Source organism: Rhodococcus sp. NPDC058639 (assembly GCF_042717545.1).
In the GTDB taxonomy this organism is placed as follows: Bacteria; Actinomycetota; Actinomycetes; order Mycobacteriales; family Mycobacteriaceae; genus Rhodococcus.
Genome location: NZ_JBHXRF010000001.1, coordinates 489,122 through 544,143 on the forward strand (window position 1 = coordinate 489,122; position 55,022 = coordinate 544,143).

General features: G+C 66.4%; 59 protein-coding genes and 1 tRNA gene (2 of these 60 running past the window's edge). 35 read left to right on the forward strand and 25 right to left on the reverse strand.

What is annotated here, in order from left to right; translation table 11 throughout:
- The 3 genes from ACFWU2_RS02300 to ACFWU2_RS02310 form a co-directional block, all read left to right on the forward strand.
- On the forward strand, positions 1-603 hold the 3' end of the coding sequence (locus ACFWU2_RS02300; RefSeq protein ID WP_378599621.1) for a glycosyl hydrolase. The gene continues 1,869 nt to the left of window position 1, outside the view; only the last 603 of its 2,472 coding nucleotides appear in the window; the start codon falls outside the window, past its left edge; it ends in the stop codon at positions 601-603.
- Between the two features lie 175 nt (positions 604-778).
- Positions 779-940 carry a hypothetical protein gene (locus ACFWU2_RS02305; protein ID WP_378599624.1) on the forward strand — a complete coding sequence of 54 codons (162 nt, stop codon included), beginning with the start codon at positions 779-781 and terminating at the stop codon, positions 938-940.
- A 32-nt stretch (positions 941-972) separates the two neighbouring features.
- Entirely contained in the window at positions 973-2,010 is a 1,038-nt protein-coding gene (locus ACFWU2_RS02310) for an NADP-dependent oxidoreductase (RefSeq protein ID WP_378599627.1), read from the forward strand.
- A gap of 6 nt (positions 2,011-2,016) precedes the next feature.
- Here ACFWU2_RS02310 and ACFWU2_RS02315 read toward each other — a convergent pair whose 3' ends face one another.
- A complete protein-coding gene (locus tag ACFWU2_RS02315) occupies positions 2,017-2,433 on the reverse strand; it encodes a hypothetical protein (RefSeq protein ID WP_378599632.1) in 417 nt (138 codons plus the stop codon).
- A 344-nt stretch (positions 2,434-2,777) separates the two neighbouring features.
- Here ACFWU2_RS02315 and ACFWU2_RS02320 point away from each other — a divergent pair, with 344 nt between their 5' ends.
- Complete coding sequence (locus ACFWU2_RS02320; RefSeq protein WP_378599635.1) at positions 2,778-4,316, forward strand: FAD-binding protein; 1,539 nt, start codon at positions 2,778-2,780, stop codon at positions 4,314-4,316.
- On the opposite strand, the gene ACFWU2_RS02325 is transcribed toward ACFWU2_RS02320, so the two are convergent.
- Both ACFWU2_RS02325 and ACFWU2_RS02330 read right to left on the reverse strand, forming a co-directional pair.
- A complete protein-coding gene (locus tag ACFWU2_RS02325) occupies positions 4,317-5,501 on the reverse strand; it encodes an AI-2E family transporter (protein WP_378599638.1) in 1,185 nt (394 codons plus the stop codon).
- A 92-nt stretch (positions 5,502-5,593) separates the two neighbouring features.
- Positions 5,594-5,670 (reverse strand) — tRNA-Met (locus ACFWU2_RS02330).
- Between the two features lie 100 nt (positions 5,671-5,770).
- On the opposite strand from ACFWU2_RS02330, the gene ACFWU2_RS02335 reads away from it, so the two are divergent.
- The 3 genes from ACFWU2_RS02335 to ACFWU2_RS02345 are packed head-to-tail and all read left to right on the forward strand — an operon-like array spanning position 5,771 to position 8,654.
- Positions 5,771-6,529 carry a (Fe-S)-binding protein gene (locus tag ACFWU2_RS02335; protein WP_378599641.1) on the forward strand — a complete coding sequence of 253 codons (759 nt, stop codon included), beginning with the start codon at positions 5,771-5,773 and terminating at the stop codon, positions 6,527-6,529.
- A 17-nt stretch (positions 6,530-6,546) separates the two neighbouring features.
- Positions 6,547-8,034: a lactate utilization protein B gene (locus ACFWU2_RS02340; RefSeq protein ID WP_378600249.1), complete on the forward strand. Its 1,488-nt coding sequence runs from the start codon at positions 6,547-6,549 to the stop codon at positions 8,032-8,034.
- A complete protein-coding gene (locus ACFWU2_RS02345) occupies positions 8,031-8,654 on the forward strand; it encodes a lactate utilization protein C (protein WP_378599644.1) in 624 nt (207 codons plus the stop codon). The genes ACFWU2_RS02340 and ACFWU2_RS02345 overlap by 4 nt, the downstream gene beginning before the upstream one ends.
- An 11-nt stretch (positions 8,655-8,665) precedes the next feature.
- Here ACFWU2_RS02345 and ACFWU2_RS02350 read toward each other — a convergent pair whose 3' ends face one another.
- The 6 genes from ACFWU2_RS02350 to ACFWU2_RS02375 form a co-directional block, all read right to left on the reverse strand.
- Positions 8,666-9,016, reverse strand: a complete 351-nt coding sequence (locus tag ACFWU2_RS02350; protein WP_378599647.1) for a hypothetical protein — start codon at positions 9,014-9,016, stop codon at positions 8,666-8,668.
- Positions 9,017-9,124: 108 nt separating this feature from the next.
- Positions 9,125-9,745, reverse strand: a complete 621-nt coding sequence (locus ACFWU2_RS02355) for an LON peptidase substrate-binding domain-containing protein (protein WP_378599650.1) — start codon at positions 9,743-9,745, stop codon at positions 9,125-9,127.
- A complete protein-coding gene (locus ACFWU2_RS02360) occupies positions 9,745-10,218 on the reverse strand; it encodes a DUF309 domain-containing protein (RefSeq protein WP_378599653.1) in 474 nt (157 codons plus the stop codon). Before ACFWU2_RS02360 ends, ACFWU2_RS02355 begins: the two co-directional genes overlap by 1 nt.
- A 51-nt stretch (positions 10,219-10,269) precedes the next feature.
- On the reverse strand, positions 10,270-11,022 hold the full coding sequence (locus ACFWU2_RS02365; protein WP_378599656.1) for an ESX secretion-associated protein EspG: 753 nt from the start codon (positions 11,020-11,022) through the stop codon (positions 10,270-10,272).
- The gene (locus tag ACFWU2_RS02370) at positions 11,019-12,326 is read right to left on the reverse strand and encodes a hypothetical protein (RefSeq protein ID WP_378599659.1); all 1,308 of its coding nucleotides are present in this window, start codon (positions 12,324-12,326) and stop codon (positions 11,019-11,021) included. The genes ACFWU2_RS02365 and ACFWU2_RS02370 overlap by 4 nt, the downstream gene beginning before the upstream one ends.
- Before the next feature lie 134 nt (positions 12,327-12,460).
- On the reverse strand, positions 12,461-13,063 hold the full coding sequence (locus ACFWU2_RS02375) for a TetR/AcrR family transcriptional regulator (RefSeq protein WP_378599662.1): 603 nt from the start codon (positions 13,061-13,063) through the stop codon (positions 12,461-12,463).
- 112 nt (positions 13,064-13,175) lie between these two features.
- On the opposite strand from ACFWU2_RS02375, the gene ACFWU2_RS02380 reads away from it, so the two are divergent.
- The 6 genes from ACFWU2_RS02380 (at position 13,176) to ACFWU2_RS02405 (ending at position 18,994) form a co-directional block, all read left to right on the forward strand.
- Entirely contained in the window at positions 13,176-14,321 is a 1,146-nt protein-coding gene (locus ACFWU2_RS02380) for an acyl-CoA dehydrogenase family protein (protein ID WP_378599666.1), read from the forward strand.
- A 45-nt stretch (positions 14,322-14,366) separates the two neighbouring features.
- Positions 14,367-15,584 (forward strand): acetyl-CoA C-acetyltransferase, encoded by a 1,218-nt coding sequence (locus ACFWU2_RS02385; protein WP_378599671.1) that lies wholly within the window; start codon positions 14,367-14,369, stop codon positions 15,582-15,584.
- A gap of 154 nt (positions 15,585-15,738) precedes the next feature.
- Positions 15,739-16,500 carry an SDR family NAD(P)-dependent oxidoreductase gene (locus tag ACFWU2_RS02390; RefSeq protein ID WP_378599675.1) on the forward strand — a complete coding sequence of 254 codons (762 nt, stop codon included), beginning with the start codon at positions 15,739-15,741 and terminating at the stop codon, positions 16,498-16,500.
- 43 nt (positions 16,501-16,543) lie between these two features.
- Complete coding sequence (gene fabG / locus ACFWU2_RS02395) at positions 16,544-17,302, forward strand: 3-oxoacyl-ACP reductase FabG (protein WP_378599678.1); 759 nt, start codon at positions 16,544-16,546, stop codon at positions 17,300-17,302.
- Between the two features lie 232 nt (positions 17,303-17,534).
- Positions 17,535-18,395, forward strand: coding sequence for an SGNH/GDSL hydrolase family protein (locus ACFWU2_RS02400; RefSeq protein ID WP_378599681.1), 861 nt, complete (start codon positions 17,535-17,537; stop codon positions 18,393-18,395).
- Between the two features lie 101 nt (positions 18,396-18,496).
- Complete coding sequence (locus ACFWU2_RS02405; RefSeq protein WP_378599684.1) at positions 18,497-18,994, forward strand: polyketide cyclase; 498 nt, start codon at positions 18,497-18,499, stop codon at positions 18,992-18,994.
- Positions 18,995-19,044: 50 nt separating this feature from the next.
- Here ACFWU2_RS02405 and ACFWU2_RS02410 read toward each other — a convergent pair whose 3' ends face one another.
- Complete coding sequence (locus tag ACFWU2_RS02410) at positions 19,045-19,656, reverse strand: dihydrofolate reductase family protein (RefSeq protein WP_378599687.1); 612 nt, start codon at positions 19,654-19,656, stop codon at positions 19,045-19,047.
- Positions 19,657-19,825: 169 nt separating this feature from the next.
- Entirely contained in the window at positions 19,826-20,362 is a 537-nt protein-coding gene (locus ACFWU2_RS02415) for an Lrp/AsnC family transcriptional regulator (RefSeq protein ID WP_378599690.1), read from the reverse strand.
- Positions 20,363-20,542: 180 nt separating this feature from the next.
- Here ACFWU2_RS02415 and hppD point away from each other — a divergent pair, with 180 nt between their 5' ends.
- Entirely contained in the window at positions 20,543-21,748 is a 1,206-nt protein-coding gene (gene hppD, locus ACFWU2_RS02420; RefSeq protein WP_378599692.1) for a 4-hydroxyphenylpyruvate dioxygenase, read from the forward strand.
- A gap of 12 nt (positions 21,749-21,760) precedes the next feature.
- On the opposite strand, the gene ACFWU2_RS02425 is transcribed toward hppD, so the two are convergent.
- The 3 genes from ACFWU2_RS02425 to ACFWU2_RS02435 all read right to left on the reverse strand — a co-directional run bounded on the left by ACFWU2_RS02425 (position 21,761) and on the right by ACFWU2_RS02435 (position 23,668).
- Positions 21,761-22,372: a TetR/AcrR family transcriptional regulator gene (locus tag ACFWU2_RS02425; protein ID WP_378599695.1), complete on the reverse strand. Its 612-nt coding sequence runs from the start codon at positions 22,370-22,372 to the stop codon at positions 21,761-21,763.
- 43 nt (positions 22,373-22,415) lie between these two features.
- Positions 22,416-23,078 carry an enoyl-CoA hydratase/isomerase family protein gene (locus ACFWU2_RS02430; protein WP_378599699.1) on the reverse strand — a complete coding sequence of 221 codons (663 nt, stop codon included), beginning with the start codon at positions 23,076-23,078 and terminating at the stop codon, positions 22,416-22,418.
- 146 nt (positions 23,079-23,224) lie between these two features.
- Positions 23,225-23,668 carry an SRPBCC family protein gene (locus ACFWU2_RS02435; RefSeq protein ID WP_378599702.1) on the reverse strand — a complete coding sequence of 148 codons (444 nt, stop codon included), beginning with the start codon at positions 23,666-23,668 and terminating at the stop codon, positions 23,225-23,227.
- 150 nt (positions 23,669-23,818) lie between these two features.
- Between ACFWU2_RS02435 and ACFWU2_RS02440 the strand changes: the two genes are divergently transcribed.
- The 5 genes from ACFWU2_RS02440 to ACFWU2_RS02460 all read left to right on the forward strand — a co-directional run bounded on the left by ACFWU2_RS02440 (position 23,819) and on the right by ACFWU2_RS02460 (position 28,688).
- Entirely contained in the window at positions 23,819-24,946 is a 1,128-nt protein-coding gene (locus tag ACFWU2_RS02440) for an NDMA-dependent alcohol dehydrogenase (RefSeq protein ID WP_378599707.1), read from the forward strand.
- 52 nt (positions 24,947-24,998) lie between these two features.
- Positions 24,999-25,625: a TetR/AcrR family transcriptional regulator gene (locus tag ACFWU2_RS02445; RefSeq protein ID WP_378599712.1), complete on the forward strand. Its 627-nt coding sequence runs from the start codon at positions 24,999-25,001 to the stop codon at positions 25,623-25,625.
- An 86-nt stretch (positions 25,626-25,711) separates the two neighbouring features.
- Positions 25,712-26,929 (forward strand): acyl-CoA dehydrogenase family protein, encoded by a 1,218-nt coding sequence (locus tag ACFWU2_RS02450; RefSeq protein WP_378599716.1) that lies wholly within the window; start codon positions 25,712-25,714, stop codon positions 26,927-26,929.
- A complete protein-coding gene (locus ACFWU2_RS02455) occupies positions 26,926-27,954 on the forward strand; it encodes a phosphotransferase family protein (protein WP_378599719.1) in 1,029 nt (342 codons plus the stop codon). The genes ACFWU2_RS02450 and ACFWU2_RS02455 overlap by 4 nt, the downstream gene beginning before the upstream one ends.
- Entirely contained in the window at positions 27,951-28,688 is a 738-nt protein-coding gene (locus tag ACFWU2_RS02460; RefSeq protein ID WP_378599723.1) for an SDR family NAD(P)-dependent oxidoreductase, read from the forward strand. Before ACFWU2_RS02455 ends, ACFWU2_RS02460 begins: the two co-directional genes overlap by 4 nt.
- Before the next feature lie 16 nt (positions 28,689-28,704).
- Here the strand turns inward: ACFWU2_RS02460 and ACFWU2_RS02465 are convergent, their stop codons facing one another.
- A complete protein-coding gene (locus tag ACFWU2_RS02465) occupies positions 28,705-29,436 on the reverse strand; it encodes a ribulose 1,5-bisphosphate carboxylase large subunit (RefSeq protein ID WP_378599727.1) in 732 nt (243 codons plus the stop codon).
- 108 nt (positions 29,437-29,544) lie between these two features.
- Between ACFWU2_RS02465 and ACFWU2_RS02470 the strand changes: the two genes are divergently transcribed.
- Genes ACFWU2_RS02470 through ACFWU2_RS02485 form a run of 4 tightly spaced genes read left to right on the forward strand, consistent with a single transcriptional unit; the run spans position 29,545 to position 31,997 of the window.
- Positions 29,545-30,057: a methylated-DNA--[protein]-cysteine S-methyltransferase gene (locus tag ACFWU2_RS02470; protein WP_378599731.1), complete on the forward strand. Its 513-nt coding sequence runs from the start codon at positions 29,545-29,547 to the stop codon at positions 30,055-30,057.
- Complete coding sequence (locus tag ACFWU2_RS02475) at positions 30,044-30,559, forward strand: RNA polymerase sigma factor (RefSeq protein WP_378599736.1); 516 nt, start codon at positions 30,044-30,046, stop codon at positions 30,557-30,559. Before ACFWU2_RS02470 ends, ACFWU2_RS02475 begins: the two co-directional genes overlap by 14 nt.
- Positions 30,556-31,143: a methylated-DNA--[protein]-cysteine S-methyltransferase gene (locus tag ACFWU2_RS02480; protein WP_378599740.1), complete on the forward strand. Its 588-nt coding sequence runs from the start codon at positions 30,556-30,558 to the stop codon at positions 31,141-31,143. The genes ACFWU2_RS02475 and ACFWU2_RS02480 overlap by 4 nt, the downstream gene beginning before the upstream one ends.
- Positions 31,140-31,997 carry a DNA-3-methyladenine glycosylase family protein gene (locus ACFWU2_RS02485; protein ID WP_378599745.1) on the forward strand — a complete coding sequence of 286 codons (858 nt, stop codon included), beginning with the start codon at positions 31,140-31,142 and terminating at the stop codon, positions 31,995-31,997. Before ACFWU2_RS02480 ends, ACFWU2_RS02485 begins: the two co-directional genes overlap by 4 nt.
- 222 nt (positions 31,998-32,219) lie before the next feature.
- Here the strand turns inward: ACFWU2_RS02485 and ACFWU2_RS02490 are convergent, their stop codons facing one another.
- The 3 genes from ACFWU2_RS02490 to ACFWU2_RS02500 all read right to left on the reverse strand — a co-directional run bounded on the left by ACFWU2_RS02490 (position 32,220) and on the right by ACFWU2_RS02500 (position 35,897).
- Entirely contained in the window at positions 32,220-32,666 is a 447-nt protein-coding gene (locus tag ACFWU2_RS02490; RefSeq protein WP_378599749.1) for a nitroreductase/quinone reductase family protein, read from the reverse strand.
- Between the two features lie 140 nt (positions 32,667-32,806).
- Positions 32,807-34,366, reverse strand: a complete 1,560-nt coding sequence (locus ACFWU2_RS02495; RefSeq protein ID WP_378599754.1) for a bifunctional 3'-5' exonuclease/DNA polymerase — start codon at positions 34,364-34,366, stop codon at positions 32,807-32,809.
- A 187-nt stretch (positions 34,367-34,553) separates the two neighbouring features.
- A complete protein-coding gene (locus ACFWU2_RS02500; RefSeq protein ID WP_378599759.1) occupies positions 34,554-35,897 on the reverse strand; it encodes a YhgE/Pip domain-containing protein in 1,344 nt (447 codons plus the stop codon).
- Positions 35,898-36,061: 164 nt separating this feature from the next.
- Between ACFWU2_RS02500 and ACFWU2_RS02505 the strand changes: the two genes are divergently transcribed.
- The 4 genes from ACFWU2_RS02505 to fahA are packed head-to-tail and all read left to right on the forward strand — an operon-like array spanning position 36,062 to position 39,849.
- Positions 36,062-36,412 carry a PadR family transcriptional regulator gene (locus ACFWU2_RS02505; RefSeq protein WP_378599763.1) on the forward strand — a complete coding sequence of 117 codons (351 nt, stop codon included), beginning with the start codon at positions 36,062-36,064 and terminating at the stop codon, positions 36,410-36,412.
- Positions 36,409-37,395 (forward strand): permease prefix domain 1-containing protein, encoded by a 987-nt coding sequence (locus ACFWU2_RS02510; RefSeq protein ID WP_378599768.1) that lies wholly within the window; start codon positions 36,409-36,411, stop codon positions 37,393-37,395. Before ACFWU2_RS02505 ends, ACFWU2_RS02510 begins: the two co-directional genes overlap by 4 nt.
- A 52-nt stretch (positions 37,396-37,447) precedes the next feature.
- Entirely contained in the window at positions 37,448-38,650 is a 1,203-nt protein-coding gene (locus ACFWU2_RS02515; RefSeq protein ID WP_378599773.1) for a homogentisate 1,2-dioxygenase, read from the forward strand.
- Complete coding sequence (fahA, locus tag ACFWU2_RS02520) at positions 38,647-39,849, forward strand: fumarylacetoacetase (RefSeq protein WP_378599778.1); 1,203 nt, start codon at positions 38,647-38,649, stop codon at positions 39,847-39,849. Before ACFWU2_RS02515 ends, fahA begins: the two co-directional genes overlap by 4 nt.
- Positions 39,850-39,856: 7 nt before the next feature.
- Here the strand turns inward: fahA and ACFWU2_RS02525 are convergent, their stop codons facing one another.
- The 3 genes from ACFWU2_RS02525 to ACFWU2_RS02535 all read right to left on the reverse strand — a co-directional run bounded on the left by ACFWU2_RS02525 (position 39,857) and on the right by ACFWU2_RS02535 (position 41,605).
- Positions 39,857-40,105 (reverse strand): helix-turn-helix domain-containing protein, encoded by a 249-nt coding sequence (locus ACFWU2_RS02525; protein ID WP_378599783.1) that lies wholly within the window; start codon positions 40,103-40,105, stop codon positions 39,857-39,859.
- On the reverse strand, positions 40,105-40,743 hold the full coding sequence (locus ACFWU2_RS02530; protein ID WP_378599786.1) for a hypothetical protein: 639 nt from the start codon (positions 40,741-40,743) through the stop codon (positions 40,105-40,107). Before ACFWU2_RS02530 ends, ACFWU2_RS02525 begins: the two co-directional genes overlap by 1 nt.
- Before the next feature lie 85 nt (positions 40,744-40,828).
- Positions 40,829-41,605 carry an MOSC domain-containing protein gene (locus ACFWU2_RS02535; RefSeq protein ID WP_378600254.1) on the reverse strand — a complete coding sequence of 259 codons (777 nt, stop codon included), beginning with the start codon at positions 41,603-41,605 and terminating at the stop codon, positions 40,829-40,831.
- 39 nt (positions 41,606-41,644) lie between these two features.
- On the opposite strand from ACFWU2_RS02535, the gene ACFWU2_RS02540 reads away from it, so the two are divergent.
- The 4 genes from ACFWU2_RS02540 (at position 41,645) to ACFWU2_RS02555 (ending at position 46,357) form a co-directional block, all read left to right on the forward strand.
- Complete coding sequence (locus ACFWU2_RS02540; RefSeq protein WP_378599789.1) at positions 41,645-42,616, forward strand: LLM class F420-dependent oxidoreductase; 972 nt, start codon at positions 41,645-41,647, stop codon at positions 42,614-42,616.
- 150 nt (positions 42,617-42,766) lie between these two features.
- Positions 42,767-43,552 carry an enoyl-CoA hydratase gene (locus tag ACFWU2_RS02545; RefSeq protein ID WP_378599793.1) on the forward strand — a complete coding sequence of 262 codons (786 nt, stop codon included), beginning with the start codon at positions 42,767-42,769 and terminating at the stop codon, positions 43,550-43,552.
- Between the two features lie 62 nt (positions 43,553-43,614).
- Positions 43,615-45,132 carry an acyl-CoA synthetase gene (locus tag ACFWU2_RS02550; RefSeq protein WP_378599797.1) on the forward strand — a complete coding sequence of 506 codons (1,518 nt, stop codon included), beginning with the start codon at positions 43,615-43,617 and terminating at the stop codon, positions 45,130-45,132.
- A gap of 76 nt (positions 45,133-45,208) precedes the next feature.
- On the forward strand, positions 45,209-46,357 hold the full coding sequence (locus ACFWU2_RS02555; RefSeq protein WP_378599801.1) for an acyl-CoA dehydrogenase family protein: 1,149 nt from the start codon (positions 45,209-45,211) through the stop codon (positions 46,355-46,357).
- Positions 46,358-46,395: 38 nt separating this feature from the next.
- Here ACFWU2_RS02555 and ACFWU2_RS02560 read toward each other — a convergent pair whose 3' ends face one another.
- The 3 genes from ACFWU2_RS02560 to ACFWU2_RS02570 all read right to left on the reverse strand — a co-directional run bounded on the left by ACFWU2_RS02560 (position 46,396) and on the right by ACFWU2_RS02570 (position 48,478).
- On the reverse strand, positions 46,396-46,956 hold the full coding sequence (locus ACFWU2_RS02560; protein ID WP_378599806.1) for an acyl-CoA thioesterase: 561 nt from the start codon (positions 46,954-46,956) through the stop codon (positions 46,396-46,398).
- A 30-nt stretch (positions 46,957-46,986) separates the two neighbouring features.
- Positions 46,987-47,460 (reverse strand): MarR family winged helix-turn-helix transcriptional regulator, encoded by a 474-nt coding sequence (locus tag ACFWU2_RS02565; protein WP_378599810.1) that lies wholly within the window; start codon positions 47,458-47,460, stop codon positions 46,987-46,989.
- Between the two features lie 82 nt (positions 47,461-47,542).
- Complete coding sequence (locus tag ACFWU2_RS02570; RefSeq protein WP_378599815.1) at positions 47,543-48,478, reverse strand: DNA-3-methyladenine glycosylase family protein; 936 nt, start codon at positions 48,476-48,478, stop codon at positions 47,543-47,545.
- Between the two features lie 88 nt (positions 48,479-48,566).
- On the opposite strand from ACFWU2_RS02570, the gene ACFWU2_RS02575 reads away from it, so the two are divergent.
- Entirely contained in the window at positions 48,567-49,091 is a 525-nt protein-coding gene (locus tag ACFWU2_RS02575; RefSeq protein WP_378599820.1) for a ribonuclease H, read from the forward strand.
- 49 nt (positions 49,092-49,140) lie between these two features.
- Positions 49,141-50,043: an amidohydrolase family protein gene (locus ACFWU2_RS02580; protein ID WP_378599825.1), complete on the forward strand. Its 903-nt coding sequence runs from the start codon at positions 49,141-49,143 to the stop codon at positions 50,041-50,043.
- Between the two features lie 21 nt (positions 50,044-50,064).
- Here the strand turns inward: ACFWU2_RS02580 and ACFWU2_RS02585 are convergent, their stop codons facing one another.
- The gene (locus tag ACFWU2_RS02585) at positions 50,065-51,729 is read right to left on the reverse strand and encodes a class I adenylate-forming enzyme family protein (RefSeq protein ID WP_378599830.1); all 1,665 of its coding nucleotides are present in this window, start codon (positions 51,727-51,729) and stop codon (positions 50,065-50,067) included.
- Between the two features lie 265 nt (positions 51,730-51,994).
- Between ACFWU2_RS02585 and ACFWU2_RS02590 the strand changes: the two genes are divergently transcribed.
- The gene (locus tag ACFWU2_RS02590) at positions 51,995-53,413 is read left to right on the forward strand and encodes an ABC transporter substrate-binding protein (RefSeq protein WP_378599834.1); all 1,419 of its coding nucleotides are present in this window, start codon (positions 51,995-51,997) and stop codon (positions 53,411-53,413) included.
- Positions 53,414-53,477: 64 nt separating this feature from the next.
- Positions 53,478-55,022, forward strand: partial view of an ABC transporter permease gene (locus ACFWU2_RS02595; RefSeq protein WP_378599838.1) — the 5' portion only. It continues 726 nt past the right edge of the window; only the first 1,545 of its 2,271 coding nucleotides appear in the window; the start codon lies at positions 53,478-53,480; its stop codon lies off the right edge, out of view.

Genomic DNA, 55,022 nt, shown 5'->3' on the forward strand with positions numbered 1-55,022 from the left:
GTGTTTGCTCCTGTCACAGCGCTTCTCGTCGACGACGGGTTGGACGGGCTACGGATCCTGGTGTTCAACGACACCGGCCGTCCGCTCGATGCCACCCTGCACCTCCGTTCCCACACCGCCGCAGGTGTCGTATCGACCGATGTCACAGTGCCGCTGACGCTCGCTGCCCACGACGCGCACACTCTGTCGTGGAACGTAGCGACCGGAGGTTTCGCGGACGTGAACCACGCATATCGTTTCGGGACAAAAACATTCGACGCTGCCTCCGTCCAGTTGGTCGACGCGTCCGGCACCGTGCTGGCCGAGAATGTCCACCTTGTCGGGGGTCCTGCCCGTCCCATCGAGCGCAGCATCGGCCTGCGGGCGACCGCGCACCGATCCGCGAACGGGTGGTCGATCACGGTGGACACCGACGGTGCTGCTCAATACGTGCGTCTGAACGTGACCGGGTTCGACGCGACCGATTCCTGGTTTCATCTGCCCCCCGGTGGTTCTCGCACTGTTCCCCTGCGACCGGCCGGCCTCGCGGAGCGGCCGACAGGCCGAGTGGCAGCACTCAATTCGGCGGTGACCGCTCCCATACGCACAGGTGAGGACGGGTAGGCACTCACCAGTGGGCAGTGGCGCGGGAGGCGACACGAGAACGCTGTGGAAACCCGCGCGTGCGTTGCGCCCGTCGAAGGGGTATATGTATTCGCAAGGGGGGTCGCACACCCGTCGAGTCGATCCGCGACGGTGTTCGATAGCGCCTTCCTCCCCGTTTCCGAGAGGAGTCGAAGTGTCTATTCGATCCACATCCAACATGTCGCCGGTGCGTAGGGAGCAGCCCAGGCCTGCCCGGCGCGTCGAACAGGACGGGCCCTCGTTCACCGAGGTCGTCCACTCCCGGTTGTTCTCCAACTATGTGCCGCCCCGAGGAGAAGCGCACTGGATCGCCTGAGCCCGCCCGGCGACGTGCGGCACACTGGAGTGATGAGTGCATCCACGTCAGTCCAGAGCACCCGCATCGTTCTCGCCTCGCGCCCGGACGGCACCCCCACCACCGACAACTTTCGCACCGAGGTCGTGGACCTACCGGAGGTCGGCGAGGGACAGTTGCTCGTGCGCGTCGTCTATCTGTCGCTCGATCCGTATATGCGGGGACGGATGAGTACTGCCAAGTCGTACGCCCCGCCCGTCGAACTCGGTGACGTCATGGTGGCGGGCACGGTCTGTCAGGTCGTCGAGTCCCGCGCCGCCGACATTGCCGCCGGCGACTACGTGCTGGCAGGCGCCGGATGGCAGTCGCACGCGGTGGTCGACGCCAAGGCAGTGCGGAAACTCGACCCGGCGGCGGCCCCGATCTCGACCGCGGTCGGTGTGCTCGGGATGCCCGGATTCACAGCGTATTCCGGACTGCTGAAGATCGGGCAGCCGAAGCCCGGCGAGACGGTGGCGGTGGCGGCCGCCACCGGTCCGGTGGGATCGGCGGTGGGCCAGATCGCGAAGCTCGAGGGTGCGAGGGCAGTAGGTATCGCGGGTGGCCCCGAGAAGTGCCGCGCACTGACCGAAGAATTCGGGTTCGACGTCGCCTTGGATCATCGCGATCCCGAGTTCGCGCAGAAACTGAAGGACGCCGTCCCCGAAGGTATCGACGTGTACTTCGAGAACGTCGGTGGCGCGGTTCAGGACGCGGTGTGGCCGTTGCTCAACACCTACGCTCGAATCCCGGTGTGCGGACTGGTGGCGCAGTACAACGGCGAGGTCGAGGAGCGGGCGGACCGCCTGCCGAGGTTCTTCTCGTCGGTGCTGACCAAGAGCTTGACGATCCGGGGCTTCATCCAGACCGAGTTCGTCAAGGAGATGTACGGCGATTTCCTGCGCGATGCCTCAGCGTGGGTACGCGACGGATCGTTGAAGTACCGGGAGGACATCGTCGACGGCCTGGAGAACGCACCGGCGGCGTTCATCGGGATGCTCGAGGGCAAGAACTTCGGAAAGATGCTGGTGCGCGTGGCACCCGAAGAGTAAGCGGGGTCAGCGGCGCGGCGTGCCGGTGCTCCAGAGCGCCCAGAGGATGAGCACCGGCTGGAAGAACAGTCTCACCAGGCGCTTCCGGTCGGTGTCGAGGCCGAACGCGCTGCGCCGCCCGCGGTACTGCGCGAGATTTCCCGGAAAGACCGCCACGAAGAACAACGCGGCGATCCGGCCCACCCGGACCCGGTCGCGACCGAGGACGGCCAGCCCCGCGCCGAGCATGATCTCCACGCCCCCGGACGCCATGACCACGCCGTCCTTGTCCATGGGCACCCAGTCGGGCACCTGGGCCTGGAAGTCCTTGCGACCCCAGAACAGGTGACTCAGACCCGCGAAGACGAGTGCGGCGGCGAGCAGGAGTCGCGCGGCCGTACGGGGGCGCGTGGTGGGCGGTGTGTCCGTCCGCAGATCACTCATGCCCCGATGCTACGGAGCGCGACCGCGCTCGTGGCCGGATCAACCGATGCGTTCGAAGACTGGGCTTCGTTGAGCTCGATGACGTCCATGTCGGGCGAGAGTCGGGCCGAGACGACCCAGCGCCTTCTCCGTGGCAGGGACGGGGCCACCGACATGGCCGTCGATGTCACCGACGCGGGTCCGGTGCTCGTCGAAACCACTCCCGGAGTGACCGTGGAGACGTGCTCGCCGCCACCGCCGCGCCTCTCGTCGTCCAGGGTCTCCCGCCCGGTGGGACACGACGCTCCCGCCCCCGCGCACCGGACGGTTAACATCTGCCGACGCCGGACCGACGGAGGAACGCAATGGTGGACTGGGCCGAGGAATGCGACGTACTCGTGGTCGGATCGGGAGCGGGAGGGTGCTGCGGCGCGTACACCGCTGCCCGGGAAGGTCTTTCGGTGATACTCGTGGAGGCCTCCGAGCACTTCGGTGGCACCACTGCGTATTCCGGCGGCGGGGGGATGTGGTTCCCCGCCAATGCGGTATTGCGCCGGGAGGGTGACACAGACACCTTCGACGACGCCCGCACCTATTTCCGTTCCGTGGTCGGCGACCGCACGCCCCGCGACCTGCAGGACACGTTCGTCACCAGTGGCGCGCCCCTCATCGATTACCTCGAAGCAGACGACAACTTCGAGTTCCAGGTGCTGCCCTGGCCCGATTACTTCGGCAAGGCACCCAAGGCCAGCGCGACCGGCCGGCACATCTGCGCGGCACCGCTGCGGGTCCGCGACGACCTCGAACTCAACGAATCCATCCGCGGCCCACTCGGTCGCGAACGCGCCGGCGAGCGCCTCCGCAGCACCCTCATCGGAGGACGGGCGCTGGTCGGCCGATTCCTCGTCGCGCTGCGGCAATACCCGAACGCCGAAACGCATCTCGACACCGCGCTCGAAGATCTCGTGGTCGAGAACGGTGGCGTGGTCGGAGCGATCGTCTCGCACGGAGGTGAGCGACGTGCCATCCGCGCACGGCGGGGCGTGGTGCTCGCTGCCGGCGGATTCGAGCGCAACGACGACATGCGCGCCGAATTCGGAGTCCCGGGCGACTCACGCGATTCGATGGGGCCGTGGTCCAACCTCGGCAAGGCGCACCGCGCGGGAATCGCGGCGGGCGCGGATGTCGATCTCATGGACGAGGCATGGTGGTCGCCCGGACTGACTCACCCCGACGGCCGCTCGGCATTCGCGCTCTGGTTTACCGGTGGCGTGTTCGTCGACGACCGCGGTGAGCGTTTCGTCAACGAATCCGCACCGTACGACCGGATCGGGCATGCCGCACTCGCACATGCGGAGAGCGGAAAGCTGACCATGCCGTTCTGGATGATCTACGACGACAAAGACGGTCTCGCACCGCCCGTCCAGGCCACCAACGTGCCGGTCGCGGAGGAGGAGCAGTACGTCGACGCCGGTCTGTGGAAGACCGCAGACACACTCGAGGAACTCGCCGGCATGATCGGTGTTCCCGCCGATGTCCTGGCCGCGACGGTCGAACGATTCAATGCCTTCGCAGCGGCCGGCGTCGACGAGGATTTCGGCAGGGGGGACGAACCCTACGATCGCGCGTTCTCGGGCGGCGAGTCACCTCTGGTGCCGGTGGACACGCCACCGTTCCACGCCGCAGCGTTCGGACTGTCCGATCTCGGCACCAAGGGAGGGTTGCGCACCGATACCTGTGCCCGTGTGCTCGACACCTCCGGAGCGGCTATACCCGGACTGTATGCGGCCGGTAACACCATGGCGGCGGTCAGCGGAACCGTGTATCCCGGCGGCGGAAACCCCATCGGGGCGAGCATGGTGTTCGCGCACCTCGCGGCACGCGACCTGGCTTCACGCGCCTGATCATTCGTCCGGTGCCCGTGTGTCAACGGTGTCTCCGGTATCGCGGTTCGTGTCCGACGCACCCGGCTCGGGTGAACCGGCGATTTCGGGCACGAGTTCGTAACGCCGGCCGAACGTTTCGATCAGCGACTGAATCACCGCTATGACCGGCACCGAGACGAGCGCCCCGATGGCGCCGAACAGTGACGCACCGATGATCACCGCGCCGAAGGCCACGGCAGGATGGATGGCCACGGTGCGCGCGGTGACGCGGGGATGCAGCACGTAGTTCTCGATCTGCTGGTACAGCGTGCCGAAGACCACGACCCACACGGCGTTGATCGGATGTGTCGTGGCCGCGATGATCGCGGGCAAGGCGATCGCCAGGTAGGTGCCCAGTGTCGGGACGAACTGGGAGACGATGCCCGTCCACAGGGCCAAGGGGAGCCAGTAGGGCACATCCAGCGCGACCAGGAACACGCCGGTCGCCACGGTGCTGAAGGCCGCGAGGATGAGGCGGGAGACGACGTAACCGCCGGCCTTGTCCACCGAGATCTCCCAGACGGTCGAGATCACGCGTTGCTGCTGCGCCGGAAACCAACTCGCCACCGTGCGCCGCAGGGCAGGGCCTTCCGCCGACATGTAGAACGCGAAGAGCAGCATCGTCAGCAACTGGAAGACGACTTCGAAGAGCGAGGTCACCACACCGAGCACACCCGGGGTGAACCGGGCGGCGAGTTCGCGCACCGTGTCGGGCGTGATGCGGAGATGATCCGTATCGACCGAAAAGTTGGTGTCGAACGTGCGGTTCGCCCACTGGGTGACCGAGGACAACGATTCCGGCAACGCGGTGACGAGCTGGGAAAGCTGTTCGGCGAGCAACGCGCCGAACAGTGACAGGAAACCGATCACCAGGAGGACCAGCCCGAACAGCACGAGTCCCGCTGCCGCACCCCGTCGCATCCCGAAGCGTTCCATCCGGTCCACGACGGGCTCGACGGTGATGCTGAAAAGCCACGCGAGGAACAGCAGTCCGAGGAAACCCTTGAGATTGTGGAACAGCCACCCGGACATTTGGTACGCGGCGATCGCGAACAGGACGTAAAGGATCACGGGGCGGAACCAGCGGGGAAGTCCGGAGCGCTCGACGCGCCGGCTACCACCCCGCGGCGCCCTCGTCGGTTCCGGGCTGTCTACGTCGTCCATGTTGCCCCCGCGGCCGCTACTGATGCAGGCACAGCGAATCTACCGCGGGGAAAGCAAAACCGGCCCGGACTCGTGAGAGTCCGGGCCGGTGGTGGTAGCGGGGACAGGATTTGAACCTGCGACCTCTGGGTTATGAGCCCAGCGAGCTACCGAGCTGCTCCACCCCGCGTTGCATGACCAACGATACACGACTTTCGGAGACGATTTCACCAGGGTCCCCGCCGCCGGCGATAGTGTGGGACGGACCACAGACGGATGCGGAGAACTCGATGCGGATCGCGCTGTTCGGCACATGTCTCGGCGACACCCTCTTCCCGTCTGCGCTCGAGGCCACCGCTGTCCTGCTTACGAGACTCGGACACGAGGTGGTGTTCCCGCCCGGGCAGACCTGCTGCGGCCAGATGCACATCAACACGGGATACCAACCGGACGCGTTGCCGCTCGTGGAGAACTTCGCCGAGGAGTTCGGCGACGCCGCGATCGACGCGGTCGTGGTGCCGTCCGGGTCGTGCACGGGGTCGATCCGTCACCAGCACCACATCGTGGCCGACCGCTACGGAACCCCCGCGCTCCGCGGACGTGTGGAGGTGGTGAAGGCCAAGACGTACGAGTTGTCCGAACTGCTCGTCGACGTACTGGGGGTGACCGACGTGGGTGCGTCGTTCCCCCATCGCGTCACCTACCACCCGACCTGCCATTCGCTGCGGATGATCAGGGTGGGCGACAAGCCGCTCCGGTTGCTGCGCCGGGTACGCGACATCGACCTCGTCGAACTTCCCGAAGCCGACGTGTGTTGCGGGTTCGGCGGAACGTTCGCGATCAAGAACGCGGAGACGTCCACCGCGATGCTCGGCGACAAGATCAGAAATGTGGCCTCGACGGGTGCCGAGATCTGCACGGCCGGAGATTCGTCGTGCCTCATGCACATCGGCGGGGGAATGTCGCGTCTGCGAATGGGGACACGCACCCTGCATCTCGCCGAGATTCTCGCGTCCATCCGCGAACCCGCCCCGGTGGTGGGCTCGTGACCGCGGCCTCGCTGGGAATGCCGCCGATCCCGCCGCGCGGCACCGGAAACCTGCGCGGAACCGAAACCTTCCCTGCCGCAGCACGACACGAACTCGCCGACGCGCAACTGCGGCGCAACATCGGCAAGGCGACGCACACGATCCGCGGTAAGCGACTGGCGGTCACCGAAGAATTGCCCGACTGGGAAGACCTCCGGGTCGCCGGGGAGGGAATCAAGAACGACGTGCTCGCGCGACTACCCGAGTTGCTCGAGCAGTTCGAAGCAGCCGTCGTCGCACGGGGCGGTGTGGTGCACTGGGCCGCCGATGCCGGCGAGGCCAATGCGCTGGTGACACAACTGGTTCGGGAAGCGGGCGCGGACGAAGTCATCAAGGTGAAGTCCATGGCCACCCAGGAGATCGGCCTCAACGAACATCTCGAGTCCGAGGGCATCACCGCGTACGAGACCGACCTCGCCGAACTCATCGTCCAACTCGGCCACGACACACCGTCGCACATCCTCGTACCCGCTATCCATCGCAACCGGTCCGAGATCCGCAGCATCTTCCTCAGCGAGATGGAAGGCGTGGATCCCGATCTCGACACGAACCCGGCGCATCTCGCCGAAGCATCACGAAAATACTTGCGCCACAAGTTCATGACGGTTCCGGTCGCGGTCTCGGGAGCGAACTTCGGCATCGCCGAAACCGGGACACTCGCGGTGGTCGAATCCGAAGGCAACGGACGAATGTGCCTGACGTTGCCGCAGACCCTCATCACCGTCATGGGTATCGAGAAGCTTCTGCCCACCTACCGCGATCTCGAGGTGTTCCTGCAGTTGCTCCCCCGATCGTCGACGGGGGAACGGATGAACCCGTACACCTCGATGTGGACGGGTGTCACCCCCGGAGACGGACCACAGACATTCCACCTGATTCTGCTCGACAACGGACGCACCGCAACACTCGCGGACACCGTCGGACGAGCTGCACTGCGCTGCATCCGCTGCTCGGCGTGCCTGAACGTGTGCCCGGTGTACGAGCGCACCGGCGGTCACGCCTACGGTTCGACATATCCCGGGCCGATCGGTGCGGTCCTCACCCCGCAACTGGCCGGTATGGACGAACGCCACGACCCCAATGCCACACTGCCGTTCGCGTCGAGTCTGTGCGGCGCCTGCTTCGACGCCTGCCCGGTCCGAATCGACATTCCCTCCCTGCTGGTCGAATTGCGGCACCAGAAAGCCGAACACGCGCGGCCGGGAGCCGAAGCCGCAGCCATGAAGGCGGCCTCGTTCGCGATGTCCTCGGCCTCGCGATGGACCGCAGCCCAGAAGGCCGCGGGCATCGCGCGACTGCTCGCGGGACGGAAGGGCCGCATCACGACGCTGCCGTGGCCGCTGAGCGGGTGGACCGATGCCCGCGATATCGCCGCACCTCCGAAACAGACGTTCCGTCAGTGGTGGGACACCGAAGAACGTCGGGTCGCCCTCGAACGTGCGAGACAATCGGGGGGACGGCCATGAGCTCGAAAGACGTTGTGATGGGACGTATCCGAGATGCGCTGACGCTGTCGGACTCTGCTCCTGTGGAGGTTGCCCGCCGCTACCGGACAGGACGGACACTGCCCGACGACCAGCGTTACGAGTTGTTCGCCGACAGGGTGCGTGACTACAGGGCGACCGTGCATCGTCACACCTCGGCGGAACTTGCGGGTGCGCTCTCCGGCATCCTCACCGAACTCGGAGTGCAGAGCCTCGGGGTGCCGCCCGGGCTGGACCGGTCGTGGCTCGCGGAATTCGATGGCCGGATCGTTGTCGATTCTCCCGAAGTTCCCGCTCCCGACCTCGGGCAACTCGACGGTGTGCTCACCGGATCGGCTGTGTCGTGTGCGGAAACGGGCACCATCTTCCTCGACGGAAGCCCGGATCAGGGCAGGCGAGCACTCACGCTGGTGCCCGACCTCCACGTGTGCGTCGTCGGACTGGACACCCTCGAAGTCGGTGTACCCGAGGCGCTGACGAGGCTGGTGCCCGAGCGGCCCACCACGCTCATCAGCGGGCCCTCCGCGACCAGCGACATCGAACTCGAACGTGTCGAAGGGGTGCACGGTCCGCGGACACTCGTGGTGGTCGTCGTCGGCTGAGCGGCCGGAGGTCAGATCCCCGCGACGAAGTCGTGTGCTTCGCGGGCAGCGTGCCGCCATGTGTTCAAGGTGCCGTCGAGGTCGTCTCCGTCGAGTGGGAAAGCAACCCACTCCTTCATCGTCCGGCTGCCCATCGTGACGTGGTGGGCGGTTCCGGTGCCGACCGCTTCCAGCGCGCGGGCGCGGGGGAGCTTGACGATCAAGCGCTGATCCCCGCCGAGAAACGCGAAGATTTTGCCTCCTACGCGCAGGCCCGGGCTGCGGAGCATCGTGCCCATCTCGATGGCGGGGTCATGGCGATATTCGGCTGCGATGGCGACGAGGAATGCTTGTGCCGGATCAGGATCGGTTTCGTCGGACATGCGCTTCTCCTGGCGATGGAGACGACGGGACAACCATCCGAAAACCGTACCCCCGGATCCGTGATGCACGCCGTCGATCGCCGGATACGGCCGGCAGGGTGTGGCGCGTCAGTTCTGCAGCTTCCACGACGCCAGGTCGATGGCGGTCGCGACCGATTCGGTCAGCACCTGCACGCGCTCGGCCGGGCCGGGTGTCGCCAGCACCGCATACCGATCCGCCTCGCCCATAGGAATGTGACGCGCGATCGCGAACAACCGCGCGCCAGGGTCGTCGGGAAGCTCCGTGGGGGACGGTGGCGGTGGAGCGTTGCCGTCGGTCAGGCGGTCGAGGAGATCGTAGAGACGCTCGAGTGCCTCCATGAGCGGCGCCATGTCGACCGGCCCCGAGTCGGTATCGGGCCACGGCTCCACCTCCGCGCGGGGATACGGATCGTCCGGGAGCCAGCGATTGATGCGGATACGTTCTTCCGCAACGCATTCCAGGACATGCCGTCCGTTCCCGATTTCGGTGTCGAGAAGGATTCTCGCGACTGTCCCCACGTCGTTGCGCTGATCACCGCCACCGACCTCGTGTCCCCGTGCGATGAGCACGACGCCGAAGCGCGGGCCGCCCGGCGCGGTCGAGCAGTCGCGTACGAGTTGCTGGTAACGCGGCTCGAAGACGTGGAGCGGTAGGCCGGCTCCGGGAAGCAGAGCGGTACCCAGAGGGAACATGGGGAGAATCGGCATCAGGGCATCCTCAGCATCGGAATCGGTGGTTCGTCGGTGGGGTCGCCCCGTTCGATCTCGGTCAGGAGGTGAGTTGCCCACGTGGACAATCCGTCGATGTCGAGGCGGTACGGCGGTGCGTCCTCGTAGTGGCGGATACGCGACCTGGCCTGTTGCAGTAGCGAGGCGGCGCCACGGGGGTTACCGCGCAGCAGGTGAGTCAGGCCCACTGCGAGCTGAGCGAGCCCCTGCCACAGCGGGCGTTCTTCGGGCGGGGCCTTCTTCCACATGGATTCGAACACTTCGTGGGCGTGGAACGGATGACCGTGATCGAGCAGTCGCTGCCCTTCGGAAATGGTCTCCTCGGTGTCGAGATCGAGGTCGTCGGGAACGCGCGGGACACCCTCTTCGCCGGGTGGCAGGGGGCGACCGAGCGCATCACGGGGACGTGCGTTCTGCGGTCGGCCGTCGGGGGTGCGGTCCCGGTCCGTCATGGCCTTCAGGGTAGACGACAGCGGAATTCGGTGAACCGCCGCAAAGCCTGCTCAGTACGGCTGCAGCGGCCGGCGGGACTGTGCTCGCGGTGCGGCGCGGGCGACGTCCAGACGCGCCGACAACTCGGTGTGCAGCGCTTCGGTCGTGCCGGGAGCTACGCGCGTGTCGGCACCCTGGACGAACAGATACCGGCCGTCGTCGGCGACGTCGAACCAGCCCACGTCACCCACCACCGTGGGAGCGGTGCCGGGGGAGCGGAGAAGAAACCGGACGCTGCCGGTTGCCGTCCTGGCTCGGAGCAGGACGTCGCGAACGATCGATGCCGCGCTACCGCCGAGCGGGAGACGCACGGCGTTGTTGACGGGAACGTCCAGGATCGAGCGTGTCGGCGCGGTTTGCTGCGGTATCCGGCCGGGTGGAACGGTGGGCAGTAGTCCGGCGATCGACCCGGGAAGCCGGCCGGTCGGCATGGTTGTGATCTCGATGTCGCCGGCGTTCACGTGCTGCCGGGCCAGAACGGCGTCTTCACCGGCGACGGCACCCGCGACGAACAGCGATTCGACGGGGTCGGAGGAGTTCGCGTAGATCTCGATCGCGATCTCACCCGCGCGCAGAATGTGCATCGCGCGTTCGAGGACGGGGTCGTCGAGTTGTTGCCGCCATCGTTCGGCTGCGCGGAGGCCGGCGAGATGTTCGTCTTCCCATCGGGCCGCGGACCGGTACCGCAGGGGGAACGGCAGGTCGTCGTCTCCCGAGGCGGTCCACAGCGACCGGAACCGATCCGGTGTCAGGTGCCGGCTCATGTCGGGTCCGCCCCCAGCACGGGCGGCGCGGTGTCCGGTATCGAGCCGATGAGTTCGTTGCCGTGGTCGTTGGTGACGAGGTAACTGGGGACGCGGCGCTGGTCGTCGTTACCCTGCGCCGAACTCGGCGGCATCATGCCGGGATACATGCCCATCGGGCGTGCGCCACCGTTGCGTGACCCGGCCGCTGCCGGTGGTGCCGAGCGGTCGGTTCCGGCAGGTGCCGGTCCGCCGGGGGCACCGGCGCCGAGTCCCGGACCCCAGGGCGACGAGACACCGCCACCCGCGCTACCCGCGCCGCCGGACGGACCGATTCCGGCGCCGCCGGGGGTTCCGAGGCCGGCGGTAGATCCGGAGGCCCCGGAACCATACGGTTGACCGGGCAGTGGTGAAGGCCCCGAGGTGCCGGCCGGTGTGGTCGTCGCCGGATCGGAGGTCGAATCCCCGAACGAGCTCGGCTGCGCAGCATTCTCACTCTGTGCGGGGCGGTCTCCCGAATTGTCGTGAGGTCCGTCGGCCGTACGGGAAGTCGCGGAATCGAGGTCCCCTCGGTGGTCCGAGCCGGACCGGCCCGACGCCGGATCGGCGCCCGAGGAGTGTCGGCCGGACTCGCTCGCGGCGCCCCATTGCCGGCCACCGGCAACCTCTCCGCCGGAAGCGGTGGCCGCCACGTACGGCGGCGGGAGCACCGGCACCGCAGCACCCGAATCCCGGTAGTACGGCTTGTACAGCGATTCCATCACGTGCACCGCCTGCACCCGGATCGCTTCCGCCTGCCGTGCGGCCTCGGCCCCGGCCACCGGATCGAGCGCGGTGAACGCCATCGGAATCCGGGCGGTGGGCGGCGGAACGGACGACTTGACCCGTTCCCCGACATCCGCGGCGATGTGCAACTTCTGGGCGACCGCCTGCGCTGCGTCGCACAGTTGCTGCGCCGATTCGCCGAAACGCTGGGTGGCTCCGGCCGCCGCCGTTGCTGCGTCTCCTTCCCAGTGCCGCGCGATCCTGTCGCGGATCATCACGGTGCCGAGAGAGACCGCAAGGCTGAAACCCTTTCCCAGCTCGGCCCATTCGCCGGCCAGCGTGGTCATCGCGATAGGGCTGATCGTCTGGGCGATGCGATAGATCTCGGCATGCTCCATGCTGTGGAAGTTCTCGAAGTCCCGGATGTATTCGGGATCGAAGCCCGCATCGAGTCGCGCGGCGAGTTCGTCGTGCCGGGCCTGTCGTCTCGTGACCGACCCGGGCACACCCGAGCCGAGAAGAGGCTGCAGGAGTTCTTCCAGCGGAGCGTCGTCCGACATGCAGCTACCGCCCGTGCCCGACGAACGTCAGCGCGTACACGCGCTGTGAACCGGTGACGGCTCCTTCGCCGCCGGAACGCGACGCGATCTGATGTTCCCCCACCACGACCCCCCGATCTGTTGGTGGCGAGATGCTAGCGCACCGCACCCACCAGGCGCAGTGCGAGATCGGCGTACAGGGTGCTGATGGCCTCGGGCTCGTTGTAACGACCGGACGGATACCACCGGCAGATGTCCACGCACAGAGACATGAGTGCGAGAGTGACGCCCTCGGCGTCGGGGACGGTGAACTCACCGGACTCGAGCCCCGCGTCGACCACGTTCCTGACGACCTGCGTCGTCTGCCGGCGCAGCCCGGTGATGATGCGGTAGTGGTCGCGGTCCAGGGCGTTCAGTTCGTACTGGATGACCCGCGCACGCCGGTGGTGTTCGGCTTGCCACCCGGCGAACCGGCCGATGACGGAGGAGAGGCGGGTGACGGCGTCGGCGCCGGGGATGTCGGCGTCGCGCGCTACCCGCAGAGCGAGGTCGTGCCCCTCGTAGGAGATGGCATAGAGGAGCTCCTCCTTCGACTTGTAGTGCGGATACATCGCGGCGGGACTCATCTCCAGCCGGGTGGCGATCTGCCGGGTGGTCGTGCCTCCGTAGCCGTGTTCTGCGAATGCCTCGATTGCGGCCTCGCGGAGGCGTGCGGCTGCCTTCGAGGTGCTGATGACGCCGGGGCTCGGTGTGGTCACGGTTTACTCCAGTTCCTGCCTGCTCGTGTGGTTGACAGGCTCACCACAACGCTTCATCATAAGCGAGTGCTTAGAAAATAAGCACTCGCTTATTTCACTCTAGGAGCTTTTGATGCGACGCACCCTGTACGGTCCCGATCACGAGGCCTTCCGGGACTCGGCCCGGGAGTTCGTCAATCGGTTCGTACTGCCCCGCGCAGAGGAACTCATCGATCGCCACGAGATTCCCCGCGACATCTGGCTCGAAGCCGGTAAGGCGGGTTTCCTGGGGCTCGAGATCCCGGAGCGCTTCGGTGGCATGGAGGCCGGTGACTACCGCTTCAACGCGATCGTCGCCGAGGAATTCGCGCGTGCCAACATGGCGCTGTCGTCCTCGATGGGTATCCACTCGGACATCACGGTTCCGTACATCGTGCACCTCGGCAACGAGGAGCAGCGCGAACGCTGGCTGCCCCGTTGTGCGACAGGCGAGCTCATCTGTGCCATCGGCATGACCGAGCCCTCCGGCGGCTCCGACCTCGCCAACCTCAAGACCACGGCTGTCCGCGACGGCGACGACTGGATCCTCAACGGCGCCAAGACATTCATCACCAACGGTTACAACTGCGACCTGGTGGTCGTGGCGGCCCGCACCGACCCCTCGAAGGGCGCCAAGGGCATTTCGCTGCTCGTCGTCGAGCGCGGTATGGAGGGCTTCGAAAACGGTCGTAAGCTCGACAAGGTGGGACAGCCCGAGGCCGACACCGCGGAACTGTTCTTCAAGGACGTCCGGGTCCCGGGGAAGAATCTCCTCGGCGAAGAAGGCATGGGCTTCATCTCGATGATGAAACTGCTGCCGCAGGAACGCCTCGGCTCTGCCGTCAACAACGTGCACCATGCCAAGCAGATTCTCTTGGAGACTCTCGAGTACTCGAAGGAACGCAAGGCATTCGGTCAGGCCATCGGCACCATGCAGTACAACAAGTTCCTGCTCGCCGAGCTGGTGACCAAGATCGAGGTCGCCGAAGCGTACGTCGACCAGGCTGTCGAGGCCCACGCCGACGGCAAGCTCACCGCGGTAGACGCGGCGAAGGCCAAGTGGTGGAGTGCGCAGACCCAGTCCGAGGTCCTCGACGCGTGTGTTCAGATCCACGGCGGGTACGGGTACATGAACGAATACCGTGTCGCACGGGCATGGCGGGACGCCCGCGTGACGAAGATCTGGGCCGGCACCAACGAAATCATGAAGGAACTCATCGGCCGCGATCTCGGCCTGTAGTCCCGGCAGACGACCCCGACCCGACATCTCTCGAAGGAGCTTCCGATGCCCGAAGCAGTGATCGTCTCAGCAGTACGCTCGCCCATCGGGCGCGCGATGAAGGGGTCTCTCAAGACCCTCCGGCCCGACGACATGACCACGCAGATGGTCGCCGCGGCGCTCGCGAAGATCCCCGATCTGGATCCGGCGGAGATCGACGACCTGATGGTCGGCTGCGGCCAGCCTGCCGGCCAGTCCGGCTTCAACATCGCGCGCGTGGTCGCGGTGCAACTCGGCTACGACTTCCTTCCCGGCGTGACCGTCAACCGGTACTGCTCGTCGTCGTTGCAGACCACCCGCATGGCACTGCATGCGATCAAGGCCGGCGAGGGCGACGTGTTCATCTCCGCCGGTGTCGAGTCGGTGTCGAGCTACATCACCGGCAACGCCGACGGCCTGCCCGGCACCAAGAATCCGCTGTTCGCCGATGCAGAGGCACGGACCGAGACTCTTGCCCAGGGCGGTACGGCCTGGACGGACCCGCGGTCCGACGGAACGCTGCCCGACATCTACATCGCAATGGGCCAGACCGCGGAGAACGTCGCGTCCTACACAGGAATTTCCCGCGAAGACCAGGACCGGTGGGGCGTCCGCTCGCAGAACCGGGCCGAGGAAGCCATCAAGTCGGGGTTCTTCGAGAAGGAAATCACGCCGCTCACACTCCCGGACGGCACGGTCGTCTCGACCGACGACGGCCCGCGGGCCGGCACCACGTACGAGGCGGTCAGCCAGCTCAAGCCGGTGTTCCGTCCGGACGGCACGGTCACTGCCGGTAACGCGTGCCCGCTCAACGACGGTGCGGCGGCGCTGGTGATCATGTCCGACACCAAGGCGAAGGCGCTCGGGTTGACGCCGCTGGCGCGGATCGTTTCGACCGGGGTGTCGGGGTTGTCGCCGGAGATCATGGGTCTGGGCCCGATCGATGCGACTCGCCGCGCGCTGGCCAATGCCGGGATGGGCATCTCGGATATCGATCTGTTCGAGATCAACGAGGCGTTCGCGGTGCAGGTGCTCGGGTCGGCTCGTGAACTCGGGATCGACGAGGACAAGCTCAATGTGTCCGGCGGTGCGATCGCCCTGGGGCATCCGTTCGGTATGACGGGGGCCCGCATCACGAACACGCTGCTGAACAATCTGCGTGAGCAGGACAAGCAGTTCGGTGTGGAGACGATGTGTGTCGGTGGTGGTCAGGGTATGGCGATGGTGCTCGAACGCCTGAGCTGATCTCGCCGATATAGGCCCCAGCTATTCCACCGTTAGGCCGCATGTCTGAAAAGACATGCGGCCTAACGTGTTTCAAGAGCTTTCTGCTTTGTAAAACCGACAGAACTGGGCTATACATCTTGTGTAGGCCCCGTCACACCGAGGAGATCATCGCATGTCTGTGCTCGACAGATTCCGTCTCGACGACCGCGTCGCCATCGTCACCGGCGCATCCTCGGGCCTCGGTGTCGCGTTCGCGCAGGCTCTCGCCGAGGCCGGGGCGGACGTCGTCCTTGCGGCACGTCGCGTCGACAGGCTCGAGCAGACCGCCGAACTCGTCCGCGCCACCGGGCGCCGCGCAGTGACCGTCGAGACCGACATCGCCGATCCAGACCAGGCGCAACGCATGGTCGACACGGCCGTCGAGCAGCTCGGCAAGGTCGACATTCTCATCAACAACGCAGGGATCGGCACCGCGGTACCCGCGACGAAGGAAACCCCGGACCAGTTCCGCCGCGTCATCGACATCAATCTCAACGGGTCGTACTGGGCGGCACAGGCCGCCGGTCGCGTCATGCAGCCCGGAAGCTCCGTCCTGAACATCTCGTCGGTGCTGGGTCTGACCACAGCGGGTCTTCCGCAGGCCGCCTACGCTGCCAGCAAAGCCGGCATCATCGGCCTCACCCGCGACCTCGCGCAGCAGTGGGGCACCCGGAAAGGCATCCGCGTCAACGCACTTGCGCCGGGGTTCTTCCGGACCGAGATGACCGACGAATACCAGCCCGGATACCTCGACACCATGAAATCCCGAATCATTCTGGGCCGCACCGGAGACCCGGCGGAAATCGCCGCTACCGCCGTGTGGCTGGTCTCGGAGGCAGCCGCGTACGTGACCGGTCAGACCATCGCGGTCGACGGCGGCCTCACCATCAACTGACCGCTCCACCCATCCCGACGATCCACCCCCACGGAGGTTTGCAGTGAGCTCAACAGTCCGCACCGCCATCGTTACCGGAGCCGCACGCGGTATCGGTGCTGCCGTCGCCAAACGGCTCGCCCAGGACGGCCTCCAGGTCGCTGTTCTCGACCTCGACGCCGACGCCTGCGCCGACACGGTCTCCGCCATCGAGGCGGCGGGCGGCAAGGCGCTCGCCGTGGGCGCGAACGTCGCCGACGAAGAATCCGTCGCTGCGGCCGTGGAGAAGGTCGCCACGGAACTGGGCGAGCCCACCGTGCTGATCAACAACGCCGGGATCACCCGCGACAACCTCCTGTTCAAGATGACGGTCGACGAGTGGGACTCAGTCATGGCCGTGCACCTGCGCGGAGCGTTCCTGATGTCGCGCGCGACGCAGAAGTACATGGTCGACAACAAGTTCGGACGTATCGTCAACCTTTCGAGCACGTCGGCGCAGGGAAATCGCGGCCAGGTCAACTACTCTGCGGCCAAGGCCGGCATGCAGGGCTTCACCAAGACCCTCTCCATCGAACTGGGTAAGTTCGGTGTCACCGCCAACGCGATTGCGCCGGGCTTCATCGAGACCGAGATGACCGCCGCTACCGCAGAGCGCGTCGGCGTGCCGTTCGAGGATTACAAGAAGGCCGCCGCGGCACAGATCCCGGTCGCGCGCGTCGGCAAGCCCGAGGACATCGCACACACCGCCTCGTTCCTCGCATCCGAGGGCGCCGGGTTCGTCTCCGGGCAGGTCATCTACGTGGCGGGTGGGCCCAAGGACTGAGTCACACCTCAATCCGATCCGGAGCAACGACCCCGACTCTGCTGAAACAACAGCTGAACCGGGCGCGCCTTCCGTACAGTCGTAACGGCAATGCCGGCCGTTCCGATTCACACGGTGAAGGCACGCGCGGCGCGTACTGCGGAAGTCTCCGCAGTACGCGCCGACGCCTGCCACAGCTGTAGCGCTCCATCGGAGGAAGCATGAACGTCGTTGTCCCGCAGTGCAGGGTCCGATGAGAAGGCGCGCCGGTGTGCGGGCAACTCTGGTGGCCGCCGTAGCGACTGTGAGCATGGTGTGGCCCGGGTCGGCGATGAGCGACACGGTGGTGGATCACGGTGTTCGGTATGTTGCGCTCGGTGATTCGCGGGCTGCGGGACCGTATCTCGACGCAGCCGCGATGATCGGTGGATGTGCCCGTTCCGATGTGGGATACCCGGCGCTGGTGGCGCACGCACTTCGCCCTGCGTCGTTCACGAATGTGTCGTGCGCAGGCGCCCGCACCGACAACGTCACCAGAATCCCGCAGGACACGAAGACCGGACAGGTACCGCGCCAGATAGACCTGCTCACACCCGACACCACCCTGGTGACCCTCAGCATCGGCGGCAACGACGTCGGATGGCGCTCCCTGGTCTCCGCCTGCTACACCGATCTTCCGGGCACAGATGCGCACTGCCGGTCCAATCCGAACGTGGCGGGTCGAATGGCTGCCGCACTCGACACGCTCGGTCCGAAAGTGACGGCGACACTCAGCAAGATCCGGCAGAAGGCGCCCGGTGCGAGAGTTCTGCTCGTCGGACACGGCGGCGTCTTCGGCGACCGCGGGTGCTGGCCGAACATCCCTACCAGCGACGCCGACGCCTCCTTCGTGAAGGCGTTCTTCGGCCGGATGAACCAGGTACTCGCCGGTGCAGCCGCGAACACCGGTGCCGAATTCGTGGATGTCGCCGGCGGTTCGGAGGGGCACGACGCATGCGCCGCTCCCGACCAGCGCTGGTTCGAGGGACAGCAATCGCTGTCCTTTGCGGCGCCGATGCATCCGACGACTGCCGGGATGCGTCACATGGCGGGACGTGTCGTGGCTGCCTGGTAGTCGGCCCGGTCGTGCAGTCCCGATGAGGGCCAGGACGAGTAGTCTCCGTGCGACCGCACGGGGTCACGTTGGGAGGGGCCATGTTCGGCGACCGTTGGGGTGTGACCGACGCCGAGGTCACCCGCCGCTACCCGTGCGACGACTTCGTTCCTGATCCGAGCCTTCAGGCGTGGAGGGGTGTCACCGTGCGCGCCGCTCCGGCGGTCGTCTGGCCCTGGGTCACCCAGATCCAGATGGCGCCGTATTCCTACGACTGGATCGACAACGGTGGACGTCGTTCTCCACAGCGACTGCTCGATATCCCTCCACCGGAACCCGGCCAGCACTTCACGCGCACGGCGAACCGCCCACAAGGACGGTTGCTCGCGGTCGAAACGCAGGTGCATTACACGGGACGGATCATGGGCGCTGTCATGTCGTATGTGCTCGTCCCCGCGGGCCCACACACGAGGCTGCTGTTGAAGCTCGTCATGCGTGGGGCCGGCGTGCTGGCTCCGGTGATCTCTGTCGGCGACCTTGTGATGGCGAGAAGGCAACTGCTCAATCTCAAAAGGCTCGCCGAGCGCACGTCGCCGCCGGACGGGTCCACGGCGGTCTAGGCGTTGGTTGGATAGTGCCCGCTATCCGGGCACCTTTTCACCAGGCTTTCTCACTCCACTTCCGCGGTGCCGTACTCCGGTCGTCCCGTCGTGCGATAGACGGCGATGACAATCCCCGACGCGGTCGTCCGGGAATCGGCGAGGGAGAGTCCGATGTCGAGGCCGCGGTCGGGAAACAATCGTCGCCCCTCACCGACGACGACCGGGAACGTCAGCAGGTTGAGTTCGTCGACGAGGTCGTGTTCGAGAAGTGTCTGCACCAGTCCGATACTGCCGTGGACCTGAAGTTCTCGTCCCGGCTGGGCTTTGAGATCGGCCACTGCGGTCGGTACGTCACCGAGCACAGTGGTGGGCTCCCAGCCGGGGTCGGTGAGTGTCGTGGAGGCGACGTATTTAGGAAGGGTGTTGAGCGGTTTCGCGACGGGATCCTCCGGGTCGGTTGCGTTCGGCCACGCCGCAGCGAAGATCTCGTAGGTCGTCCTGCCGAGCAGGAACGCGTCGGCCCGACCGAACACGTCGGTGATGAACCGGCCTGCTCCTTCGTCGAAAAGAGGCGCTGCCCATCCACCGCGGCCGAATCCGCCACTGTGGTCTTCGTCGGGCCCGCCCGGACCTTGCGCCACCCCGTCGGCCGACACGAACGTCGTGACTGTCAGCTTCATCGTTCTCTCCTTCCTCCGGATCTCCCGTCGTAGAGGGCAGACCGGCGAGGCCTGAGAAACTCATCGTCGTCGAGCCCGGCCGGGGTCTTCGTGTCCCGAACACCGCGAGACCGCATTCACTTTCGCCTCGGAGATGTTCTGCCACGAAAAGATCCTCCGCCGTGCCGCATCACCGTTCCCGCACCGCTGTCGTTTGTGGAGGGCGATACGCGGGTGCCTTCGCCGACCCGCTGGGTTCGAGTGTGCGCAACAGCGGCATCACCCGGAAGGGCACGACGTTCGACAGCACCATCACGCTCGTCGAGCGGGTGATGATCGACGACCGGTTCAATTCGATGAGGGTGTGTTGTAGTCCGAGGTGGGAGTCGGCGGCGATGCGGCACAGGATGTCACCGGTTCCCGTGGTCGAAAATGCTTCCAGCACGCCGGGAATGGATTCCAGTACTTCGCGAATGGTGGCGAGAGCGCCCTGCGCGATCTCCATCGTGACGAACGCCTGGACATCGAATCCTGCGGCGGCGAGATCGACGTGTGGCTCGTACCCGGCGATGAGGCCACCGTCCTCGAGGCGTCGCAACCGGGCAGCGCCGGTGGCACGAGCGACATGGAGTCGCCTGGACAGTTCCAGTACTCCGATCTTGGGATCCGAGTGGAGGACTTCGAGGAGCGCGAAATCCAGTTTGTCGAGTTGCAGGACGTCACGCACGATCGTTCCTTCCCACCGGGTCTCGGAATGTAGGCCGATTGTATAGCTGAACGGTCGGATGCCCGGGTATTCCGGTCGGGTCGACCAGTTCTGCGAGAACAGATTGCCACCGGCCCCGGACGGGTTTCTTCTGGTGATATCCGACGACGGACCACCTCGCACTCGCGGCAGGAGATCGCTATGACTCTCGAACGGGACCTCACCGACACCGAACGGCTCGCTCGTCTCGATCCGGACGAATTACGCAGTCTCGTCGGAGCGGTCGAGTACGACGCGGCACACGACCCGTTTCCGGTCAGCGGCTGGGATGCGGTGTCGTGGGTGGTCGGGAACGCCACTCAGGCGGTGCACTTCTACCAATCCGCCTTCGGCATGGACCTCGTCGCCTACTCCGGGCCCACGACCGGCAACAGTGACCATCACGCCTACGTATTGTGCAGCGGTGCGGTGCGTTTCGTGATCAAGGGAGCTGTCGATCCGGACAGTCCACTTGCCGATCACCATCGGGTGCACGGAGACGGTGTCACCGACATCGCGTTGCAGGTTCCCGATGTCGACGCGTGCGTGGAACATGCTCGCGCACAGGGTGCCAGGATCCTCGACGAACCGTACGACGTCACCGACGAGTACGGCACGGTACGCCTTGCCGCACTCGCCACTTACGGCGACACCCGGCACACACTGGTCGACCGGTCGCGATACTCGGGCGTCTATCTGCCCGGATATGTCGAACGCGTCTCCTCCTACCGCCGACATGACGACGCGGGGGCGCGGATGTTCGAAGCACTCGATCACGTGGTCGGCAACGTCGAACTCGGCCGGATGGACGAATGGGTCGATTTCTACCGGCGGGTCATGGGTTTCACGAATATGGCGGAGTTCATCGGTGACGACATCGCCACCGATTACTCGGCACTCATGAGCAAGGTGGTGTGCAACGGCAATCATCGTGTGAAGTTCCCGCTCAACGAACCGGCGGTCGCGAAGAAGCGTTCGCAGATCGACGAATACCTCGACTTCTACCGCGGTCCCGGAGCGCAGCACCTCGCGCTGGCAACCCGCGACATCCTCGCCGCGGTGGACCGCATGCGAGATCAGGGCATCGAATTCCTGCCCACACCCGATGCGTATTACGAGGACCCGGAATTGCGCGCACGCATCGGGGCCGTCCGGGTTCCGGTCGAGGAATTGAAGAAGCGCGGCATCCTCGTCGATCGCGACGAGGACGGATACCTGCTGCAGATCTTCACCAAGCCGGTAGGTGATCGCCCCACGGTGTTCTTCGAACTCATCGAGCGGCACGGTTCTGCCGGATTCGGCAAGGGCAATTTCAAGGCATTGTTCGAAGCTATCGAGCGGGAGCAGGCGGCGCGGGGCAACTTCTGACGACGCGCACGGTCATCGGTCCGGTGCCGGTGGCGACTCCGAGACGATTCCGCGCACTGCCAGAGCGAGTGCGTGACGTGCGAGTGGATCGGACATGTTGCCGGACCCGAGCAGCAGCGCCCCGGGCAGGTCGACGACGCAGTACTTCACGAGGGTGAGTGCGGTCGCGTCCTCCCTGCCCCACTGTTCGACGGCGAGCACGGTGAGCAGGGAGGTCAGGGTGCGCCGCAGTCCGGCCAGTCGGTCGCGCTGAGACTCTGCGAGGTCCGGGGTACCCAGATCGTCGAGGGTGACCGCGAGCAGCAGTTGCGCACCGAGATCGTCGCGCTCCGCATAGGTGGCCGGCGCGAGCGCTGCCGCGACGATCGCTTCCGTTGGGCCGGAGGCCGTCAGGGCGCTGTCGGCGATATCGCGCTGGAACTCGAGGAATCGCGTGGCCTCGCGTGCCCACACGGAAGCCAGCAGGCCGTCCCGGGAGCCGAATGCGTTGTAGATCGCACCGTTCGATGCTCCCGAGACGTCGCTGAGTGCCCGGATCGTCACACCGGGTGTGCCTCGCCGTACCCACAGGTGGCGCGCGTGATCGAGCAGTTCGTCGAGGTCGTGCAGGCGAGGTCGTCCCACGGTGTCCCTAACGGTCGGCGAGGGTGTGCAGGTGCGGTGACGGTCAGCCCATCGGCTGCTGGAGGGCTGCGACGGCCGAGGTGAACATCGTCTGCTTGATCGCGCCCAGCGTCTTGCGGTCCTTGCCTGCGAGGGGCCGGACGATGTCGGCCGCGCCGGCCTGCAGATCGTCGAGGCCGGCGACGGCGTCCACGAGACCGTCCTGGAGCGCCTGCGGTCCGGGGTAGCGATGTCCGGTGGTCATCGCGGTGACTGCCGTGCGGGGGGTGAGCTTGCTGGTGATCAGGGAGGACATGCCGGGCGTGAACGGAATGTGGATGTCGACTTCCGGGAAGCACAGGTAGCCGCGGTCGTCTCGCATGACTCGGTAGTCGTGCGCAATCGCGAGCATCGCTCCTGCTCCGAACGCGTGTCCGTTCAGGGCCGCAACCGTCGGCACGGGCAGCGTCAGGACGCGCGCGAACAGAGCATGGACGCGGTCCACGTAGGACGTGTACTCGTCCAGGTGCGCTCCGAGCCAGTCGAGATCCAGTCCGTTGGAGTAGAACTTTCCGGAACCGATCGTGACCAGTGCGGCCGCGTCGGTGCCGGACTCGAGTTCATCGAGGCACTTCTCGACGGCGGTGAGCCACTCCGGGCCGAAGCGGTTCTCGTCGTCACCGAGGTTCAGCGTCCAGATCGGGCCGTCCCGAGTGATCGATGGCATGGTGTGACCCCTTTCGTAGGCAGGTCCGCAACGACGGTGGCGGAACAGCGCCGACCTTAACAGAGCAGATGCTCTAAAACTGATCCGCATCCGGCGTGCTGTTGTCCGGGCGGAGGCGAACGGTGCCTCGAATCGGGGATCTGTGGTCAGGACAGGTCGTGAAGCTGAGCGCGAAGGGCCTGCTCGGTGTGCCGGACGGCGGTGCCCACGATCGGCTCGATCAGCTTGCCCAGCGCCATCCCTGCCAGGCCGCCCGGCAATTGGTATGCGAAATCGACGTCGAGTCTGGTCCTTTCGTCGCCGATCTCGACGAAGCGCCACGTCGAGGCCGAACGCATGCCCGCCACGGATTCGAGGACGAGGGAGCGGCCGAATTCCCATTCGACGACCTCGATCCGCGAGTCGAGAGTCTTGGGACCCACGCGCATCGTTGCGTCGTAGACGGTTCCCAGGCCGCTGGCCTGCGTGCCCACGGGTTGGAAGCGGGTCATTCCGAACATCCACTCAGGAACGGTCCGGTGGTTGTCGACGTAGGCAAAGGCGACGTCGGCCGGAACCTCGGCTGTCGCGCTGTGGCGGAGATGGATCATGTCACCGGTCCTTCGAGGGGTAAGTGCGACGGAGGGTACGGGGAACCGCGGCACCGGGACAGGGGGATTCCCGAATCCATTGCCCGATCGTCCGTGCAGTGCTTGAATTCGGCGTGACGCACATCACACTCATCCTGCTCAGGAGGCCCGGTGAAGACGAAAGCGGCAGTGATCAAGGGAATCGACCGCCCGTGGGAGATCGAGGAGATCGACCTCGGCGACCCGGTGGCGGGTGAGGTGCAGGTCCGGCTGGCGGCCTCGGGCCTGTGCCACTCGGACGAGCATCTCCGCACGGGCGCAACTCCGCTCCCGTTCTTCCCGGTCCTGGGCGGACACGAGGGTGCCGGCGTGGTCACCAAAGTGGGTCCGGGGGTGACGACCCTCGAGGAGGGTGACCACGTCGTCCTCGCATTCATCCCCGCGTGCGGCCGCTGCCGGTCGTGCGCCAAGGGCTTGCAGAACATCTGCGACGAGGGAGCAGGTCTGCTGACCGGACAGGCGATCTCGGACAAGAGTTATCGCGCGAGCTTGAACGGTGACCCGGTCTTGCAGATGTGCCTGCTCGGCACTTTCGCCCCGTACGTCACGGTCAACGAAGCCTCGGTGATCAAGATCGAGAAAGACATTCCGCTCGAGAAGGCCGCACTCCTCGGCTGCGGGGTCGCTACGGGATGGGGTTCGGCGACGGAAATCGGCGGAACCAAGCTCGGCGACACCGTCGTGGTCGTCGGCATCGGCGGCGTCGGCATCAACTCGGTGCAGGGCGCGGCCCACGCGGGCGCCCGGTTCGTCGTCGCAATCGATCCCGTCGAGTACAAGCGGCAGAAGGCGAAAGAATTCGGCGCAAGTCACACGTTCTCGTCACTCGAGGAGGCGGCGCCGGTGATCGGTGAGATCACCTGGGGCGCAATGGCTGATGTCACGATCATCACGGTGGGGGAGATCCACGGAGACATCATCGCGCCCGCTCTCTCGGTTACGGCGAAGGGTGGGCAGGTCGTCGTCGTCGGCATGGGCAACGCGACCGACACTCAGGTGACTCTGAGTCTGTTCGAACTGACGCTTCTCCAGAAGAGAGTGCAGGGGGCCATTTTCGGCGGCACAGGTCCACGTTCGCAGATCCCGAAACTGCTCGATCTCTACCGCAACAAGCAACTCGATCTCGACGGCCTCGTCACCAAAACCTACAAACTCGAAGACATCAACCAGGGGTACGAAGATATGCACGCGGGTAAGAACCTGCGCGGCCTCGTGGTCTACGGAGACGACGACTACTGACCCCCATCTGCTCGGGTGGGGTGGCCGGGGACCGTCCCCTACGGTGTTGTCCATGGACATGCATGAGGATCCGGTCTCCGGCGACGTCGGGTCGTGGCGGCGTTACGGTCCCCCGACCTTGCCGAAACCTCTTGCGGCGGCACTCGAAGCGTTCGCCGAACGCGGGTACGACGGCACCTCGATCCGGGAGATCGCGTCGAGGGCGGGATTGTCGGTGCCGGGGCTGTACCACCACTACCCGTCGAAGCAGGCCCTGCTCGTCTCGCTCACCACCACCGTGATGCAGGACCTGCTCGACCGCAGCCGCCGGGCGCTCGCTGAAGCCGGCCCGACACCGTCGGAGCAGTTCGACGCCGTTGTCGAATCGCTCCTGCGTTTCCACATGGTCCGGCGGGATCAGGCGTTCGTGGCATCCACCGAGATGCGCAGCATGGAACCCGCCAGTCGTGCGGCCTTCATCGCCTTGCGCGACGAACAGCAGCGCATGCTCGACGGGATCGTCGAAGACGGGGTGGAGACGGGGGCGTTCACGACTCCGTTCCCCAGGGATGCCAGCCGCGCGGTGACGACGATGTGTGTCGGTGTCGCGAGCTGGTATCGCCCGGACGGCCCGTCGAGTCCCGATGACATCGTCCATCGGTACCTGGTCATTGCGCGGAGCACCGTCGGGGCGCGGTAGAGCCGGGGTTGACCCGATCTTGGCGATGTGTCACCGTAGCGTCACCGAGCGATCGATCGGTCGGTTGGTCTGGAAGGAGCATCAGCATGGCGGTCGACCTGTCCTACCCCGAGAATGTGCAGGATCTCGTGGCCCGAACCGAAGCGTTCGTTCGCGACGAGGTGCTTCCCGTGGAGGACGCCCATCGGGGTGATATCGCCGCAGCGGGCGGCGATTCTGCACGGGTAACACTGCAGAGCGCCGCCAGGGCAGCGGGTGTCTTCGCCCCCCATGCGCCGGTCGAGTACGGCGGCCAGGGCCTCGGGATGGTCGACCGGGCTCCCGTGTTCGAGGCGGCCGGTTACTCCCTGTTCGGCCCCGTGGCCTTGAACATCGCCGCTCCCGACGAAGGCAACGTGCACATGCTCGCGCACATCGCGAGCGACGAGCAGAAGCGCCGATACCTCGCTCCTCTCGCTGCGGGCGACGTGCGCTCGGCCTTCGCGATGACCGAACCGGCACCCGGCGCCGGCGCCGACCCCAACGCACTCACCACCCGCGCCGAGAAAACGGCGGGCGGCTGGAAGATCAACGGCCGCAAGCACTTCATCACAGGGGCGGACGGCGCCGGATTCTTCATCATCATGGCCCGTACCTCCGGCGAGCCGGGGCAGCGCGGCGGAGCGACGATGTTCCTCGCTCCCGCGGACTCCGAGGGGCTGAAGGTCGGTCGTCACATCGAAACGCTCGACAAGTCGATGATCGGCGGACACTGCGAGGTCGACTTCGAGGATCTGTACGTCCCGGACACCGCAGTGCTCGGTGAAGTGGATCAGGGATTCGCCTACGCGCAGGTCCGGCTCGGCCCGGCCCGCATGACACACGTCATGCGCTGGCTCGGTGCCGCCAGGCGCGGTCACGACACCGCGCTCCGGTATGTGGCAGGACGTGAAGGATTCGGCTCCAAGCTCGGTGATCTCGGCATGATCCAGAAGATGGTCGCCGACAACGAGATCGACATCGCAGCGACCCGGGCTCTTCTGGTGCAGGCATGCTGGGAACTCGACCGGGGATCGCACGCCGCGAACGCGACGTCGATCGCCAAGACCTTCGCCGCCGAGGCCATCTTCCGCATCGTCGATCGCTCGGTTCAGATGTGCGGCGGCCTCGGGGTTTCCGAAGATCTTCCCCTCGCCAGGCTCTCGCGGGAGGTCCGGCCGTTCCGGGTCTACGACGGACCGTCCGAGGTGCATCGGTGGGCCATCGCAAAGCGTGCCGTCGGTGCGGCGCGCAAGGCCGCCGCAGCCGAAGAAGCCGCGAAGTGACCGCGGTGCACAAGGGGCTCGACCTCGTCGCCCTCGACCGATTCTTGCGTCGATCCGGGGTTGCGGTCGACGGCAAACTGCGTGCAGAACTCATCTCCGGCGGGAAATCCAACCTCACCTACGGCATCCTCGACGACACATCCCATTGGGTCCTGCGGCGACCGCCCACAGCGGGACTGACACCGTCGGCACACGACGTCGCCCGTGAATACCGCATCACGTCCGCGCTGCAGGACAGTGCGGTGCCGGTCGCGCGCACCGTCGCGCTGTGCGAGGACGACTCGGTGATGGGCGCACCGTTCACGGTGGTGGAATACGTCGGGGGGCGCGTCGTGCGCAGCAAGGACGACCTCGATTCGCTGTCCGATACCGACATCGACCGCTGCACAGGCGAGCTCGTGCGCGTCATCGCCGAGCTCCACGCTGTCGACTACGAAGCGGTGGGGCTGGGCGGGTTCGGGCGGCCCGACGGGTACGTCACCCGTCAGGTGAAGCTGTGGCGGAGCCAGTGGGACAGGGTCAAAACCCGGGAACTTCCCGACGTCGAGCGGCTGCACGCCGCGCTCGCGGACTCGATCCCGGAGTCGCCCACCCCGTCGATCGTGCACGGTGACTACCGTATCGACAATACGATTCTCTCCCACAACGACGTGGGAAGTGTTGCAACCGTGGTCGACTGGGAGCTGTCCACCCTCGGCGACCCGCTGACCGACCTCGCCATGATGTGTGTGTACCGGCATCCCGCGCTCGACCAGGTGCTCGGATTCCCCGCGGCCTGGACCAGCAACAGGCTGCCGTCGGCGGACGACCTCGTCCAGCGGTACGCCACCGTCTCGGGACGCGACATCGCCCACTGGAGTTTCTACATGGGCCTTGCCCACTTCAAGCTCGCCGTCATCGCCGAGGGCATCAATCATCGCTGGCGGGCCGGCGCGACCGTCGGCGACGGGTTCGACCGCGCGGGCGACGCCGTGCCGGCGCTCGTTGCCGCAGGACTCGACTTCGTGACGGGAACAGGTTCGTGATCGCCAGCGCCCTCGTCACCGGGGCGACTCGGGGCATCGGCCTCGGCGTCGCCACCCGCCTCGCGGAGCGCGGATTCGCGCTGACCATCTCCGCCCGTGACGCAGCCCGACTCGACGAGGTCGCCGCTCTGTTACGGGATGCGGGTGCGACGGACGTCCGCACCGTCGCTGCCGATCTGGCGGACCCCGACGCCGCGGGCAGAGTGGTCGCCGCTCACGCCGACGCATTCGGCGCGATGAAGGCTCTGATACTCAACGCCGGTGTCGGCACCGCCGGCACCATCGCGGAGTTCCCCTCCCGCCGGTTCGACAAGACGGTGGCGGTCAACCTCAACGCGCCGTTCGCCTTGATGCAGGCGGCACTGCCGTTACTGCGGTCCGGTGCGCAGAACGATCCGGGTCGCGGCGCGAAGGTGATCGCACTCGCGTCCATCGCCGGTGTGTATGCCGAAGCCGGTCTCGCCGCGTACGGCGCGACGAAAGCCGCACTTGTGTCGCTGGTGGAAACCCTCAACGCCGAGGAATCGGGTAACGGCGTCTCTGCATCCGCAATCGCTCCCGGGTACGTCGACACCGACATGTCCGAGTGGATCAAGGATCGGATCCCGGCAGAGGACATGCTCGAGGTCGGCGACGTCGTCGAACTCGTCGACGCCCTGCTGAAGTTGTCGTCGCGCGCGGTCCTGCCGCGTCTGGTGCTCAGCCGCGCGGGAGCAAGCCTCTACAGCGCCTGACCTTCCCGCTGACACATCACTCGTCGTCCGAGTTCTCCTTTTCTTCGCCTCGCCGGCGAAGGAAGCTGAACCCGGGCACACCGGTGATCGCCTGACGGAGGTCCTTCACGACGCAGAGCAACTCGTGGATCTCCGGTGCGACCGTGTCCAGCGTGCCGAGGATCGGCATGATCATGTTCATCCGCTCGGACAGCTCGGGAAGCCGGTCGAGCATGAGGACTGCCGCGTGCACTTCCTCGGGGGACAGTTCCTCGATGAACTGGGTCGCGAGGGGTGCTGCCTGACGCGCGAGGGGCTCGTAGGTCTCGAGGAGTTCGCGCGCGATGTCGGCACTTCGTCCGGCGGAGTCGATGATCGTGCGGGCTTCCCCGGCGACGAGGGCGACCTCTCCGACGACCGTCCGGGCCTGTCCGGCGACGGTGCCGACGTCTCCGACGATGGCCTCGGCTTGCGTGGCTACGGTGCCGACCTGCCCGACGATGGTCCGCGCTTGTCCGGCGACCGCGTCGGCGTCTGCAACGACCGAAGTCGTCGACGCGATGATCGCCTCCACTTGGGCGACCGCCACGGCGGCATCGTTGACCACGGCGTCGACGCGGCGGATGAGGGATTCGACATTGTCGAGCAACGCCTCGGCACGGGCAGGCACCGACACCGCGAACGTGGCGGTGGCGACTGTGCGCTCGACCACCGTGCGCGTGGCGCCGAGAAGGGAACCGACGAGAGGGACAGCGGGTAAGGCGATCATCTCGCCATCTTTCACCACGGCGACCGCGGCGCGACGGCAACCTCACGTTTCGGTCGTCCCGTGCGTCTACTCGATGTGGACCTTGCATCGGATGGAAGGATCGAACCCGTGACCGCATCGCGCACGCACACCCTGATCGACACCCCGATCGGTGAGTTGACGTTGGTCAATACCGACGGCGTCCTGTCGGGCTTGTACATGGCGGAGCACCGCCCTTCCCCCGACCGCACTTCCTTCGGGCCCCGCACCACCGAAGGGTTCGACGAGTCGCGGACACAATTGGACGAGTACTTCGCGGGTGAGCGCACCCGCTTCACCTTTCCGCTCGCACCTGCCGGCACCGACTTCCAACGGACGGTGTGGGCCGCGTTGGCCGAGATCGAGTACGGCACGACCTGCACCTACACCGCCGTTGCGACCGCGGTGGGACGGCCGACCGCGGTTCGCGCGGTTGCCGCGGCGAACGCGCGGAACCCGTTGTGCATCGTGGTCCCGTGTCATCGGGTGATCGGGAGCAGCGGCAAGCTCACCGGATATGCCGGGGGTCTCGAGCGCAAGCGCCTGCTGCTCGATCGGGAAGCGGCATTTCGGAGGGCGCGGGCCACTCATGCCCCGGTCTGACGCAACGGAGCCCACACACCTACCCCCGTTCGAACGGGTGGTCGCCGACCACGGTCCGACGGTATTGCGGGTGTGCCGGGCTCTGCTGGGTCCCACCGACGCAGACGACGCGTGGTCCGAGACGTTTCTCGCGGCATTGCGTGCGTACCCCGCCCTGCGGCCGGGAAGCAATATCGAAGCGTGGCTGGTCACCATCGCCCACCGCAAGGCGATCGACGTGCACAGGCTGCGTGGTCGTGCGCCTGTTCCGACGGAGATCGTCCCCGAGCGCCCCGCAACAGCGGGGTTGCCGGGATCGGGCGACGACCAACTGTGGTCGGCGGTGGCGGCGCTGCCGTTCACGCAGCGCGCAGTGCTGGTGTATCACTACGTGGGCGGCTTGCCGTACGCCGAGATCGGCGCGATTCTCGGCAACAGCGCCCATGCGGCCCGGCGAGCCGCCGCCGACGGCCGGGAAGCGCTGCGTCGCTCCTATCACGCCGAAACAGGAAGCCGCTCATGAACTTTCCTATTCCGCCGGTGTCGACGTCCGATCTGGCCTGGCTGCACGACAAACTCGTCGTCGACGCCGAAGCCGCAGGGTTGCTGGATGTCGCCTACCGCGTCGTCGATACTCCGGTGGGTCCGTTGCTGTTGGCGTCCACCACGGTGGGGCTCGTGAAGGTGGCATTCGTCGCGGAGGGCGAGGACGCCGTGCTCGACGAACTGGCCCGGCAGATCGGGCCACGCATTCTCGACGCACCCGCCCGGCTCGACGACGCGGTGCGTCAGCTCGACGAATACTTCGGCGGCACTCGCACCGCCTTCGATCTCCCCCTCGACTTCCGCCTCGCGACAGGCTTTCGGCGGGAGGTGATCTCGCGGCTCGCCGACATCGAGTACGGACGCACCGCCAGCTACGCGGACGTTGCCGCATCAGCGGGAAGTCCTCGAGCGGTGCGTGCAGTGGGGACGGCATGCGCGAGAAACCCCTTGCCGGTGGTTCTCCCGTGCCATCGGGTCGTCCGCACCGACGGAGGGCTCGGGCAGTACGCGGGCGGTGTGGAAGCCAAACAGATCCTGCTGCGACTCGAAGCCGCCGCGTGATCACCGTTGCCCGGCTCCCGGTGGCGCTCCCATTTTCGGTGCGTCCACTGCTCGCCACCATGCGGAGCCATGCAGTTCCGGGGCACGAGCGTCACGATGTAACCACCGGAACGCACTGTATTGCGTTGCGCACCGCACACGGTATTGCGAGCGCGGCCGTGACACTCCGCGCCGATACCGGCAGCGTGGTGGCCCGGATCGATGCGCCGCACCGGGCCGACATCGCAGATGTCGAATCGGCGGTGCGCCGTTGGCTCGACCTCGACGCCGACCCCACCGTCGTCGACGCTGCGCTTGCCGTCGATCCTGTCCTTGCTCCATTGGTGCGAGCCCGGCCCGGCCTGCGGGTGCTCGGCAGTACCGACTGGTTCACCACGGCCGTGCAGACAATCCTCGGGCAACAGGTGAGTGTCGCGGCAGCAGCCACTTTCGCGGGGCGACTCGTCGCGGCGTTCGGCGACGACGCGCCGGGTGGATTGCGTTGCTCGCCGGCACCGCAACGGATCGCTGCCCTCGCGCCGGAGGAACTGCGTGCGGCGATCGGCACCACTCGGTCTCGGGCGAACACCCTGCTGGTCTTGGCCCGAGCGGTATCCGACGGCCTTGATCCCGCCTCGGCGTCCTTTTCCCGTGATCTGCTCGCGCTGCCCGGAATCGGGCCGTGGACCGTCGACTATCTCGCCTTGCGAACCGGCGACCGCGATGCGTACCCCGCCGGTGACCTCGTGCTCCGGCGCGCGCTCGAGGTCGGCACCGCGCGCGAAGCGATTGCGCTCGCGGCACAGTGGCAGCCGTGGCGTGCCTACGCGGTTGCCCATCTGTGGGCGCATGCAACATCGAATCGGCAACCGTAACGCCTTGCGCGCAAGTATTTTTCGACCGGACCGGGATGTGACCAGCAGTCCGCGAGCAGTACCCGAAAGCCTTCGCAGGATCCGTTCTATACCTATGACGGTCCGCTGGCGGATGTCGCTCCGGGCACGTTTCTTCGCTCCAGGCCCTCGGTGTTTGCCGCGCCTGTTCCACTGCCCGCGGGCTGATGTCGGCGGCCCAGGCTCCGCCTGTACCCCTCGCGCCTACGCGAGTGCGAAGACCGGGAAACCCGGTGCGATAGCAGCCAACTCGTCATCGCTGGAATTTTTGGTGACACCGTCGAAAAACTTCCCGACCTCCCAGCCCCACCGTCGCAGGTACTCGCGCAACACCGGGATCTTGTCGGCATCCGCAACTTCGGAGGCGCTGAATTCTTCGACGTGACGCCCGAGGCGAAGTTCCCCGGTGCCGGCAACCCGCAGATTGCGCACCCATTGCGTGTGGCCGCGCGGGGCGACGAGGTAACGCCTGCCGTCGGAGGTGGTCAGCACATTGACCATGGTGGTGCGCCATTCGCCGCTTTTTCTGCCGCGCACTGCGAGTAGGCGAGAGCCCGCGACGCTGATGCCGAGCCTGGGAAGTGTGTTGAAGAACCGGTTCATGATCGAGTCCAGTCCGGTGGGGCCGATGTAGCGGGTGGGGGCATCCATGGCGTTTCCTCGGTCTCGTTCAGAGAGCGGTGCTCTCTGTTGGGTACCAGTGTGCGCCGGTTGTCGGGACGAAGTCAAGAGCAGTGCTCTCTGTTGTGGTGTCGCCTGCACGGGATCGCCTCTTCGTAGCTGCGAGACGCTTACTCCGGATCGTCGGCGTAGGTCGTGCGGACGGCTGTCTTCATCGGAAACCGGACCCGCGTGTCACCGAACATCAATCGAGTGGCGACATCGACCGACGCGGAGATGTGCGCAGACGCGAGCGCGGGATTGCGCGTGTGCACCACGACTTCGTCGTGCTGGAAGAACACGAGCTCACCTGCGGTCGGGTCGGGATCGGTGGTCAGGCGTCGTCGCAGTTCGGCGAGGAGGCACAGCGCCCACTCGGCCGCGGTGGCCTGCACGACGAAGTTCCGGGTGAAGCGGCCGCGGGCGCGGACGTCGGGCCCGGACTGGAAACCCGGCGGTGCCGGCGGGCAGGCGCGTCCCAGCCACGAGTGCACGATCTCCCCGCGTTCACCGGCCTTCGCTGCGCGCTCGACGAATTCCACCGCGTCGGGAAAACTCTTGCGGAGTACCGCGAGCAGCGACCGGGAGTCACCGGACGTCGCGCCGTACAGCACTCCGAGCACCGCGACTTTCGCTTTCGCGCGGTCGCCGGCGAACGCGGTGGCGGCGACGGGTGCGTACAGGTCGTCCTCGCCCGCGGCGGCGACCATCCGGGGATCACCGGACATCGCCGCGAGTATCCGCGGCTCGAGTTGCCCCGCATCGGCGACGACGAACGTCCACCCGGGGTCGGCAGCCACACTCGAGCGGAGCGCTTTCGGGATCTGAAGTGCACCGCCGCCGCGGCTTGCCCAGCGGCCCGAGACGACGGCACCGGGGACATAGACCGGCCGGAACCTGTTGCCGTGCACCCAGGTATCGAGCCAGTGCCACCCGTTGGTGCTGAACAACTTTGCCAGGTCGCGGTGCCGGAGCAGCAGGGGCACGGCAGGATGGTCGATCTCCTGCAGGATGTGCTTGCGCGTGGACTGCACTTCGATGCCTTCGCGCCGGAAGGCGTCGAGTACCTCGGTATGCGAAGCGGGATTGACCGGGCGGCCGAACGCCGACCCGATCTCCTCGGTCACGGCGACGATGCCGGCGGGCATCTCGTAGCCGGTGGGCCGTGGTCCGAGTGTGCGCTCTAGGTGGCGTCGATGGGATTCGGCGGAGAACGGCAATCCGCCGAACCCCATCTCGGCAGCGGCCAAAGTCCCCGCCGACTCCGCGGCCACGAGTAACTCCAGACGGGGATCACCGATGATGCGGCGGCGCTGGTCGGCGAACCGGGAGATCACGGTGTCGAGGTCCACGGCCGGTGCTGCGTCGAACAAGCCGGGCCGCTCGTCGACCGGGTCGTCGGCGGGTGGAGCCGGTAGACCTTCGCGCATGCTCAGGATTGCGCCCGTCGTCGCCAGGTCGTGGCATCGCTGGACGCGCACACCGGCACGAAGGAGTTCGCCGTACACAGACGAAGTGGACGTCCACACCCATCGGGGACGATCGGCGGCTTCGATGTCGGCCACCGCGGCCGCGAGGTCGCGATGATGCCGCACCGCTGCGTCGGGTGTTCCGTTCTCGTCGACGGTGACGGTACTGGCGCCGCGTACGGCACCGCTACCGGATGGATGAGGAACGACAACCGTGCGCACCGCTCAAGTGTGCCCCTCGCCGTGTGCCTCTTCTTCGCCGCCCGGCCTCCGGCGCGGTGGGCCCAAGATCGTCTTCACCCCCCGTTTCACCCACGACCGGCGGCCCGGGGCTCCGCAGCGAGGTTACGGTGATCGTGCGGAGCCCCGCCGCAACCCCGACATGCGGTGGGGTTCCGTTGTGCCGGGACTATCCGATCTTGACGGTCTCCAGGACGCGTGTGGTCGCAGGCGCATCCTCGAGGCGGTGGAATCCGCGCCGATCGTAGATCCAGGTGACCACCACCCCGATCAGCAGGCCGACTCCCAGCCCCACGAGGGTCATCTTCGTGCCTTCGGCGAGGCCTGCGGAAAGGTTGCCGTCGAAATAGAGGATGGCGCGCACCGCGAGGTAGATCTGATGCATCGGCTCGAAGGTGGCGAGCCACTCGAAGAGCGGCGGCGACGCCTCGATCGGAATCGTGCCGCCGGAGGACGGCAGTCCCAGCACGATGAACAGCATCAGGTTCACGAGCAGTCCGGCCGGTCCGAACACGGACATCACCGCCAGCGAGGTGATGCCCACCGCGGCGATGGCAAGGGCGCCGTACTCCCAGAGCAACAGCGGGCGTGACACGGGCATCCCGAGCGCCGTACCGATCCCCAGATACAGCGCGGACACGACCAGTGCGAGGACGACCAGGATGCCCCACTTGAGGAACAGCACCTGAAGTCGCGACATCCTGGTGGTTTCCTTGGTGATGTACAGCGGTCCGTATTCGGTGGGCACGAACCCCAGTGCGGAATCGACGATGGAACTGATGATGGTCGCGCCGGTGAAGCCCGCGAGGATCAGAAGCAGCGTGTAATAGAACGCGGACAGTCCGGAACCGGTGTGAGCAGGCAGAGGTTTGTGCTCGACGGCCAGGACGTTGATGGGCTCCGCGAGTGTGAGCGCGCTACCGCCCGAGAGTTGGAGATCGGGCGCGGTCTCCGCAAGCGTCGTACTGACGGTCTTCGTGAGTTCTTCCCCGACCGACTTGTTGACGGTGGTCAGCGCCTCGTCACCGATTCTCCCGACGATGGCTGACGCGAACGTTCCGGTGCGGGGGTTGCTGTAGAGGGTGATGACGGGTTTCTCGATGTCGCCGGGGATGACGCTGGCTTGCGCGAGGATCGAGGTGCGCTTCGTGAAATCGCTCGGAATCACGATCGCGCCGTACAGTTCGCCGCTGTCGAGGCCACGGTGCGCTGCGGCTATCCCCATTTCCTGCAGAGCGATGCGCTCGGAATCGACGCCGTCGAGCACCGCTGCGGTGATCTCGGATCCGAGGTTGCGAGGGGCATCGGCGCCCGGCATGACGTCGCCGACATCCTGATTGACGATCGCCATCGGGAACTCGCGGAGATTCTCGGACGGCTCGAGCATGCTGCCCAGATAGAAGTAGCCCAACGTAGCCATCACCGCGGTGACCACCACGAGTGGTGCCAGCCAGAATCGGGCGCCCCGCAGGGTGTGTCGATGTGGATCGACCGAGATGTCGGAAAAGCTCACCCGTCGATTGTGCACACCTGTGTGCTGATTCGTGGAACCAAGTGGCCGAGTGCACACGCGACCCGTCGAGAAAGCTCCGGTCACACGCCGGGGCGACCCAGTCGGTGCCGCTACCGAACTCTGGCTCTTCACAATAGTGTGCCTCACACAGTATTGTGAGCCGCATGATCGATCCTGAGGTGTATGCCGGGCACGACCAGGAGGTGCGACGAGGGTCTGTCGTTGTCGCGAGCCTCCTGATGCTGCGCGTTCCCGGCTATGGCTACGGATTGCTCGAGGCTCTCGCAGCCGCCGGAATCGCCGTCGACGCCGGCACGCTGTATCCGTTGCTGCGACGGCTCGAAAAGCAAGGCCTGCTCGTCAGCGAGTGGAACACCGACGAGGCGAGACCACGCAAGTTCTACCGGACCTCCGAAGCCGGCGCGGAAGTTGCGGGGCGGCTCGTCGACGAATGGTCGGGTCTCGCTCGCACCCTGCAGGCCATCGCATCCACCTCGGAAGAAGGCGCATCATGACGCTCACCAACCGCTACATGGCCGCAGCTTTGTCCAGCCTTCCTGCCGACAAGCATCAGGACATCGGCCGTGAACTCCGTGGCTCGATCGCGGACGCCGTCGACGCCCGGATCGCGGCGGGAGAGTCACCCGTGGACGCGGAGGCCGCGGTACTTACCGACCTCGGCGATCCGGACCGACTCGCGGCAGGGCTCGCGGGACGGCCCATGTACCTGATCGGGCCCGAGTTCTTCCTCGACTGGTGGCGGCTGCTGAAGGCGCTGGTGTGGATTGCTCCTCTCGCCGGGGCGATCCTGCTCGTGGTCGACCTCATCGAGGGCAGCACGGGCGTCGAGGCGCTCGTCACGGGGTTGTCCGTCACCGTGGAAGTTGCCCTGCAGATCGTTTTCTGGGTCACTGTCGTCTTCGCCGTATTGGAGCGCAACGGCACCCGTCGCAAGGATCTCGCCGGCGAGTGGACCCTCGACCGGCTACCGCACTCCACCACGAACGGCCGCGTGTCCCTGGGGGATACCGTCTTCTCCGTCGGAATGCTCGTGTTCCTCATCGTGGTGTTCATCGCGCAGCGGACGTCCTCTACCTTCGAAGACTCCGAGGGCGCCCCGATCCCGTTCATCGCTCCGGACCTGTGGAACTTCTGGATGCCGGTGCTCCTCGTCGTGCTGGCGCTCGAGGCCGTGTTCGAGATCGTGAAGTACACGGTCCGGCGCCGGACGATGCTGCTGGCAGGCGTCGACACCGTTCTCAACCTGCTTGTCGCGATTCCGCTGGTCTGGCTGTTGTCGAACGAGAGGTTTTTCAACCCCGCGTTCTTCGACGCCGTTTTTCCGGGTGTCACCTTCGCGGACGGACCAGAACAGATGACGCTCTTCTCTCAGGGGATCCTTGTCCTAGTCGTGGTGGTGACCGCGTGGACCATCGGTGAGACGTGGTTCAAAGCGCTGCGCCCGCTGTCGCGCTCGTCGGCGGGAGTATCGCTGTAACGTCGTCACCGACCTGCGCGGCACAACCCCGAGGACCTCCGGGAGTCGAACCATGGCGTTCTACCGACAGCTCGGCGTCATCCCGCCCAAGCGTCACACCCAGCACCGGGACGACGACGGCAATCTCTACTACGAGGAGTTGATCGGCGAGGAGGGATTCTCCTCCGACTCGTCGCTTCTCTACCACCGGTACATTCCGTCCGCGATCGTCGAGGCCACGAAGTGGGAACTCGGTGACCAGAGCACGACGCCGAACCATCCGCTCGAACCGCGGCATCTCGAACTCCACAAGCTCTTCCCCGAGTCGACGTGGTCGGAAACCGACGTGGTCACCGGCCGACGCCTGATCCTCGGGAACCCGGACGTGCGGATCTCGTACGTCGTCTCGTCGAAGGAATCACCGCTCTACCGCACCGTGGTCGGCGACGAAATGGTGTATGTCGAGTCCGGAACCGCCGACGTCCACACAGTTTTCGGCACTCTCTCGGCGAAACCCGGCGACTATGTGCTGCTGCCGGCAGCCACCACGCATCGCTGGGTGCCGACCGGTGACGAACCGCTGCGCGCCTACATCATCGAGGCGAGCAGTCACATCGCTCCGCCGAAGCGTTACCTGTCGAAGTACGGACAGTTCCTCGAGCACGCCCCCTTCTGTGAGCGCGACCTGCACGGTCCCTCCGCACCGGTGCAGGTCGAGGGGGAGAACGTCGACGTACTCGTCAAGCACCGCACATCGCACGGGATCGTGGGCACGCGATATGTCGTGCCGCACCATCCCTTCGACGTGGCGGGGTGGGACGGGTGCCTGTACCCGTACACGTTCTCCATCCACGATTACGAGCCGATCACCGGTCGCGTCCATCAGCCACCACCTGCGCATCAGGCGTTCGAAGGCAACAACTTCGTGATCTGTAATTTCGTGCCCCGCAAGGTGGATTACCACCCGCTCGCGATTCCGGTGCCGTACTACCACTCCAACGTCGACTCGGACGAAGTGATGTTCTATTGCGGCGGAGACTACGAAGCCCGCAAGGGTTCGGGCATCGGGCAGGGGTCGGTTTCCGTCCACCCCGGCGGTCACGCGCACGGTCCGCAGCCCGGTGCGTACGAGCGCAGCATCGGTGTCGAGTACTTCGACGAACTGGCCGTCATGGTCGACACCTTCCGCCCGCTCGAACTCGGTGAAGGTGCACTCGCCTGCGAGGACCCGTCCTACGCGCGCAGTTGGAATCGCACTCCGGGAGCAGGGGAGTGACCCGTCCACGCCCCACCGTCGTCGCGATCCCGGAAGGCTCCCTCTTCGGGCCGGACAACCTGCCCTACGGCATCTTCTCCACCGCGGATACCGAACCGCGCGTCGGGGTGCGGGTGGGCGACTCGGTTGTCGACCTGAGCCGGTTGTTCGACGACATCGTCTTCGCCGAACCTTCGCTCAATGCGTTCATGGCGCAGGGCCGGGCGCGATGGGACGAGGTTCGTGCCGCGATCCAGGACGCGATCACCGGCGATCTCGATGACGACGCGGTCTACTCCGTCGCCGACGTGACGATGCACCTGCCGTTCGACGTAGCGGATTACGTCGACTTCTACGCATCCGAGAATCATGCCTCGAACCTGGGCCGGCTGTTCCGTCCGGAGAACTCCGATCCGCTCATGCCCAACTGGAAACACCTGCCGGTGGGGTATCACGGCAGGTCGAGCACCGTCGTGACCTCGGGTGTGGATATCGTGCGCCCGTGCGGTCAGCGCAAGGGACCGAACGACGAGGTTCCGGTCTTCGGCCCGTCGATCCGGCTCGACATCGAAGCAGAAGTGGGGTTCGTCGTGGGCGTCGGTTCGCCGATGGGCTCGCAGATCGCTCCCGACGAGTTCGCCGACCACTGCTTCGGCGCGGTGATCCTCAACGACTGGTCGGCCCGCGACATTCAGGCGTGGGAGTACGTGCCGCTCGGCCCGAATCTCGGAAAGTCGTTCGCGACGTCCATTTCTCCGTGGGTGGTGCCGCTTGCCGCCCTCGAGGCCGCCCGGATCGGCACGCCGGTGCAGGACCCGGAACCGCTGCCCTATCTGAAGGGCAACGAGAAGTGGGGTCTGGACATCGATCTCGCCGTCGAATGGAACGGCCACATCGTGTCGCGTCCCCCGTACGCGCAGATGTACTGGTCGCCGGCGCAGATGCTCGCCCACATATCGGTCAACGGAGCGGCCACGAGGACCGGCGATCTGTTCGGTTCCGGCACCGTCTCCGGGCCGGAGAAGGACCAGCGCGGCGCGTTCATCGAACTCACGTGGGGTGGTGCCGAACCCGTGCGGGTCGGCGACGAGACACGCACGTTCCTCGAAGACGGCGACGAGATCGCCATCTCGGCTACGGCCCCGGGCCCGAACGGCACCCGTATCGGATTCGGCGAGGTCCGCACGCGCATCCTGCCGGCCACAGGCACGGTGAACTGACCACTCGTCAGTCGGCGTGTCGGTCCGCGTCGGGCTCCTCGTCGACCGAGAGAAGCTCTCCGACAGTGCAATCGAGAGCGCGACATACCGCGGTGAGAGTGGAGAACCTGATCGCCCGGGCGCGGCCGTTCTTGAGCACCGACAGGTTGACGACGCTGACGCCGACCTGTTCGGCCAGGTGTGCCAGAGTCATGCCGCGGGCTTCGAGCAGGTCGTCGAGGTGGCACTGCACGGCGTGGTCGGTGTCGGGCGGCATCAGACGAGTCCCTCGTTGTCGCGGGCCACACGGCTGCCGATGCGAAGCACCACCGCGACTGCGGACAGAGCCATGCAGAAGACGTACGCGTACCAGAACTCCGGTCCCATTCCCTGCGCGTTGACACCGTCCTGCCACGCGAGATCGCGAATAGCGAGATTCGAGCCGAGAACGCGGGGAAACGTCGGCGCGATGATGGTGATGACGGCGGCGATCGACGCGGCGGTGACTCCGCGGATGACACCTCTGTCGAACAACCGCCCGCGCACGAATCGCACCATGACCCAGGTGAGAAGAGCCAGAACCGCCAGGTAGCCGACCGTTTCCAGTGCGTCGGCGCTGCGGAGGAAGCCGACGGTCACGGGCGACACGGACCCGGTCGGAATGTCGATGTTCGAAGTTCCTGCGACGGAGACGGGAGTGCCGTTGGGAGAGAACATGTTCGGCGGAGGCGTGTGCTCGAACGAGAACCGCGCCGTCACGGTCCGATTCTCCAGGTCGTCGAGGAGTCCGGCGACATAGTTGACCACGACCACCACGGCGACGGCCGCGAACACCGTGATCGACGCCCACAGGTCCCTTCGGTCCTTGTTCGACGTCTCGGTGGGAGTGATCGGTGCGGATTCGACCGTGTGCATGAAGCCTCCCGGCATAACGAAAGTCGATAATATCGATATTCGTTATACACATCGAAAAACGATATGTCTATCGGTCTCGGGCGTGCTACCGGATCTCGAGTGTGTCCCCGACCGCGATCAGGCCGCACTGGGTGACGGTCGCGTAGATCCCGATGTACGCACCGGGTTTATCGTCCGTGAGTCCTGGTGCGACCGGCCGCGCCATCACCGTGCGGAGCATGTCGCGCCGCGCGGGCACCTCCTGATGCGCGAGTGTCACCATCACGCACCGCGAGGTGAGCTTGCTCGGTTCGACCGTCGCGGAGCCGATCCCGACCTGCTTCCCGACCCAGCCGTCCTCGAGGAATCCCGCATCCTCGTCCGTCGCCACGACGATCTGCGGCCGGAAACGACGCAGCGCGATCTCGGATGCGTCCCCGGTGCCGAGCGCGTCGACCGCGGAAGTGGACACCAGATGGAGCGGCGCTTCGTCGTACGTGCGCGGGCGGGTCTCCAACCGGACGGGCCGCCCGGTCGTGTCCGACAACAGATCCGTCACAGCGGGGTCGTTGCCGTGGACCACCGTGCCGTCAGGCAGGGTGATCTCCAGTGCGGCAGGATCGCGCGGATCGACTTCGTCGAGCAGTCGCGCACGGCACGACAGCAAAGAACCCCACCGCCGGAACCGCTTTGCGCTTGCGACATCGCCGGTCTCCGGATCGACGACCGCCCACACATGGTCCCCGCGCAGTCCGTCCGACTCGACGGTGGCCGCGTCCATTCGCTCTCCACCGAACGACTTCACCGGATAACGCCAGAGCTGACCGATTCGCACAACATGCCAGCATACGGCGCGGCCGTGTGACCGGGGACGACAGCGCACCGGGGTGACAGGGGCCACACGATGACTAGGGTGTCGCCCATGACGGACAACACGACACGGCGGTGGGGCCTCACCATTCCGCTCGACGGCATTCCCTTCTCCGAGCAGCGACGGGTGATCGAGGAGTTGCCGGACCTCGGTTACACCGACGTCTGGTCGTCGGAGGCGGGGGCTGCGGACGCCTTCACTCCCCTCGCGCTGGCGAGCACCTGGGCCCCGGCCCTCCGCCTGGGCACCGCGATCGTGCCGGTGTACACCCGCGGGCCGGCCACGCTCGCGATGTCTGCGGCGACTCTCGCGGCCGCCGCGCCCGGCAGGTTCGTGCTGGGCGTAGGTACGTCCTCCGACGTGATCGTCGGGAAGTGGAACGGGATCCCGTTCGAGGAACCGTTCAAGCGCGCCCGCGACACCCTGCGGTTCCTGCGGTCCGCCCTCGCCGGCGAGAAGGTGAGCCACGAGTACGACACCTTCTCGGTGCAGGGCTTCCGTGCGGGTCTCGTCCCGGACCCCGCGCCGCCGGTTCTGCTCGCTGCGTTGCGTCCGGGCATGCTCAGGCTGGCGGGCAGAGAGGCGGACGGTGCGATCGTCAACTGGTTGTCCGCCGACGACGTGCGCACCGTTGCCCCGTATGTCGACGAAGGCGGCGCCGGTAAGGAGATCGTCGCGCGGATCTTCGTGCTCCCCGGCATGGACGCGGACACCTCCCGCGCGATCGGGCGCCGCATGATCGCCGCGTACATGAACGTTCCGGTCTACCGCGCCTTCCACGAATTCCTCGGACGGTCCGACGACTTCGCGGGGATGTGGCGACTGTGGGCCGAAGGCGACCGCAAGGGGGCGCTCGAGGCGATCCCGGACCGGGTCGTGGACGATCTCGTGGTGCACGGTCCTCCGGAAGCATGCCGTGAGCACGTGGAGCGCTACATGGACAACGGCGTGACGACGCCGGCGATCGCGCTTCTGCCGTCCGAGGATCCCGCGCCGATGATCCGCGCTCTCGCCCCGCGCTGAGTTCTCACCGCGGACAGTTCGAACCGCCGTGGGTTCGAATCGCGGGTGTTCGAATCGCGGGTGTTCGAATCGCCGATTCCGCCGGCCTCGCCGGAGGGCCGTCCGAGTGTCGCGGTGGTGCGGGCCGGGCCGGTCCGGCAGGCTGGGAGCATGACCGACACCAGTACCGCGCCCGTGCTCGTCGCCGTCGACGAGGCCAGTGGAATCGGCGTGCTCACCCTGAACAACGCCCGGCAGCGCAACACGTTGTCCGTGAACACGATGCGCGAGGTGATCGCGGGGCTGATCGCGCTGTCCGCGGATACGAAGGTGATCGTGATCCGTGCGGAGGGGCCGGCGTTCTCCGCGGGCCACAATCTCCGGGACATGATCGGGCGCACCCTCGAGGAAGAGCGCGCCATCTTCGAGACCTGCAACGAGATGATGAAGACCGTGCAGGGGATCCCTCAGCCGGTGATCGCGTCGGTGCAGGGGCCCGCGTTGGCGGCGGGCTGTCAACTCGTCGCCGCATGTGACCTCGCGGTGGCTGCGGACAGTGCGGAGTTCGGGACACCCGGTGTACGGATCGGGTTGTTCTGCTCGACGCCGATGGTCGCGGTCAGCCGGGCCGTCGGACGGAAACGCGCACTGCAGATGCTGCTGACGGGCGACATGATCGATGCCCGGACGGCAGCGGACTGGGGCCTGGTGAACTTCGTCGTGGAGCCGGAAGCGCTGGACACCGAGACGACGGCGCTCGCGGTGAAGATCGCGTCCGCCTCGCCGGTGACGGTGCGGATCGGCAAGGAGGCGTTCTACCGGCAGATCGAACTCCCTCAGGACGCCGCGTACGAGGCGATGGCGGAGACGATGGCGACCAACGCCGTCCTCGACGACGCGCAGGAGGGTATGTCCGCCTTCGTCGACAAGCGTGCGCCGGTGTGGACGGGACGGTGAGCGCGGCGCTTATCGAGCGTTAGGTCTCGACCAATTGTTGGACGTCCTATAACGTTGCCCGCATGAGTTCCGATCCCCGTGCGAACACCGTCGACGCTGTAGTGCACCGTTCCGCCGCCAGGTTCCCCGACCGTGTCGCGCTGCGGTTCGCCGATCGCAGCCTCACCTACCGGGAACTGGACGCCGCCGTGTCCCGGACCGCCGCGCGTCTGCTGTCCCTCGGCCTCACCGCCGGCGACCGCGTGGCCGGGTACGGCACCAATTCCGACGCGTATGTGCTGGGTTACCTCGGGGCGGCGCGCGCCGGTCTCGTGCACGTGCCGATCAATTACGCGCTGCGCGGCGAAGAGTTGTCCTATCTCCTCGCGCAGTCCGGGGCCAGGGCGGTGCTCGTCGATCCGGCACTGCGCGGCGAACTCGACCGCGTTCTGCCCGACGTTCCCGCCGAGCACGTGCTCGCACTGCGCGATGAAGACGCGTCGCTGCTGCACGAGGCGGCGAACGGTCCCGTGCCTGCACTCGACGCCGCGCCGTCCGCCGACGATCTGGTGCAACTGCTCTACACCTCGGGGACCACGTCGAAGCCCAAGGGCGCCATGATGACTCACGGTGCACTGGTGCACGAGTACACGTCGTCGATCGTCGCCCTCGACTTGCGCGCCGACGACAATCCGCTGATCTGCATGCCGCTGTACCACTCGGCAGCCATGCACGTGTTCCTGCTCCCGTACCTCGCGGTCGGCGCGACGATCACCCTGCTGCCGGCCCCGGACATCCCGGAGATCCTGCGCCTGGTCGAATCCGAGCGGATCGGATCGCTGTTCCTCGCCCCCACCGTGTGGGTCCCCCTGGCCAACCACCCCGATCTGGACACGCGCGATCTGTCGTCGCTGCGCAAAGCGCAGTACGGCGCATCGATCATGCCGGTCACGGTGCTGAACCGGTTGCGCGAGCGCTACCCCGACCTCGGTTTCTACAACTGCTTCGGCCAGTCCGAGATCGGCCCCCTGGCCTGCGTGCTCGGACCCGACGAACACGCCGACCGCCCCTCGTCGTGCGGGCGCGCGGTGCTGTTCGTCGAGACCCGCGTCGTCGACGCCGAAGGGAACGACGTTCCCGACGGCGAACCGGGTGAAGTGCTCTACCGGTCGCCGCAGTTGTGCCTCGGCTACTGGGAGAACCCGGACGCTACCGCGGAAGCCTTCCGCGACGGCTGGTTCCACTCTGGTGACCTCGTCACCCGCGATCCGGAGGGGTACATCACCGTCGTGGACCGGATCAAGGACGTGATCAACACCGGCGGCATTCTCGTCGCCTCCCGTGAGGTGGAGGACGCTCTCTACACGCACGGATCCGTTGCGGAGGTCGCCGTCATCGGGACCCCCGACGAGAAGTGGATCGAGGCGGTCACCGCAGTGGTCGTACTCAAGGACGGTCATACGGTCACCGAGCGCGAACTCGTCGACCACGTGCGGAACCGGCTCGCGGCGTTCAAGGTGCCCAAGATCGTCCGCTTCGTCGATACTCTCCCGCGCAACCAGAGCGGCAAGCTGCTCAAGCGGGAACTGCGCGCCGTCTGACCGGAGGCCGCGTCGGGCACGCCGACCGACACTGTGACATCCGGCCGTTCCGGCCGGACATCAACGAAGGGGACACATGAGGAACAAGCACGTGCCGTCGTGGCACGACGACGAGGTGCGGGCACTGTCGGAATTGGCGGGTGACTTCTTCGAACGTGAGGTCATGGGGCACGCGGAGAAGTGGGACGAGCAGCGTTGCATCGACCGCCACGTGTGGCTCGAGGCAGGCAAGCTGGGGCTGCTGCTGTGCTCGGTTCCGGAAGAGTACGGCGGTGGCGGCGGCACGTTCGCGCACGACCTCGCCGTGTTCGAAGCGCAGGGATACTCCGGCGACCTCGCGCTCGGCATCTCCGTGCACAGCGGCATCGTCGCGCACTACATCCTGGAGTACGGCTCGGAGGAGCAGAAGCGGACCTGGTTGCCCGGGATGGCAACCGGCGAGATCCTCGGTGCGATCGGCATGACCGAGCCGGGAGCCGGTTCGGATCTCAAGGCGATCAAGACCAGCGCGATCCGCGACGGCGACGAGTACGTCGTCAACGGGTCGAAGACGTTCATCACCAACGGGTCGTCGGCCGACGTCATCGTCCTCGCCGTCAAGACCGACCCGAAGGCCGGTGCCAAGGGCGTGTCGCTGCTCATCGTCGATCTGCGCGACTGTGAGGGCTTCGCGGTCGGGCGCGTGCTCGACAAGGTGGGGCAGCATGCCGCCGACACGTCGGAGCTGTCGTTCACGGACGTGCGGGTACCGGTGACGAACCTGCTCGGCGAAGAAGGGCAGGGCTTCGCGCAGCTCATGGCGCAGCTCGTGCAGGAACGTCTCATCATCGGCGCGCAGGCGGCCGGTGCCATGCAGCGTGCGGTCGACGAGACCGTTCGGTACACCAAGGCGCGACAAGCGTTCGGGCACAGCCTCTTCGAGTTCCAGAACACTGCGTTCGAGCTCGCCGAGTGCCAGACCATCGCCCGTACCAGCCGCATCTTCCTCGACCACTGCATCGAGCAGCACCTGCGCGGTCGGCTCGACCCCGCCGATGCGGCGATGGTCAAGTACTGGCTCACCGACAAGCAGTGCGAGGTCGTCGACCGGTGTGTCCAGCTACACGGCGGCTACGGTTACATGCGGGAGTACCTCATCGCCCGGATGTACGAAGACGCCCGGGTCCAGCGCATCTATGCAGGTGCGAACGAAGTCATGAAGGTGCTCATCGCACGGTCGCTGTAGCGGCGTGACCACGCGGATGCTTCGACGGGCGAGTTACCTCACCACGGCCTTCTCGTGGTGAGGTACGCAGCCATCTCCTGACTCTGGCGACGGTGCGCCCGGCGATGTTCGGCGCGCGCCTCACCGGATGCGTTGAGCTGTCGCTCCTCGTCGGATTCCGGAATCACGGGCGGCACCGCGGTGGGGCGTCCGTCGTCGTCGATCGCCACGAACGTCAGGAAGGCAGTCGCCGCGATGCGGCGGTCTCCGCTGCGCAGATTCTCGGCCGTCACCTTCACGAACACTTCCATCGAGCTGTGACCGGTCCAGGTGACGAACGACTCGAGGCACACAGAGTCGGTCTGGTGCACGGGTGCGAGGAACGCCACAGAGTCGGTCGAGGCCGTGACCACGGATGCGCGGCTGTGGCGGGTCGCCGAGATCGACGCGGTCATGTCGATATCGCTCATCAATTTCCCCCCGAAGAGGGTGTTGTGATCGTTGACGTCGTTGGGAAAGACCCTATTGGTCTTGACGACTCGTGATTCGCTGCAAGGCTTTGCTTCCACGGGGATCCTTTCGAGCGCGGGACCTGCAGGATCTCTGCCGATCGCACCCATCCAGAGTACGACTGTCGCGGGTGTGCACGCTTACGGCCGCCGCTCGGATGCGAGGTGGACGTGGTGGTCGATGATCTTCGTCAGCATGGCGACGAGTTGCTCGCGTTCGTGGCCGTCGAGCGGCGCGAAGGCTTCGTCCTGCACGGCGGTGAGCACGCGTTCGAGTTCTGCCAGACGGTCGCGGCCTTTCCGCGTGAGACTGACGATGTTGCGCCGGCGATCCTTGGGGTCGGAGGCGCGCCGGACGTACATGCGATCTGCCAGTGCGTCGATGCACGCAACGACGTCGCTCCGGTCGAGACCACATCGGCGTCCGAGTTCGACCTGGCTGGACGGGCCGAATTCGTCGAGGGCGGAGAGCATCCGGTAGTGGTGGCCGCGTGCGCCGGCCGCATCGAGACGGTCGAACACCACGCGGTGCACCCGCATGGCGGACTGTGTCAGCAGAAAGCTCGGGAGGTGGTCGAGCCGGGTCGGCACGGGATAGTTGTCGGGGTCGGACATTCGTACACCTCCCTGAGGTCGGCAGTCTGGCGGCGGGGGTCGTGCCGATCGGTGACGGCGGTGATGGTGACGGCGCTGACGATCAGTGACGGCGGTGATCGGTGACGGCGGTACGCGGGCCTCGCCGCGGAACGCTCGAATATCCTCCCGATTCGACGAGCAGCCGCACGGCTCGATACCGGTGCGGGCGAAGGGGTTCGAGGTACTCCACCATGCCCGCGTCGTCGAGCGGCGAACCGAGCAGTGCCCAGCCGACGACCGTGGCGAGGTGATAGTCGCCGACAGACAGGGCGTCGGCGTCGCCGAGGGCCCGCTGTGCGACCTCGGCGGCCGTCCAGACCCCGACGCCCGGCACCGAACGCAGTGCGCGCCGCGCTCGTGCGGGATCGTCGTCGACGAGACGTTCGAGCGAGTCGGCCAGCTGGGCGCACCGCACGATGGTCTTGGCCCTCCCGGGGTCGACGTTCGCGCGATGGAACTCCCACGAGGGGATCCGTCGCCACGACTCCGCACTCGGCGGCACCCGCATGCCCTGCGGTGCGGGACCGGGTGCGGGCTCCCCGAAGCGGGTGACCAGCTGACGCCAGGAGGCGAACGCCGCGATGCCGTGCACGCGCTGCTCGAGGATGGCGGGGACGAGTGCTTCGAGTACGCGGCCAGTGCGGGTGATGCGCAGACCGGGCATGCGACGGTGCGCCTCGGCGAGCGCGGGGTGAACGGGAGCGAATCCGGAGGGGTCGTCGTGGGCGCCGAGGAGAGCGGGAAGGCGATCGAGTAGTTCCCCGGAGCCGGGGCCCCACGCGAGGCAGCGGACGGAATCCGACCCGGCCTGCGTGACCCGGTAGGTCACAGGACCCGACTCCATGCGCGACACACGCCAGACGGCACTTCCGTCACGGCGGTGGCAGGGGTCGCGGGGTCCGCGCTGCAGCGGGCGCAGGGTTTGTGCGACATCGACGGGCCCGGGCACCCTCACGAGAGTGTCAACAGGTGCGGCATCGTTGACGGACGCGGTCACCGACCTACCGTACCTCTGTAGCGGTCGGACTCTCTGTGACGGCCGCGACGGTTTCCCGGTGTCGGACGGAAAGGCTATGGTCGGCGACATGATCATCGTGAGCACCGACGGATCCTGCCTGCGTAACCCAGGTGGTGCCATCGGATGGGCGTGGGTCAATCACGAGGGACCGAGTGCATCGGGGGGTGAACGCTCCGGTACCAACCAGATCGCCGAACTCCGTGCCGTGCTCGAGGCACTGCGCGCGCATCCCGGTACCGAGCCCATGATCATCGAATCCGACTCGCAGTACGCCATCAAATGTGCGTCCGAGTGGCTGCCCGGGTGGAAACGCAAGGGCTGGAAGACGTCCACGGGATCGCCGGTGAAAAACATCGAACTCGTGCGGGCCATCGACCGCGAACTCGTCGACCGCGCCGGACCGGTGCGGTTCCGCTGGGTACGCGGCCATGTCGGCAACCACTTCAACGAGGTTGCCGACACGCTCGCCGGCGAGGCCGCCCGGGAGGTCGCGGCCCGGCCCGGGCCCATCGAGGTACCCGACCCACTGCCGCGCGCGGTGGCGCGAGCAGAGTCGGCGAGGGCCGGAGACGTCGAACTCACGCTCTTCTGACGAGGTTGTGGCCCGGCACCCACTCGGGCCGCTCGGGTACGGTCGCGACATGAGCGAGGTTGACCAGATCGCGCGGTTCCGGCGGGAACACGGCCTCGACGAACTCGTCGACGTGCACACCCACTTCATGCCCACCAGCGTCATGGACAAGGTGTGGGCATATTTCGACTCGGCCGGACCGTTGGTGGGCCGGCACTGGCCGATTTCGTACCGGACCAGCGAAGAAGAGCGGGTCGCGCAACTGCGGGCGTTCGGGGTGCGGTGCTTCACCTCGATGGTGTACCCGCACAAGCCCGGCATGGCGGCGTGGCTCAACTCGTGGGCAGCCGATTTCGCGGCCCGCACACCCGGCTGCCTCCATACCTCGACCTTCTATCCCGAACCCGGGGCGGGAGCGTATGTCACCTCCGCGCTCGAGGCGGGTACGAAGGTGTTCAAGTCGCACCTGCAGGTCGGCGATTACACACCCCTCGATCCGCTGCTGACCGAGGTGTGGGGACTGCTCGAGGACGCCGAGGTGCCGATCGTGGTGCACTGCGGATCGGGACCGGCGCCCGGCACCCACACCGGACCGGAGCCGATGGCGGAACTGTTGCGGCGGCATCCGAAACTCACGGTGATCGTGGCGCACATGGGGCTACCCGAATACGTCGACTTCCTCGATCTCGCCGAGAGGTACGAGCGGGTCCACCTGGACACCACGATGGCGTTCACCGACTTCGTCGAGGAGGACACGCCGTTTCCTCGGGAGGCCCTGCCGAGGCTCGATGTCCTGCGGTCGAAAATCCTTCTCGGAAGCGACTTTCCCAATATTCCCTACACCTACCTCCATCAACTGGAGGCACTCGCACGTGTCGCACCGGATTCGGACTGGCTTCGGGCGGTATGCCACGACAACGCGGCCGCGCTGTTCGGAATCGATCAACGCGGCCGCTCGCCGAGCGCAGGGTGACCGTGGCCGGCCGCCCCGTTCCTAGACGGTCACATCGCGTCTCCGGATCTTTCCGGTCGCATTTCGGGGCAGTGCGTCGCCGGTGATCCGCCAGTGTGCGGGCACCTTGTAGTACGAAAGCCGTTCCGCGCAGAAGTCGCGCAGGTCCTGTTCGCTGACTTCGGAGCCCGGATGGAGCACGACCACTGCCGCCACCTCCTGCCCCAGATCCTCGTGATCGACGCCGACTACTGCGCATTCCTGGACTGCGGGATGCTCGTCGAGCACTTGCTCGATCTCGGTGGGGTACACGTTCTCCCCGCCGCGAAGGATCAGATCCGAGCGTCGGCCGGTCAGCCTCAGCCGTCCCTGCTCGAGTACACCGAAGTCTCCGGTGCGCAGCCAGCCACCCTCTGTGATCGCGGCGGCGGTGGCCGCCTCGTCCTCCCAGTACCCGAGCATGACGAACGGGCTGCGAACGCAGACTTCGCCTTCGACGCCCTCGGGCACCACGTCCCCGAGAGGATCGCGGATTTCCATCGCGACAGTGAGGATCGGTCGTCCGAGCGTGCCGGGGAACGCCTCGAGCTCACCCGCGGTGGCTACGGCGACCGCGGTGCTGCACTCGGTGAGGCCGTAGCTGTCCACAAGAGCCTGCTCCGCAAACGGAAACTTCTCGCGCAGCCGCTTCTTGAACGCGGGCGACGAGGGCGCGGACGCCAGCGCGAATGCAGACAACGACGACAGGTCGTAACGGTCGGTGTCCTTGTGCTCCAGCATGCGTGCCGCCATGGTCGGCACCGCACCCCAGTTGGTGACTTTCTCGCGCTCGATCAACCCGAAGACCTGATCGACGTCGAAGCGACCCTCGGTCATCACGACGGCACTGCCCGTGGCCAGCCGGGGCACCGCGAGGTTGTGGAGGCTCGCGATGTGGAACAACGGCGAGGTCAGGAGATACCGGTTGTCGCTGGGCACGGAGTCGTCGTAGGTCCGGCCGTACATGTGCGCGACCATCGCGTCCGAGTAGCGGTGGTAGTCCACCACGGCCAGCAGGTTGCGCTGAGAATGCAGAGCTCCCTTGGGGCGTCCGCTCGTCCCGCTCGTGAACAGGATGACCGCGGGGTCGTCCTCGTCGACATCGGACGTGGGAAGCTCCGCTCCGGTCCGCTCGGCGACAAGACGTGGCAGGTCGTCTTCGACGGTGAGGACCGTGAACCCCGACAGGCCCGTCTGGGCGAGCACGTCGGCACGCTTGGCGTCCGTCACGACGACCTTCGGCCGCACGAGTTCGACACCGTAGGCGAGTTCGGATGGCGTCCACCACGAGTTGAGTCCGACGGCGACGGCACCCAGGCACTGCGACGCCCAGAAGGCGACGATCCACTCGGGGGAATTGGCGCCGAGGAGCGCGACCCGGTCGCCCTTGCCGACTCCGTACTCGTCGCGCATCGCGGTAGCCACCGCCGCCACAGCGTCGGCATGTTCGGCAAACGACATCCGTCGATCGAGCGTGATCAGGTAGTCCCGGTCACCCCACGCCTTCGACGCGGCGACGAGATCGCCGACCTTCCGGTCCCGATTGCGGATCACCGGCATCCGGTTTCCGCGCACGTCCTCCTCGACGACCTCGAATCGTCCACCGGGCCCGGTGAGTTTCGAAGCGACTTGAATCAGCATCTGTTGGAGATCTGCTGGTGCTGTCATGGACGAGCCTTTCCGGTTGCCGACGACTACTCGTGTCACGTGACGCACAAGATGCCACGTCGGCCACCCCGCGTGTGTGAGCGGTACCACTGAGCGGATGAACCTGTGGTGACGGTCACTTTCAGGTCTCACTCACCGGGAGTGCCCGAGGTCGTGCACGATGCGCTGGCTACCTTCGCGTCACCCGACACGCCGATGTGATGCTTCGGCCCTCGCCGTCCACAGTATTCGAGCGGGGCTCGGTCGAGACCAAGGAGACCTCGAAGTGAAACGCAGTTCTACTACGAAGCTGGTGGCGGCCTTGGCGGCCGCCATGGTGGTGACGTCCGCCTGTGCCTCCGACCGGGAAGGCGACGCAGTTGTGTCCGCCGGATCGCCCACTGTCGCCGGCCAGTCGGCCGCGGCGTCGGAGGCGACCTTCGGAACTCTCGAATCGCCCTGTGGTGCAGGTGATGCCAGCGGGGCCACCGATCAGGGTGTGAGCGACACCGAAATCCGTATCGGTTACGGAGACGATCGTGGGTTCGCGAAGAGCCCCGGCCTGAACAAGGAGATGGGCGACGCTGTCGCCGCCATGATCGACTGGTGCAACGAGCAGGGCGGTATCAACGGCCGCCGGATCGTGGGCACCCACTTCGACGCTGCCATGACGCAGGCCAACGCTGTCATGCAGAACGCGTGCGCCTCCGAGTTCATGCTGGTGGGCCACGGGTTCGCGATGGATCAGACCTCGGAACAGACCCGGGTCGCGTGCAACCTCGCGGCCGTCCCGGCATTCACCGTCTCGCCCGACGCGGCGAACGGGCCGATGACCTATCAGGGTGTTCCGTTCCCCGTCGACTACGCGAACGGGTCGCAGTGGTTCCAGATCGCCGAGATGTATCCCGAACTCGTCGGTGAATTCGACGTCGTCGACAGCACGATGCCCACGATCATCACCGCGAACACCAAAGCCCGCTCGATCGCCGCAGCGGCTGGATTCACCCTGAAGAACTGCGGTGTCACCCTCAACTACGACGGCGAATCGAGCTACGTCCCGTTCGCCGAGAAGATCAAGCAGTGCGGTGCCAAGGGCTTGTGGACCTCACGTTCACCGGTGCCTGCCGAGTTCAACTTCGTCAAGGCGCTCGACCAGGTCGGCATCGATCCGATCCTCCTCGGCGAGGCCACCTGGTACGCCAATGCCGTTCCCACCTGGAACGGTGAGACCGGACTGCTCGACAACATGCATGCCGGCATGACGTTCCAGATGCTCGAGCACGCGGACGCCGTCCCTGCGGTGAAGAAGTACACCGAACTCGTGTCCGAGGCGGGGGGCAAGACCGCGCTCCTCGGTATGCAGGCCACCTCGTCCTTCCTGCTGTGGGCGACCGCCGCGAAGGAATGCGGATCCGACCTGACCCGCCAGTGCATGATCGACGGTCTCTCGCAGATCCACGACTGGGACGGCGGTGGATTGCACGCCGTCACCGATCCGGGCAACAACATGCCTGCCAAGTGCGGTCTCGTGGTGGCACTGAAGGGTGCCGACTACTCACAGGCGTTCCCCGCGGAAGCCGCCGAGTTCAAGTGCGACGACCGGTATCTCGTCGCCACCGACGCGAAGACGTGGGGCACCGAGCTGGGCCCGGACCGTATCGCCACGAAATACCTGAACCCGAACGTCATCAGGCCGACCGCCTGATCCGTTCGACCGGTGCCGGCGGCGTGATTCGCGACCGCCGGCACCCTCGAGCAGAGGTACTTGCATGGATACCTTCCTGACCTTCACGATCGTGGGGTTGGTGCTCGGATCGGTGTACGCCATCGCCGCATCGGGCCTCGTTCTCACCTACAACACCTCGGGCATCTTCAACTTCGCGCACGGTGCGCAGGCCATGCTGGGGGCGTTCGCATACTGGCAGTTCCGCTACGGCTGGGGATTGCCCACACCGGTGGCGCTGCTTCTCGTGCTCGGCATCCTCGGACCGTTGATGGGGCTGGCGCTCTACGTCGTCATCATGCGCGGCATGCGCAATACCGCAGAGGTCACCAAGATCGTCGTCACGGTCTCGATCCTGCTGGGCATGCTGTCGGTGTCACACTGGTTCTGGCATCCCGAGCAGGCCCGGACGATGACGATGTTCTTCGGCGACCAAGCCAAGATCGACATCTTCGGGGTGGGAATCCGATACCACGAACTGATCTGCATCGCGGTCGCTGTCCTCATCGCGATCGGGTTGCGGGTCATGTTCACCCGCACCCGCTCCGGTGTCGCCATGCGTGGCGTGGTCGACGATCCGGATTTGTTGCGGCTCAACGGACACGACCCGGACCGGCTCGCCGCACTGTCGTGGATGCTGGGCTCGACGCTCGCCGTGCTCGCCGGCATCCTCGTGACACCGATCAACGGCGGCACCCTCGAAGCGAACATGCTGACGCTGCTGGTGATCGATGCGTTCGCCGCCGCGATGTTCGGCCGGTTGCGGAGCATTCCGCGGACTTTCGCCGGTGCTCTGTTCCTCGGCCTGACCGCGACGTACGTGCTCGCGTACTTCCCGACGGCATGGACGTGGACGTCGAACCTGCGGGTGTCCCTGCCGATGATCGCCCTGTTCGTCGTGCTCATCGTGCTGCCGCAGGACCGTCTGCGTGGAGCGGTCACCCGAACCCGGGAGCGCTACCACGTGCCGTCGGTGCGCAAGGCCGTCGCGTGGGCGGTGGCTCTGGTAGTGATCGTCTATGCCATCCGGCTTTTGATGGTCACCTCGGCAATCACCACTCTGACGATCGGCATGACCTTCGCGATCATCGCGCTGTCGCTGACCCTGCTGACCGGCTATGCGGGCGAGATGAACCTGGCGCCGGTATCTTTCGGCGCGATCGCGACCATCGTCGCGTTCCACTTCGGGATTTCCGGCAGCGGGCTCGCCGCCCATCTGAACCTGTGGGGCATCGCCCTCGGCGTCGCGGCGACGGCGGTGGTCGGCGGCCTCATCGCGCTGCCGGCCCTGCGGCTGCGGGGACTCTACCTGGCGTTGGCCACCATGGCGTTCGGGGTGTTCCTGTCCAACATGGTGCTGCGCGACACCACTGTGCACGAGATGTTCGGTATCAAGTTCTCCATCTTCACCGACGGGAACATCGCTATTCCGCCGCTGAAGGTGGGACCGCTCGACCTGCGCGACGACACCACCTTCCTGATGACGGTCACGGTGATCTTCGCTGTGCTGGGCGTCGGCGTCATCGCCCTGCGCAACAGCGGTTACGGACGTCGACTCGCCGCGATGAAGGACAGTCCCGCCGCGTCGGCG

What these genes read in the sequence shown, in the direction of transcription:
- ACFWU2_RS02490 (WP_378599749.1), bottom strand. Translation starts at nt 32,666, where the DNA reads ATGGATGCCCCCACCCGCTACATCGGCCCCACCGGACTGGACTCGATC.
- ACFWU2_RS02335 (WP_378599641.1), top strand. Translation starts at nt 5,771, where the DNA reads ATGCGGATCGCGCTGTTCGGCACATGTCTCGGCGACACCCTCTTCCCG.
- ACFWU2_RS02325 (WP_378599638.1), bottom strand. Translation starts at nt 5,501, where the DNA reads ATGGACGACGTAGACAGCCCGGAACCGACGAGGGCGCCGCGGGGTGGT.
- ACFWU2_RS02410 (WP_378599687.1), bottom strand. Translation starts at nt 19,656, where the DNA reads ATGAAGCTGACAGTCACGACGTTCGTGTCGGCCGACGGGGTGGCGCAA.
- ACFWU2_RS02385 (WP_378599671.1), top strand. Translation starts at nt 14,367, where the DNA reads ATGCCCGAAGCAGTGATCGTCTCAGCAGTACGCTCGCCCATCGGGCGC.
- ACFWU2_RS02555 (WP_378599801.1), top strand. Translation starts at nt 45,209, where the DNA reads ATGAGGAACAAGCACGTGCCGTCGTGGCACGACGACGAGGTGCGGGCA.
- ACFWU2_RS02540 (WP_378599789.1), top strand. Translation starts at nt 41,645, where the DNA reads ATGACGGACAACACGACACGGCGGTGGGGCCTCACCATTCCGCTCGAC.
- ACFWU2_RS02365 (WP_378599656.1), bottom strand. Translation starts at nt 11,022, where the DNA reads ATGAGCCGGCACCTGACACCGGATCGGTTCCGGTCGCTGTGGACCGCC.
- ACFWU2_RS02315 (WP_378599632.1), bottom strand. Translation starts at nt 2,433, where the DNA reads ATGAGTGATCTGCGGACGGACACACCGCCCACCACGCGCCCCCGTACG.
- ACFWU2_RS02320 (WP_378599635.1), top strand. Translation starts at nt 2,778, where the DNA reads ATGGTGGACTGGGCCGAGGAATGCGACGTACTCGTGGTCGGATCGGGA.
- ACFWU2_RS02545 (WP_378599793.1), top strand. Translation starts at nt 42,767, where the DNA reads ATGACCGACACCAGTACCGCGCCCGTGCTCGTCGCCGTCGACGAGGCC.
- ACFWU2_RS02565 (WP_378599810.1), bottom strand. Translation starts at nt 47,460, where the DNA reads ATGTCCGACCCCGACAACTATCCCGTGCCGACCCGGCTCGACCACCTC.
- ACFWU2_RS02345 (WP_378599644.1), top strand. Translation starts at nt 8,031, where the DNA reads ATGAGCTCGAAAGACGTTGTGATGGGACGTATCCGAGATGCGCTGACG.
- ACFWU2_RS02450 (WP_378599716.1), top strand. Translation starts at nt 25,712, where the DNA reads ATGGCGGTCGACCTGTCCTACCCCGAGAATGTGCAGGATCTCGTGGCC.
- ACFWU2_RS02355 (WP_378599650.1), bottom strand. Translation starts at nt 9,745, where the DNA reads ATGCCGATTCTCCCCATGTTCCCTCTGGGTACCGCTCTGCTTCCCGGA.
- ACFWU2_RS02480 (WP_378599740.1), top strand. Translation starts at nt 30,556, where the DNA reads ATGAACTTTCCTATTCCGCCGGTGTCGACGTCCGATCTGGCCTGGCTG.
- ACFWU2_RS02435 (WP_378599702.1), bottom strand. Translation starts at nt 23,668, where the DNA reads ATGATCCATCTCCGCCACAGCGCGACAGCCGAGGTTCCGGCCGACGTC.
- ACFWU2_RS02380 (WP_378599666.1), top strand. Translation starts at nt 13,176, where the DNA reads ATGCGACGCACCCTGTACGGTCCCGATCACGAGGCCTTCCGGGACTCG.
- ACFWU2_RS02390 (WP_378599675.1), top strand. Translation starts at nt 15,739, where the DNA reads ATGTCTGTGCTCGACAGATTCCGTCTCGACGACCGCGTCGCCATCGTC.
- ACFWU2_RS02475 (WP_378599736.1), top strand. Translation starts at nt 30,044, where the DNA reads ATGCCCCGGTCTGACGCAACGGAGCCCACACACCTACCCCCGTTCGAA.
- ACFWU2_RS02360 (WP_378599653.1), bottom strand. Translation starts at nt 10,218, where the DNA reads ATGACGGACCGGGACCGCACCCCCGACGGCCGACCGCAGAACGCACGT.
- ACFWU2_RS02465 (WP_378599727.1), bottom strand. Translation starts at nt 29,436, where the DNA reads ATGATCGCCTTACCCGCTGTCCCTCTCGTCGGTTCCCTTCTCGGCGCC.
- hppD (WP_378599692.1), top strand. Translation starts at nt 20,543, where the DNA reads ATGACTCTCGAACGGGACCTCACCGACACCGAACGGCTCGCTCGTCTC.
- ACFWU2_RS02550 (WP_378599797.1), top strand. Translation starts at nt 43,615, where the DNA reads ATGAGTTCCGATCCCCGTGCGAACACCGTCGACGCTGTAGTGCACCGT.
- ACFWU2_RS02525 (WP_378599783.1), bottom strand. Translation starts at nt 40,105, where the DNA reads ATGCCGCCCGACACCGACCACGCCGTGCAGTGCCACCTCGACGACCTG.
- ACFWU2_RS02350 (WP_378599647.1), bottom strand. Translation starts at nt 9,016, where the DNA reads ATGTCCGACGAAACCGATCCTGATCCGGCACAAGCATTCCTCGTCGCC.
- ACFWU2_RS02530 (WP_378599786.1), bottom strand. Translation starts at nt 40,743, where the DNA reads ATGCACACGGTCGAATCCGCACCGATCACTCCCACCGAGACGTCGAAC.
- ACFWU2_RS02445 (WP_378599712.1), top strand. Translation starts at nt 24,999, where the DNA reads ATGGACATGCATGAGGATCCGGTCTCCGGCGACGTCGGGTCGTGGCGG.
- ACFWU2_RS02585 (WP_378599830.1), bottom strand. Translation starts at nt 51,729, where the DNA reads ATGACAGCACCAGCAGATCTCCAACAGATGCTGATTCAAGTCGCTTCG.
- ACFWU2_RS02430 (WP_378599699.1), bottom strand. Translation starts at nt 23,078, where the DNA reads ATGCCATCGATCACTCGGGACGGCCCGATCTGGACGCTGAACCTCGGT.
- ACFWU2_RS02310 (WP_378599627.1), top strand. Translation starts at nt 973, where the DNA reads ATGAGTGCATCCACGTCAGTCCAGAGCACCCGCATCGTTCTCGCCTCG.
- ACFWU2_RS02575 (WP_378599820.1), top strand. Translation starts at nt 48,567, where the DNA reads ATGATCATCGTGAGCACCGACGGATCCTGCCTGCGTAACCCAGGTGGT.
- ACFWU2_RS02515 (WP_378599773.1), top strand. Translation starts at nt 37,448, where the DNA reads ATGGCGTTCTACCGACAGCTCGGCGTCATCCCGCCCAAGCGTCACACC.
- ACFWU2_RS02340 (WP_378600249.1), top strand. Translation starts at nt 6,547, where the DNA reads ATGCCGCCGATCCCGCCGCGCGGCACCGGAAACCTGCGCGGAACCGAA.
- ACFWU2_RS02510 (WP_378599768.1), top strand. Translation starts at nt 36,409, where the DNA reads ATGACGCTCACCAACCGCTACATGGCCGCAGCTTTGTCCAGCCTTCCT.
- ACFWU2_RS02580 (WP_378599825.1), top strand. Translation starts at nt 49,141, where the DNA reads ATGAGCGAGGTTGACCAGATCGCGCGGTTCCGGCGGGAACACGGCCTC.
- ACFWU2_RS02560 (WP_378599806.1), bottom strand. Translation starts at nt 46,956, where the DNA reads ATGGGTGCGATCGGCAGAGATCCTGCAGGTCCCGCGCTCGAAAGGATC.
- ACFWU2_RS02370 (WP_378599659.1), bottom strand. Translation starts at nt 12,326, where the DNA reads ATGTCGGACGACGCTCCGCTGGAAGAACTCCTGCAGCCTCTTCTCGGC.
- ACFWU2_RS02400 (WP_378599681.1), top strand. Translation starts at nt 17,535, where the DNA reads ATGAGAAGGCGCGCCGGTGTGCGGGCAACTCTGGTGGCCGCCGTAGCG.
- ACFWU2_RS02505 (WP_378599763.1), top strand. Translation starts at nt 36,062, where the DNA reads ATGATCGATCCTGAGGTGTATGCCGGGCACGACCAGGAGGTGCGACGA.